59 protein-coding genes and 1 pseudogene (2 of these 60 running past the window's edge) are annotated in these 57671 nt (G+C 47.7%); 18 read left to right on the top strand and 42 right to left on the bottom strand.

The annotated features are described in order from the left end of the window. The 8 genes from G519_RS0106750 to G519_RS0106715 all read right to left on the bottom strand — a co-directional run. Positions 1–14: the start of a protein-tyrosine phosphatase family protein gene (locus G519_RS0106750; protein WP_029194022.1), read on the bottom strand. It extends 430 nt beyond the left edge of the window; the window shows 14 of its 444 coding nt (coding positions 1–14); the start codon lies at positions 12–14; the stop codon falls past the left edge of the window. A gap of 3 nt (positions 15–17) precedes the next feature. Continuing rightward, complete coding sequence (locus G519_RS0106745) at positions 18–488, bottom strand: ArsI/CadI family heavy metal resistance metalloenzyme (RefSeq protein WP_029194021.1); 471 nt, start codon at positions 486–488, stop codon at positions 18–20. Positions 489–498: 10 nt separating this feature from the next. Beyond that, positions 499–924: an arsenate reductase (thioredoxin) gene (gene arsC / locus G519_RS0106740; RefSeq protein ID WP_029194020.1), complete on the bottom strand. Its 426-nt coding sequence runs from the start codon at positions 922–924 to the stop codon at positions 499–501. Between the two features lie 30 nt (positions 925–954). Further along, entirely contained in the window at positions 955–2367 is a 1413-nt protein-coding gene (locus tag G519_RS0106735; RefSeq protein WP_029194019.1) for an arsenic transporter, read from the bottom strand. A gap of 15 nt (positions 2368–2382) precedes the next feature. Continuing rightward, complete coding sequence (locus G519_RS0106730; protein WP_029194018.1) at positions 2383–2706, bottom strand: ArsR/SmtB family transcription factor; 324 nt, start codon at positions 2704–2706, stop codon at positions 2383–2385. Positions 2707–2720: 14 nt separating this feature from the next. Then, the gene (locus G519_RS42080) at positions 2721–3152 is read right to left on the bottom strand and encodes an arsenate reductase ArsC (protein ID WP_051253173.1); all 432 of its coding nucleotides are present in this window, start codon (positions 3150–3152) and stop codon (positions 2721–2723) included. A 205-nt stretch (positions 3153–3357) separates the two neighbouring features. Continuing rightward, complete coding sequence (locus G519_RS42075; protein ID WP_036632227.1) at positions 3358–4731, bottom strand: MATE family efflux transporter; 1374 nt, start codon at positions 4729–4731, stop codon at positions 3358–3360. A gap of 12 nt (positions 4732–4743) precedes the next feature. Beyond that, complete coding sequence (locus G519_RS0106715; protein WP_029194017.1) at positions 4744–5043, bottom strand: metal-sensing transcriptional repressor; 300 nt, start codon at positions 5041–5043, stop codon at positions 4744–4746. A 336-nt stretch (positions 5044–5379) separates the two neighbouring features. On the opposite strand from G519_RS0106715, the gene G519_RS0106710 reads away from it, so the two are divergent. The 3 genes from G519_RS0106710 to G519_RS42070 all read left to right on the top strand — a co-directional run bounded on the left by G519_RS0106710 (position 5380) and on the right by G519_RS42070 (position 8502). Further along, positions 5380–5751 (top strand): ArsR/SmtB family transcription factor, encoded by a 372-nt coding sequence (locus G519_RS0106710; protein WP_029194016.1) that lies wholly within the window; start codon positions 5380–5382, stop codon positions 5749–5751. After that, positions 5741–7858 (top strand): heavy metal translocating P-type ATPase, encoded by a 2118-nt coding sequence (locus G519_RS0106705; protein ID WP_029194015.1) that lies wholly within the window; start codon positions 5741–5743, stop codon positions 7856–7858. The genes G519_RS0106710 and G519_RS0106705 overlap by 11 nt, the downstream gene beginning before the upstream one ends. A 101-nt stretch (positions 7859–7959) precedes the next feature. After that, positions 7960–8502, top strand: coding sequence for a class I SAM-dependent methyltransferase (locus G519_RS42070; protein WP_307720074.1), 543 nt, complete (start codon positions 7960–7962; stop codon positions 8500–8502). 113 nt (positions 8503–8615) lie between these two features. Here G519_RS42070 and G519_RS48770 read toward each other — a convergent pair whose 3' ends face one another. After that, positions 8616–8846, bottom strand: coding sequence for a hypothetical protein (locus G519_RS48770; RefSeq protein ID WP_244280040.1), 231 nt, complete (start codon positions 8844–8846; stop codon positions 8616–8618). A gap of 109 nt (positions 8847–8955) precedes the next feature. On the opposite strand from G519_RS48770, the gene merR reads away from it, so the two are divergent. The 5 genes from merR to merA are packed head-to-tail and all read left to right on the top strand — an operon-like array spanning position 8956 to position 11920. Further along, positions 8956–9366 carry an Hg(II)-responsive transcriptional regulator gene (gene merR, locus G519_RS0106690; RefSeq protein ID WP_029194014.1) on the top strand — a complete coding sequence of 137 codons (411 nt, stop codon included), beginning with the start codon at positions 8956–8958 and terminating at the stop codon, positions 9364–9366. Then, positions 9363–9623 carry a hypothetical protein gene (locus G519_RS42060; RefSeq protein WP_036632225.1) on the top strand — a complete coding sequence of 87 codons (261 nt, stop codon included), beginning with the start codon at positions 9363–9365 and terminating at the stop codon, positions 9621–9623. The genes merR and G519_RS42060 overlap by 4 nt, the downstream gene beginning before the upstream one ends. 2 nt (positions 9624–9625) lie before the next feature. Beyond that, the gene (gene merT / locus G519_RS47275) at positions 9626–9931 is read left to right on the top strand and encodes a mercuric transport protein MerT (RefSeq protein ID WP_051253171.1); all 306 of its coding nucleotides are present in this window, start codon (positions 9626–9628) and stop codon (positions 9929–9931) included. Positions 9932–9946: 15 nt separating this feature from the next. Then, the gene (merP, locus tag G519_RS0106675; protein ID WP_127527763.1) at positions 9947–10276 is read left to right on the top strand and encodes a mercury resistance system substrate-binding protein MerP; all 330 of its coding nucleotides are present in this window, start codon (positions 9947–9949) and stop codon (positions 10274–10276) included. Between the two features lie 3 nt (positions 10277–10279). Continuing rightward, on the top strand, positions 10280–11920 hold the full coding sequence (merA, locus tag G519_RS0106670) for a mercury(II) reductase (RefSeq protein WP_029194012.1): 1641 nt from the start codon (positions 10280–10282) through the stop codon (positions 11918–11920). Positions 11921–12042: 122 nt separating this feature from the next. Here the strand turns inward: merA and G519_RS42050 are convergent, their stop codons facing one another. Next, positions 12043–12396: a hypothetical protein gene (locus G519_RS42050; RefSeq protein ID WP_244280039.1), complete on the bottom strand. Its 354-nt coding sequence runs from the start codon at positions 12394–12396 to the stop codon at positions 12043–12045. 334 nt (positions 12397–12730) lie between these two features. On the opposite strand from G519_RS42050, the gene G519_RS0106660 reads away from it, so the two are divergent. After that, entirely contained in the window at positions 12731–13126 is a 396-nt protein-coding gene (locus tag G519_RS0106660; RefSeq protein ID WP_029194011.1) for a MerR family transcriptional regulator, read from the top strand. A gap of 16 nt (positions 13127–13142) precedes the next feature. Further along, a complete protein-coding gene (locus G519_RS0106655) occupies positions 13143–13469 on the top strand; it encodes a YnfA family protein (protein ID WP_029194010.1) in 327 nt (108 codons plus the stop codon). 310 nt (positions 13470–13779) lie between these two features. On the opposite strand, the gene G519_RS48765 is transcribed toward G519_RS0106655, so the two are convergent. The 7 genes from G519_RS48765 to lgt all read right to left on the bottom strand — a co-directional run bounded on the left by G519_RS48765 (position 13780) and on the right by lgt (position 20069). After that, positions 13780–14109 (bottom strand): four-helix bundle copper-binding protein, encoded by a 330-nt coding sequence (locus tag G519_RS48765; RefSeq protein WP_084160050.1) that lies wholly within the window; start codon positions 14107–14109, stop codon positions 13780–13782. 235 nt (positions 14110–14344) lie between these two features. After that, on the bottom strand, positions 14345–15652 hold the full coding sequence (locus G519_RS42045) for a cell wall-binding repeat-containing protein (protein WP_244280038.1): 1308 nt from the start codon (positions 15650–15652) through the stop codon (positions 14345–14347). A gap of 13 nt (positions 15653–15665) precedes the next feature. Then, positions 15666–16571 (bottom strand): F510_1955 family glycosylhydrolase, encoded by a 906-nt coding sequence (locus G519_RS0106640; RefSeq protein WP_369073692.1) that lies wholly within the window; start codon positions 16569–16571, stop codon positions 15666–15668. A 134-nt stretch (positions 16572–16705) separates the two neighbouring features. After that, a complete protein-coding gene (locus G519_RS0106635) occupies positions 16706–17776 on the bottom strand; it encodes a sensor histidine kinase (protein ID WP_029194007.1) in 1071 nt (356 codons plus the stop codon). Then, a complete protein-coding gene (locus G519_RS0106630; protein ID WP_029194006.1) occupies positions 17773–18465 on the bottom strand; it encodes a response regulator transcription factor in 693 nt (230 codons plus the stop codon). The genes G519_RS0106635 and G519_RS0106630 overlap by 4 nt, the downstream gene beginning before the upstream one ends. Before the next feature lie 74 nt (positions 18466–18539). Then, positions 18540–19217 carry a TVP38/TMEM64 family protein gene (locus G519_RS0106625; RefSeq protein ID WP_029194005.1) on the bottom strand — a complete coding sequence of 226 codons (678 nt, stop codon included), beginning with the start codon at positions 19215–19217 and terminating at the stop codon, positions 18540–18542. A gap of 75 nt (positions 19218–19292) precedes the next feature. Next, positions 19293–20069 (bottom strand): prolipoprotein diacylglyceryl transferase, encoded by a 777-nt coding sequence (lgt, locus tag G519_RS0106620; protein WP_029194004.1) that lies wholly within the window; start codon positions 20067–20069, stop codon positions 19293–19295. Between the two features lie 777 nt (positions 20070–20846). Here lgt and G519_RS0106610 point away from each other — a divergent pair. Next, positions 20847–22490, top strand: a complete 1644-nt coding sequence (locus G519_RS0106610) for a multicopper oxidase family protein (RefSeq protein ID WP_409371992.1) — start codon at positions 20847–20849, stop codon at positions 22488–22490. Positions 22491–22660: 170 nt separating this feature from the next. Here G519_RS0106610 and G519_RS0106605 read toward each other — a convergent pair whose 3' ends face one another. Then, a complete protein-coding gene (locus G519_RS0106605) occupies positions 22661–23203 on the bottom strand; it encodes a recombinase family protein (RefSeq protein ID WP_029194002.1) in 543 nt (180 codons plus the stop codon). 169 nt (positions 23204–23372) lie between these two features. Between G519_RS0106605 and G519_RS0106600 the strand changes: the two genes are divergently transcribed. The 3 genes and pseudogenes from G519_RS0106600 to G519_RS42040 all read left to right on the top strand — a co-directional run. Beyond that, the gene (locus G519_RS0106600) at positions 23373–24839 is read left to right on the top strand and encodes a SulP family inorganic anion transporter (RefSeq protein ID WP_084160049.1); all 1467 of its coding nucleotides are present in this window, start codon (positions 23373–23375) and stop codon (positions 24837–24839) included. A gap of 18 nt (positions 24840–24857) precedes the next feature. Next, positions 24858–25277, top strand: coding sequence for a universal stress protein (locus G519_RS0106595; RefSeq protein WP_029194000.1), 420 nt, complete (start codon positions 24858–24860; stop codon positions 25275–25277). 27 nt (positions 25278–25304) lie between these two features. After that, a pseudogene (locus tag G519_RS42040) lies at positions 25305–26102 on the top strand (MFS transporter); the annotation flags it as partial. 1231 nt (positions 26103–27333) lie between these two features. On the opposite strand, the gene G519_RS0106575 reads toward G519_RS42040, so the two are convergent. From G519_RS0106575 to G519_RS0106560, 4 genes are all read right to left on the bottom strand, one after another. Next, entirely contained in the window at positions 27334–27549 is a 216-nt protein-coding gene (locus G519_RS0106575) for a hypothetical protein (protein WP_029193999.1), read from the bottom strand. Continuing rightward, positions 27546–27902, bottom strand: a complete 357-nt coding sequence (locus G519_RS0106570; protein WP_029193998.1) for an ArsR/SmtB family transcription factor — start codon at positions 27900–27902, stop codon at positions 27546–27548. The genes G519_RS0106575 and G519_RS0106570 overlap by 4 nt, the downstream gene beginning before the upstream one ends. A gap of 48 nt (positions 27903–27950) precedes the next feature. After that, complete coding sequence (locus G519_RS42035) at positions 27951–29711, bottom strand: SulP family inorganic anion transporter (RefSeq protein WP_036632222.1); 1761 nt, start codon at positions 29709–29711, stop codon at positions 27951–27953. Between the two features lie 175 nt (positions 29712–29886). Then, positions 29887–30216, bottom strand: coding sequence for an ArsR/SmtB family transcription factor (locus G519_RS0106560; protein ID WP_029193997.1), 330 nt, complete (start codon positions 30214–30216; stop codon positions 29887–29889). A gap of 188 nt (positions 30217–30404) precedes the next feature. On the opposite strand from G519_RS0106560, the gene G519_RS47270 reads away from it, so the two are divergent. The 3 genes from G519_RS47270 to G519_RS42025 all read left to right on the top strand — a co-directional run bounded on the left by G519_RS47270 (position 30405) and on the right by G519_RS42025 (position 32909). Next, positions 30405–31040, top strand: a complete 636-nt coding sequence (locus tag G519_RS47270; RefSeq protein ID WP_051253165.1) for a hypothetical protein — start codon at positions 30405–30407, stop codon at positions 31038–31040. Positions 31041–31073: 33 nt separating this feature from the next. After that, a complete protein-coding gene (locus G519_RS0106550; protein ID WP_036632219.1) occupies positions 31074–32081 on the top strand; it encodes a ketoacyl-ACP synthase III in 1008 nt (335 codons plus the stop codon). A 132-nt stretch (positions 32082–32213) separates the two neighbouring features. Beyond that, a complete protein-coding gene (locus G519_RS42025) occupies positions 32214–32909 on the top strand; it encodes a carbonic anhydrase (RefSeq protein WP_161632908.1) in 696 nt (231 codons plus the stop codon). Between the two features lie 226 nt (positions 32910–33135). Here G519_RS42025 and G519_RS0106540 read toward each other — a convergent pair whose 3' ends face one another. Genes G519_RS0106540 through G519_RS0106525 form a run of 4 tightly spaced genes read right to left on the bottom strand, consistent with a single transcriptional unit; the run spans position 33136 to position 36388 of the window. Continuing rightward, the gene (locus G519_RS0106540) at positions 33136–35466 is read right to left on the bottom strand and encodes a VirB4-like conjugal transfer ATPase, CD1110 family (protein ID WP_029193995.1); all 2331 of its coding nucleotides are present in this window, start codon (positions 35464–35466) and stop codon (positions 33136–33138) included. Continuing rightward, a complete protein-coding gene (locus G519_RS0106535) occupies positions 35459–35824 on the bottom strand; it encodes a PrgI family protein (protein ID WP_029193994.1) in 366 nt (121 codons plus the stop codon). The genes G519_RS0106540 and G519_RS0106535 overlap by 8 nt, the downstream gene beginning before the upstream one ends. Before the next feature lie 24 nt (positions 35825–35848). After that, positions 35849–36178: a hypothetical protein gene (locus G519_RS42020; RefSeq protein WP_036632216.1), complete on the bottom strand. Its 330-nt coding sequence runs from the start codon at positions 36176–36178 to the stop codon at positions 35849–35851. 24 nt (positions 36179–36202) lie between these two features. Then, positions 36203–36388, bottom strand: coding sequence for a hypothetical protein (locus G519_RS0106525; RefSeq protein ID WP_029193993.1), 186 nt, complete (start codon positions 36386–36388; stop codon positions 36203–36205). 164 nt (positions 36389–36552) lie between these two features. On the opposite strand from G519_RS0106525, the gene G519_RS0106520 reads away from it, so the two are divergent. Further along, positions 36553–36888, top strand: coding sequence for a helix-turn-helix domain-containing protein (locus G519_RS0106520; protein WP_029193992.1), 336 nt, complete (start codon positions 36553–36555; stop codon positions 36886–36888). 21 nt (positions 36889–36909) lie between these two features. On the opposite strand, the gene G519_RS0106515 is transcribed toward G519_RS0106520, so the two are convergent. The 16 genes from G519_RS0106515 to G519_RS0106430 all read right to left on the bottom strand — a co-directional run. Next, positions 36910–37749 (bottom strand): hypothetical protein, encoded by an 840-nt coding sequence (locus G519_RS0106515; protein WP_029193991.1) that lies wholly within the window; start codon positions 37747–37749, stop codon positions 36910–36912. A gap of 68 nt (positions 37750–37817) precedes the next feature. Next, the gene (locus G519_RS0106510) at positions 37818–38123 is read right to left on the bottom strand and encodes a hypothetical protein (RefSeq protein ID WP_036632213.1); all 306 of its coding nucleotides are present in this window, start codon (positions 38121–38123) and stop codon (positions 37818–37820) included. Continuing rightward, entirely contained in the window at positions 38123–39892 is a 1770-nt protein-coding gene (locus G519_RS0106505) for a VirD4-like conjugal transfer protein, CD1115 family (RefSeq protein WP_029193989.1), read from the bottom strand. Before G519_RS0106505 ends, G519_RS0106510 begins: the two co-directional genes overlap by 1 nt. Then, positions 39879–40199 carry a hypothetical protein gene (locus G519_RS52030; RefSeq protein WP_244280037.1) on the bottom strand — a complete coding sequence of 107 codons (321 nt, stop codon included), beginning with the start codon at positions 40197–40199 and terminating at the stop codon, positions 39879–39881. The genes G519_RS0106505 and G519_RS52030 overlap by 14 nt, the downstream gene beginning before the upstream one ends. Beyond that, complete coding sequence (locus G519_RS0106495) at positions 40156–41022, bottom strand: hypothetical protein (RefSeq protein ID WP_029193987.1); 867 nt, start codon at positions 41020–41022, stop codon at positions 40156–40158. Before G519_RS0106495 ends, G519_RS52030 begins: the two co-directional genes overlap by 44 nt. Next, a complete protein-coding gene (locus G519_RS0106490) occupies positions 41019–41978 on the bottom strand; it encodes a PcfB family protein (protein WP_029193986.1) in 960 nt (319 codons plus the stop codon). The genes G519_RS0106495 and G519_RS0106490 overlap by 4 nt, the downstream gene beginning before the upstream one ends. Then, positions 41920–43311: a relaxase/mobilization nuclease domain-containing protein gene (locus tag G519_RS0106485; RefSeq protein WP_029193985.1), complete on the bottom strand. Its 1392-nt coding sequence runs from the start codon at positions 43309–43311 to the stop codon at positions 41920–41922. Before G519_RS0106485 ends, G519_RS0106490 begins: the two co-directional genes overlap by 59 nt. Positions 43312–43325: 14 nt before the next feature. Next, positions 43326–43691 carry a plasmid mobilization protein gene (locus tag G519_RS0106480; protein WP_244280036.1) on the bottom strand — a complete coding sequence of 122 codons (366 nt, stop codon included), beginning with the start codon at positions 43689–43691 and terminating at the stop codon, positions 43326–43328. A gap of 310 nt (positions 43692–44001) precedes the next feature. Continuing rightward, positions 44002–44148: a hypothetical protein gene (locus tag G519_RS49990; protein WP_154669548.1), complete on the bottom strand. Its 147-nt coding sequence runs from the start codon at positions 44146–44148 to the stop codon at positions 44002–44004. A gap of 83 nt (positions 44149–44231) precedes the next feature. After that, positions 44232–45170: a DUF3991 and TOPRIM domain-containing protein gene (locus G519_RS0106465; RefSeq protein ID WP_029193982.1), complete on the bottom strand. Its 939-nt coding sequence runs from the start codon at positions 45168–45170 to the stop codon at positions 44232–44234. Positions 45171–45304: 134 nt separating this feature from the next. After that, positions 45305–45451: a hypothetical protein gene (locus G519_RS49985; protein ID WP_154669547.1), complete on the bottom strand. Its 147-nt coding sequence runs from the start codon at positions 45449–45451 to the stop codon at positions 45305–45307. 188 nt (positions 45452–45639) lie between these two features. Next, positions 45640–52887, bottom strand: a complete 7248-nt coding sequence (locus G519_RS53485; protein WP_029193980.1) for an N-6 DNA methylase — start codon at positions 52885–52887, stop codon at positions 45640–45642. A gap of 13 nt (positions 52888–52900) precedes the next feature. Next, positions 52901–53167 (bottom strand): helix-turn-helix domain-containing protein, encoded by a 267-nt coding sequence (locus G519_RS0106445; RefSeq protein WP_029193979.1) that lies wholly within the window; start codon positions 53165–53167, stop codon positions 52901–52903. Positions 53168–53181: 14 nt separating this feature from the next. Continuing rightward, positions 53182–53670: a hypothetical protein gene (locus G519_RS42015; protein WP_051253162.1), complete on the bottom strand. Its 489-nt coding sequence runs from the start codon at positions 53668–53670 to the stop codon at positions 53182–53184. 30 nt (positions 53671–53700) lie between these two features. Beyond that, entirely contained in the window at positions 53701–57531 is a 3831-nt protein-coding gene (locus G519_RS42010) for a DUF5704 domain-containing protein (protein ID WP_244280035.1), read from the bottom strand. Next, on the bottom strand, positions 57532–57671 hold the 3' end of the coding sequence (locus tag G519_RS0106430; RefSeq protein WP_029193978.1) for a copper amine oxidase N-terminal domain-containing protein. Its footprint extends 973 nt past the window's final position; only the last 140 of its 1113 coding nucleotides appear in the window; its start codon lies off the right edge, out of view — the gene reads right to left on this strand; it ends in the stop codon at positions 57532–57534. It lies immediately after the preceding gene.

Here is a 57671-nt window from a genome sequence, read left to right as displayed (position 1 = left end):
TTTTCAGACGCCACAGACTATACTCCTTTTTTAAACGATCCAAACTCAATCGGAACCGGGGCTGCTGGCGGTGCGCAGCACAAGGACAGATCCCTGGCTTCTCCGGCCGATTCGAATTCGGAATCTTCTTTGGTGTAAAAAATCTCCCAAGCGTTGCCGTCCGGATCGTACACCCAAACTTTATCCTGTACCGCATAGCAGCATGTGGTATTCATCTCGTCGATCAGCAGCAGTCCGCTTTGACGAAGCCTCTCCCCCATGGCCAGCACTTCTTCCGTATTATTCACTTGAAATCCCAAGTGATTCAGTACTCCCTTTTGTTCGAAGGGGCGTACATTGAGCGAAAAATGCAACGCCGGTTCTTCTAACTCAAATTTGGCGTAGTTATCTTTAATCTTACTCGGTTCCGCCCCAAAAAAAGCGCGATAGAAGTCCAGAGACTTGTTCAGCTCCGTACAGTTTAAAGCGACATGCATTCGTTTGATCATCGTGGTCACCTTATTTCCCTTCTTTGACGAATTGTTCAATCCGGCTCTTAATCGAATCGCGAACATTGCGGAACTGGTTCATGATTTCTTCTTCCGTTCCGGTTGCTTTTGCCGGATCATCAAAACCCCAATGCCATTTCGTTACGTTCTTGTTGGAGATCACTGGGCAATGCTCGTCGGCGTGGCCGCAAAGGGTAATGACATAATCGGCGCGATTTAAAAGTTCCGGATCGATCACATCGGAGGTGTTTTTGCTAATATCCACGCCAGCTTCTTGCATGACTTGCACTGCACGCGGATTCAGTCCATGTGCTTCAAGACCCGCGCTTTTGACTTCAAATTTGTCCCCGCCTAGCGCGTTTAAAAACCCGTCCGCGATTTGGCTTCTGCAAGAATTTCCGGTGCACAAAAAATAAATGAACGGTTTTTTCTCCATGGTGAACAATCTCCTTTTGATTTCAATTCGTTAATCGCCTTGATGAACTCTTTTCGCTTGTTTACTTCCCAAAAAAGACTTCATGATCATTGCAACAACCGCCAGGACGACTACAATCACCGCAATGCATAACCATACATTCACCTGTAACGTCTGGAGAACATAAAGCCATACATAAAGACCGGTGAGCGTAATGAACAGCGTGGGAACGGTTAACAGGATACCGACTTTAAAATAATAGCCCCATCTGATTTTCACGTTTTTCGTGGATAGTACATGCAGCCAAAGCAGCGTGGCCAGGGAGCCGATTGGTGTAATTTTGGGCCCTAAGTCCGAACCGATCACATTCGCATAGATTAGCGCCTCACGAATGAATCCATCGGTTTGTGTGCCTTGGATGGCGAGCGCATCTATCATGACCGTGGGCATGTTGTTCATAATGGACGACAGGATGGCCGCAATAAAGCCCATACCTACTGTAGCCACAAACAACCCTTTGTCTGCCACCGCTTGAATGACGCTGCCCAGTGCATCTGTAAGTCCGGCATTGCGCAAGCCATAAACGACCACATACATGCCGATAGAGAAGATTACGACAGCCCAGGGAGCGCCTTTCACCAGTTTCCAGGTATGAATCGCAGGGCTTTTTCTCGCGGCGAACAAAAAGGCAATCGCTGCAACCCCGGCAATAATGGATACAGGGATCGAGAAAAATTCGCTGATGAAATACGCTACAAGCAGCGCGGCTAAAATGACCCAAGATAACTTAAACAGCCGCATATCCTTGATGGCTTCCTTCGGCTTTTTCAATTGTGTAAGATTGTAAGTGTTCGGGATACTCTTCCGGAAATACAGATACAGCACAATGAGGCTCGCAATGACGGAAAAGAAATTCGGAACAATCATGCGGCTCGCGTATTCCGCAAAACCGATGTTGAAATAATCCGCAGATACGATGTTAACCAAGTTGCTGACGACAAGCGGCAAGGAAGCCGTATCCGCAATGAAACCGCTGGCCATAATAAACGGCAGGATCATCTTTTCATCAAACTTAAGTGCCCGGACCATGGCGAGCACAATCGGTGTGATAATCAAGGCCCCGCCGTCGTTGGCAAACAGCGCGGCAACCGCCGATCCAAGCAGGATGATAAATACAAACATGAGTAGACCGTTTCCGCGTGCCAGCCGCGCCATATGCAATGCAGCCCACTCAAAAAAACCGATTTCATCCAGCACCAATGAGATTAAAATAATAGCCACAAACGCCAAGGTGGCATTCCACACGATGCCGGTTACGGTGCCGACGTCAGCGAAGCTGACCACACCAAATAATAAAGCAAGGATCGCTCCGGCACTTGCCGACCAGCCGATATTTAATTCTTTCGGCTGCCAGATGACAAAAAGCAACGTTACCAAGAAAATGAAAATCGCTACATAAACCATATGCGTCCTCCTGAACTACGTACAGCAATCATTGGTTATACAAACGGCAGGCTCAATCAGCGCCGCTTGCGAAGGAATTTCCTTTAGAATATCCAAAATATAAGGCTTGTCTTCCAGACAGAGCGAATAATACACCCATTGCCCCCTGCGTGACTCTTTGACCAAGCCCCCATCCCGCAGCTTGCGCATATGCTGACTGATATTGGGCTGGCTTGTTTTCAAAATATCCACGATCTCGCACACGCACAATTCCTTCACCTGCAGCAAGGTTACGATGGTGAGCCTGTTCCGGTCCCCCAATAGCTTCAAGGCATCCGCTACTTCTTCTAGTTTGCTCAACTGCTTCACTCCTTTTAAGCGACGGGAATGTCCATCCCTTTTAGCAACCCGATCACTTTCTCCCGAATCTCGTCACGCGCTCTCTTCACGTCTTCCAGGCTGCCGCCGTCTTCGCCCAGCGGATCAGTGATGTTCCAATCGACGTTCATGATCTTGAGCGGCACGATAGGACACCGCTCCACAACTTGTTCGCACAGCTTGACGATCGCATTCGACGATAGAAAAACCTTCATGTCAATTTTTTTGCAGACATGCTGGGAAAGATCGATGCCTACCTCCCGCATGGCTTCAATGGTGTAAGGATGCACTTCATCGGATGGATTTAATCCAGCACTCTCCACCACCACATGATCCCCGCCATAAAACTTGGCAAAAGCTTCGGCCATCTGACTTCGGCACCGATTTTGCCCGCAAAGGAAATAAATCCGTTTGACTTCCCGTTTCATTCTCCCACACTCCCGTATCCGTTGTAAATAGCCATATAATTATTTGCTTATTTCTATTATGATCATATACGCCAATTGTTAACGCAGTATCAACGTTGAAAAAAAGCAGCTGCCAGTGATGGAGCTGCCGATTAGGGTAGTACCAGCGTAGTGACACTACCCGCAAATGTATGGATAAAAATGTTAAATTTGAGACATGATGCAATTAAGAATCACTAGCTGTGATTGTTTGATTTAAGGATGGTTTCCGAAATACTCGTTTGAAACGAAGCAGCAAGTAAACGGCACGTATAAGTAAGTCAACAGCAATCGAAAGCCATACGCCAGCGATTCCCATCCCCAAATAAATGCATAACACATAAACTCCGACAACACGTATTAACCACATTCCAATCGCTGTGCTGTACATAGGGCTTTTTGTATCACCTGCGCCTTGTAAAGCCCCAGCAATAACGAGACCTATCGCCAAAAACGGCTGTGCAAAAGCGTCAATCCGGAGCGCTGTCGTCACCATCTCAATGACACTGGCTTGGCCGGTAAACCAGGTAGCCGCCAAAGGAGAAAACACAAACAATAGGATACCGATAAAAGACATGAAAACAACGGCGATTCCAGCGGTCAACATGCCGTAACGATATGCATCCTCTCGTCGATTGGCCCCTAAATTCTGCCCTACCAAGATAGTGGCTGCCACGGCCAATCCATACCCTGGCATATAGGAAAATATCTCGATATTCCCGGCGATCATGTGTGCAGCATACACATCTGTACCAATCCGAACAATAAGACCAAAGTAAAGCACCTGTCCAAACCGCATAATCAGCCGTTCTGCTGCAGCTGGCGTCGAAAGGCGCAAAAGTGGTAAAGTAATTTCATTTGATGTGCCTTTTCGAAAAGAAAAAGAGAGCTTGGATTTTCGAATGAACAGATACAGCGCTACTGACCCAATTACCCGAACAATAACGGTGGCCCAAGCTGCACCGGCGATCCCCCATCCAGTCATCCCAAAGACACCGAAAATAAATACATAATCCAAAACGATATGAATGAGGTTTACCCAAATGCCAACTTTCATCGGAGTTTTTGTATCCCCTGCAGCACGCAGTATGCTTCCGAAAATGGTCATCAATGATATGAATACGGAAGGTATAGCTACAATACGGAAGTAAACAACCCCATCAGCCAGTACGCTCGGTTCGGCCCCCATGATCCGCAATAACGGCTCTGCAAAGAAAAAGGTAACGATACCGAAAGAGATCCCTAATATGATAGAAATCCACGTTGACTGCCTAGCAATGGCTTTCGCCTTCCCCAAATCACCTGCACCTACACTTCTAGCAATTAGGGAAGATGTTCCTACCCCAATCGCCATAAAAACAGCAAGGTAGACCGCGAGAATTGCATTCGTCACGCCAACGGCGGCGACTTCAACAAGGCCGAGTTTGGCTACAAATACGGTATCAACAAAGCCGACAATGGTTTGTAGCATGTTCTCAATCATTGCTGGTACAGCTAGTGCTAAAATGATTTTTAATTTTTGTTTGTTAGTGGTGTCACCTATTGTTAGATCGTTTGCCAAAGCAGCCACTTCCTATCGAATATAATTATCTAGTGCTTTATTTAGATCGGACAGTACTTTTTCTTGATTTCCGTGGTGTACTGCGTCCACAACACAACTCTCTAAGTGATCTTTGAGGAGAAGTTTGGCCGCATTATCCAATGCTTTTTGCACCGCGGCGATTTGTAGTAAAACCTCTGAACAATCACGTCCTTCGGTTGTCATTTCCTTTACAGCTCGCACATGACCTTCGATTCTTGCTAATCGGTTCACGATTTGTTTTCGATACTTGTGTTCATGCGTATGATCGTGATGGTGTGTTTGATCGTTCATAATAACCCTCCAAGCTTATTATTTCTTTTTCGATAATCATATCCCCCCGGGGGGGTTATTGGGAAGCGTTTTTATTATTCTTGAGATTTTCCATAAGCCCCCAACTTTAGCCAAGCTAGATTCTCTGATCGATAGTATTGCCTCAAAACCTGTCTCCTCACAAATTACGTCATTTCCTATTGACTTGGCTTAGTTCCGATACCAAAAAAATGTTTGAACTTGAATATTTTAGATGCGCTTGAGAGATAATCAAATATACATTTGAATAATCGAAGAGCTTGTTGTATGATAATAATCAAATAACCGTTTGATTGTAGAGGTGAGAATATGAGCGGGATGAAAGAAAAGGATTCATGTGAAATTTACTGTTATGACGAACCTAAAGTCCGAAAGGTACAAAATGCGCTCGAAGGACAAAATATTCAAGGCATGATAAAGATGTTTAAGGTTTTAGCTGACGAAACAAGAATGAAAATCGCTTTTGCCCTTTGCGAAGAAGATGAATTATGTGTTTGTGATGTAGCTAACATCATCGGTTCTTCGATGGCAACCGCTTCACATCATCTTCGCACCTTAAAGCAGCTTGGCTTAGCCAAATACCGCAAGGATGGTAAATTAGTTTTTTATTCGCTAGAAGACGACCATGTTCGTCAATTGGTACAGCTAGCTTCTACTCATTCGCAGGAGTTGATTACCAATGGAAAATAAAATTGAAAACACTGAAGATAAAAACGTCTACAGAGTTCAAGGCATTACCTGTACGAATTGCGCAGGCATTTTCGAGAAAAATGTAAAAGGTTTGCCTGGCGTTAAAGATGCACAAGTCAATTTTGGAGCTTCTAAGATAACCGTTTATGGAAGTACCACAGTGGAGAATTTAGAAAAGGCTGGAGCGTTTGAAAGCCTGAAAGTTACACCTGAAAAACAACGGACGATTGAAAAGAAAAAACCATTTTGGCAAGAGCATTGGAACATGTTGGTTTCTGCCGTATTGCTTGCGGCAGGTTATTTTCTAGGTGAGGGAAGTATCTTATCCGCAGTCATTTTTGCGGCTTCTATTCTCATTGGTGGTTACGATCTATTCAAAAAAGGGCTTAAAAATCTCTTCCGATTTCAGTTCGATATGAACACCCTTATGACGGTGGCCATCATCGGTGCCGCGGCGATCGGCAAATGGGGCGAAGGCGCGACGGTTGTTATCTTGTTTGCAATTAGTGAAGTTTTGGAACGTTACTCTATGGAGAAAGCGCGTCAATCCATTCGTTCCCTGATGGATATTGCACCGAAGGAAGCTCTGATTCGACGCGGTTCCGAAGAAATTACGGTAAGTGTTGAGGATATACAGGTTAGCGACGTCATGATTGTAAAGCCAGGTCAAAAACTTGCAATGGATGGCGTGGTTATTAAAGGGACATCAACCATAAACCAAGCCGCGATAACCGGCGAATCGGTTCCCGTAACGAAAACAATTGATGATGAAGTTTTCGCAGGCACATTAAACGAAGAAGGATTGCTTGAGGTCAAAGTAACGAAGCACGTCGAGGATACAACCATTTCCAAAATTATTCACCTTGTTGAAGAAGCACAAGCCGAACGTGCACCTTCACAAGCGTTCGTTGACCGATTTGCGAAATACTATACGCCCGCGATTATGATTTTGGCATTAGGTATTGCCGTTGTGCCCCCTCTGTTCGTCGCCGCTGATTGGGGCGATTGGGTATATCGGGGATTAGCGTTACTCGTCGTCGGCTGTCCTTGCGCATTGGTCATTTCGACACCTGTTTCGATTGTTACAGCTATCGGAAACGCGGCGAAAAATGGCGTCCTTATCAAAGGCGGCATACACCTTGAAGAAGCTGGTCGCCTTGCCGCAATCGCATTCGATAAAACGGGTACGTTGACGAAGGGATTCCCGGAAGTTACAAATGTCCATGCTTTCGGAACGAAAGACGAAAAAGAATTGCTTGCTATCGCGGCAGTTATCGAAAAAGGTTCGCAACACCCGCTTGCTTCCGCGATTGTTCGTATAGCTGAAAATCTCGGAGCCGACTTATCCCTCGCCGTTGAGGATTTCCAATCCATAACCGGGAAAGCTGTTAAAGCAAAAGTAAACGGGGAATTGTATTACGTCGGTAGTCCAAAACTCTTTGCAGAACTTCACTCCGATATGAATGTTGAAACGAATCAACGTATCGAAGCTCTACAAAAACAAGGGAAAACGGTTATGGTCTTGGGAACGGAACAACAAGTTCTTGCCTTAATAGCCGTGGCCGATGAAGTGCGCGATTCCAGTAAAGACGTTATTAAGCAATTGCACGAAATTGGCATCAAGAAAACGATTATGCTTACGGGTGATAATCAAGCAACCGCCGAAGCTATCGGGAGCCGGTTGAATGTTACAGACGTTAAAGCCGACCTCATGCCGCAAGATAAATTAGACTACATCAAGCAGCTTCGTAAAGACTATGGCAATGTTGCTATGATTGGCGACGGCGTAAACGACGCGCCCGCGCTTGCGGCTTCAACGGTTGGTATCGCTATGGGCGGCGCAGGTACGGATACGGCGCTTGAAACGGCGGACATTGCACTTATGGCTGACGACTTAGGTAAACTCCCGTATACGATTCGGTTAAGTCGTAAAACCCTTGCGATAATAAAGCAAAACATTACGTTCTCGCTCGGGATTAAGCTTGTCGCTTTGGCTTTGATTGTTCCTGGCTGGCTTACGTTATGGATGGCTATTTTTGCAGATATGGGAGCTACCCTAATTGTTACTTTGAACAGCCTACGTTTGTTAAGAGTGAAAGGGAAATGATCGCCTATGAATAACCCTTGGAATAAAGTGATTTATCGGGTATGGGCACCCTTTTATGATTATCTCTTCAATTCCGGGCCTTTTTAAAGGCGCGGAAAAAGATTTTTGAGAACCTCGACATTGAGCCTAAAAGCAAAGTTCTTTTTGTAGGCGTCGGGACAGGAGCAGATTTGCACTTCATTAAAGACAAAGATGTTTCTGTAACTGCAATTGACTTGTCAACCGAAATGCTTGGTCGAGCTAAGAATCAATATGACTCCCCTAACATTCACTTCATTGAGATGGATGCACAAAATTTGACCTTTTCACCGGAATCGTTCGATATGGTCATTGCGAATTTGATCTTATCGGTTGTCCCCGATCCGAATCGATGTTTTCAAGAAATGATTCGGGTTACGCGAGCTGGGGGACATATGATCATTTTTGATAAATTTGCCCCTCCCTCGCAGGATTTGCCGGTAATAAAAAAAATCCTTCGTCCCATCGCAGCAATGATGGGCACGGACATCGGACGACATTTCGAACAACTCATCGTGCCGTACGAGAAACAAATTCGGGAAGAGGAAGATGCGTCCGCCCTGTTTAACGGTATGTATCGAAAAATCATAGTTCGTAAACATCAAACTCAACAAGGTATCTCCTAGGCCAAGGTATTGAGAGGGAAATGTCCCCATGTACTTTACGGGTGGTGTCAGCTTTGTTTGCTGGTACTACCCCATCATTGGTCGCCGCGGAACTGACGACAGCTTAGAACGGCTCATTGATTTCCTCGTATTCCTTCACTTGCCGGTAAAATGTAGGCTTTTTCATACCGATCCGACGCATAGCGTCCGTCGCGGTAATCTGGCCTGCTTTCCATTCCCGGTACGCCTCCACATTTTCCATCGATCTCTTGCTTGGGTCGGCCGAATACAACGCCCTCCCCTCGGGCAACCTCGATTCCTTCCGCCTGCCGCTGCCGGTTCTTCTTCCGCTCTTGCTCGGCCACATAGGTAATACGACCAAATTAAAAATATTTCGGAACTTTAAGGAAATAAATAAAAATGTCTTGACTATGTATCATGGTACAGGGTTTACACTTATGAGGGAGGTGAACCATGAGGTATCATTCAGGAGATATATCCAAATTATGTAATGTAAATAAAGAAACGCTTAGATATTATGAACGAAAAGGTCTGATTGCTGAACCTGTAAGGTCGGATGCAGGCTACAGGCTTTATCCGGAAGATACAGTAAAACGAATCATGTTCATTAAACGTATACAAGAGCTTGGTTTTACGTTATCTGAAATTGATAAATTGCTTGGTGTCGTTGATAAAGACGATGTGAGATGTGCGGATATGCACGATTTTGTTGTTCATAAACTTGAAGATGTTCGGTTGAAAATAAGAGACCTTGAGCGAATCGAATGTATGCTAAAAGATTTAAAAAACCGCTGTCCGGATGAAAAGGCAATTCATGAATGCCCAATCATCGAAGCGTTAATTGACAAGGAGGAAATCCTGTGAAAGAAAATACAAAGAAAATGGGATGGGGTTTTTTAGCTCTGCTATCCTGCCCTTGCCATCTCGTTTTGATTCTTCCTCTGCTTGCTGGCACAACGCTGGGTGCGTATTTTGCAGCCCATCAAGGTACCGCTAGTGCTATTTTGGCTATTCTATTTGTGATTTCCCTTTGTATGGTGTTCAAAAGGACGAATATACAAGAAAAAACCGATGTGGCACATGATTGCTGCTCAGTACCAGGGCAAAAACGAGGTGAATGATTTTGAGAGAAAAACTAACGAGCTGGGGGGCGGTATTATCCGCCTTTCTTATGTCTGGCTGCTGCCTCGGACCCATCATTCTCATTCCTCTCGGATTATCCGGTTTGGCAGGTACACTCGCGATTATTTCAATCAAGTACCAGCTGTTTTTTATGATCATGACGTTATTATTTCTTGGTGTATCATTTTATTTGGTTTATGGACGAAAACGCAAAAGCAAAAGTACGGTTATCACTTTATGGACGACGACCATTTTAGTTTTAGGAGCGTTTCTTTTTTTAGGGTTGGCTGAAAGAGGACTATTATAAGAAAGGGTGTTTTGTGTGAGAGCAACAATGGGAATATTGGTGTCAATATCTCTTTTACTCTTGGGTACGGCATGCGGCAGCAATGAAAAATCATCGGCAACTGTGCAAACCGCAAGTACAACTGTTGCAAATCAATCGGCGACGTTCACGGTCACGGGATTAGAATGCTGCCCGCCTTCTGTGATTCAAGATTCAATTTCAAAGGTAAACGGAGTCAGCAAAGTAGAAATTGAAACTAAGGGAAACATTGCAAAAGTGACGGTTTCCTTTGATGATCTGAAAACCGATGTAAAGCTAATCCAATCATCGGTTACAAAATATGGGTTTGATGTAATTGGAGGATAAGAAATGAAAAAATACCGGATCAACGTTCAAGGCATGACATGCAGCGGCTGCGAAGAACACGTATCAACCGCACTTAAAAACATTGGAGCCGCCAATATCGAGACGAGTTTTCACCGTAATGAAGTCACGTTTGAATTGCCCGATGACGTTGCGATCGAAACCGCCCAAAAAGCCATTAACGAGGCAAAATATCAATCCGGAGATGCGGAAGTAATAGAAACTCATGATGCTCCGTTTCACGGCGATGAGGACGACTATGATTTTCTGATCATCGGTTCCGGTGGGGCAGCTTTTTCCGCAGCGATTCAAGCGGTGGAATATGGCGCAAAAGTCGCGATCATTGAGCGGGGAACTGTAGGCGGAACCTGCGTAAATGTTGGCTGTGTTCCATCAAAAACGCTGCTTCGTGCCGGTGAAATCAATCATTTAGCCAAAAGCAACCCATTCCTGGGACTAGCCACATCAACAGGAAAAGTAGATTTGGAAAAGTTGGTCGAACATAAAAATGAACTGGTAGCCAGTACGCGAGAACAGAAGTATGAACATTTGATTGGTGAGTACGGATTTGAACTCATTCGGGGAGAGGCAACATTCGCAGATGAAAAAACCATCGAGGTAAGTGGGCGAAAGGTTACAGCGAAACGATTTTTAATTGCCACAGGAGCTTCGCCGTCCATTCCGGATATTCAAGGATTAATGGACGTAGCTTATTTAACAAGCACATCACTACTTGAGCTCAAACAATTGCCTAAAACGCTTGCCGTCATCGGCTCAGGCTATATTGCATTGGAATTGGGTCAACTCTTTCACAATCTAGGGTCAGACGTTACGCTGATGCAAAGAAGTCCTCGCATTTTGAAAGAGTATGACCTTGAAATTTCCGAAGCGGTGACAAAGGCTATAACCGAGCAAGGGATTCACTTGATTACCGGTGTAACGTATGATCGCATTGAAGCAAACAGCGATCTGAAACAAGTGCATATTTCCGTAGATGGCGAAAAGAAAGTCATTGAAGTCGAGCAACTGCTTATTGCAACCGGCAGAAAACCAAATATTGAAGCACTAAACCTTAACGCTGCTAATGTAAATATAGGTTTCAAAGGCGAAATCGTCGTCGATGATTTTTTAAACACCTCGAACCCAAGAATTTATGCTGCAGGCGATGTGACGATGGGGCCACAGTTTGTATATGTGGCTGCTTATGAAGGTCGCATCGCGGCTGATAATGCAATAGGCGGCTTAGAGAAAAAGGTAAATCTTGAAGCTGTTCCAGGTGTTACGTTCACTTCTCCTTCCGTTGCTACCGTAGGACTCACGGAAGAGCAAGCTAAGGCAAAAGGGTATGAGGTTAAAACGTCCATTCTTCCTTTGGATTCGGTGCCTAGAGCACTTGTTAATCGCGAAACAACCGGCGTTTTTAAATTAGTGGCTGATTCCAAGTCGTTAACGGTGCTTGGTGTTCATATTGTCGCTGAAAATGCCGGAGATGTGATTTACGCTGCGACACTTGCAGTCAAGTTCGGTTTAACGGTCGAGGATCTACGCGATAGCCTAGCACCGTATTTAACGATGGCTGAAGGATTAAAACTAGCAGCTCTTACGATCAATAAAGATGTATCTAAATTATCCTGTTGTGCTGGATAAGATATTGGCCAATCAACCTTGATCGTAAAGACAACTGTTCTCAACTGATCGTTTATCGATAATTAAAACCAGTCAAACACTAATTTTCGTGTTGACTGGTTTTTGCATTCAACCTACTGCAATTATATTACCTCTTCGTTTATCGTTGTAATCGTATTGATACTATAGTTAATATCAGAACGTAAGAATGCTTTTGCTTCTTCGGTTCCAGTCAATTGAAGCAAGACCGGATCGTCTTCGTTACTTGCGATCACCGTAAAGGTTAAAAACGGACAGCATTTTCTCTCCATGCTAACCCATTCATTCACAAGGTGCAGCGTATCCGAATCACCGGAGTATTGATATTGATACCCTTTTTCAATCTCAATAATGCCGATCCCTCTCATTTCTAGCTCTCCCCAAATGCTTTTGTATTCAACTCGCTGCTCCTTTGTAAAAACCGTAGTGCAACAGGCAACCGGTATTTCTTTACCCATGCGTTTAGCCCCTTTCACTTCATACAAGAATTACAACTGCATCCTGAATTAAAACAAGCTGATCCTTTTGCCTTGCGCCGCTGATAAATAACGACTCCCGCTATCACAAACACAAGAACCAACATAGCAACAACCACAGGATTCAGAAATAAAGTTGGGATGCCTAGGGCGGCTGCGCCGCCGAGCAACGGTAACGCGCAGCACTAGGCGCACGCTCCTATTAGTCCGAGACCGGCAAGCCAATCATTTTTCATTTACTTCACCTTCCCATACAAGCTATAATTCAATCATAAAACTTAAAGTTAGCTTTAAGTCAAGGGGTGAAGTTAAGTTTATGGCAGAGCTTAGTATTGGTCAGTTGGCGGCAAGAGCCGATGTGAACGCATCGACGCTGCGGTATTATGAATCTGTAGGTTTGCTACCTTCTCCGGAACGGAAAAACGGGCAGCGCCGCTATGATGAAAGGCTGCTAGACCGCATCAATTTTATTAAAGTCGCGCAGCAGACCGGATTTAGCATTCAGGAAATCGCAATTTTATTAGAAGTCTTTGAAACGGATGATTCGATTTCCGAGCGATGGGAACAGATGGCGAAGCAGAAACGCTCTGAGCTAGAGGAGAGAAAGAGACAAATCAATTCAATGATACAGATTTTAGATACCGGCTTAAGATGCAAATGCATTACCTGGTCGGAATGTTTAGAGAAGATACAAAATACTGGTATGTGTTAGAAAGGAGCAAGTCTTCGTGTTGTTTGCTATATTCATTTTTGTGCTTGCTGGACTCGCTGAAATTGGCGGGGGTTATATGGTTTGGCTGTGGCTGCGGGAATCGAGGCCCCTTTGGTATGGCATCGTCGGGGGCATCATCCTCATTTTGTACGGCGTCATCCCAACGTTGCAAAGTTTCCCATCGTTTGGGCGAGTCTACGCGGCTTATGGCGGCGTATTTGTTATTCTCGCCGTTTTATGGGGGTGGCTCGTCGATAAGAAAGCACCCGATATGTACGATTGGCTAGGTGCCGCTATTTGTATTGTAGGCGTGTCCGTCATGCTATGGGCACCGAGAAGTTAATAAGTTCATGATTTACTCCGAACCAACCTAGTCTTATGGTAGTTTAACTTCACAGTTTTAAACTTTATTTTCATTGAACATATATGACTTTGAATGGAATGAGACTTAATTATGGATTGATACTTATAATTAATTACATCTATTTTGCGGGTGGTGTCAGCTTCGCAGGTACTACCCCAATAAGAATGAGTATCATCATTTTGATACGTTTAGTTTCAATCAAGTTTGCTAATTTTAAGCAATTGAAAAGATAGAAACACCGAAAAGCCTACCCCCAGATATTAGAGGGATAGGCTTTTTTCGCCTCGGTTTAGCCCGCCATAGCCCTGCAAGCTTTTGCACAGGAGAAACAAGCATCGGCACAACGTTGACAGTGTTCATGCTCATGCTTTTTACACTCAGTCCCGCATGCTTCGCAAACGTCGGCGCAAATCCGGCAAAGCCCCTTTGCATAGGAACTGTTATGGGACATCGCTTGCGCAGCAAAAGCACAAAGGTCGGCGCACTCCCGGTCTAGCCGGATACATTCTTTCATCATCGCAAGGTGATCTTCATTCAAGCAAGCGTCGTAACAGTGATTGCATGCAAGCATACACTTTATGCACTCATCAATGCAATGTTGAAATTGCTCATGTGACATGGGTTTTACCCTCCATTCCAAATGATGTATTTGTTATGTTTTTACCCAAACGAGCTAATTCGATTCACTACAAACGGGTTTTTCTTAAAGCCAGTCTTACCGCTATATAAACGGTAACACCTATGATGGCAGCCATGAACAACACACAAAACAGCATCATAACCCATGGCTAACCGTAATTCCCCAGCATCACCAGACATCTGCTTTCATTTGGAAATTGAGTTCGGCCGCATCATCAATGCTTCATGCCCGGCATATTCGTCATATTACCGCCCTCGGTTGTACCCTCACTTGGTTTAGGTGATGGTTCCGTCTTCGTATTGCCGCCATCCCCGCCATGGCCTTCTCCGGTCTTCGATACGATCTCCAGCATGGAATCGATCTCCCCTTGCGCCGCGGCGGTCAACGAATCCTCACTCCCCGTTAACCATGCATGATTGTATGGCCCTTCCGTTGGTTCCTTTTTATATTTTGGTTGAACCGACATGACATAGGACATCACCGTATCCGGCAGCTTGTCTTTGTCCGTCCAGAGAAGCGGTGCATGTTTGCCTAAATGTGAGAATGGAGCTACCGCGAGTGCCAAAGCTGCGGAATCTTTATTGACGAACGAAAAGTTATGACCCGGCGTTGTAATCCCCCAACCAAAACCGGTTTCGGAATCTTTATACTTCGCGAAGGCAACGGCATTCGCATATGGGTCATTGCCCGCAATACGAACCACTTTCCCGTACTGACCTAAATGTTCTTGAACTTTGGCCGAAATAACCGATTCTGGCCCGAGCAAATAAATATTGGCTTTTCCACCCCGTGTCTTTAAAGCATCCATGGTTTCTTGCGGAACCTCATCCTTTTTAACATAAAGCAGCGGCTCCGGCATATGAGCAATCCAATTCACCGCTGGCATCGTATATTCTTCGCTGTCCATAGAACCAATGATGACCGAAGGCGGATTTTCCTTCGCGACAGCGGTATAATAAGCATCTACGGCTTTGGCTACGGCCGCCGGGTTGCCCCCTGCAATCTTGTCCGTCTTGTAGCCAAGCGCTTTTACCTGTTCCTCTACCTTGGGATCAAGATCCCCGACCAATATAACCTGAGTTCCTTTATTCGTTTCCGTCCCCATTGGTTTTAGCCTTTTCAATTCGTTCAGCGTTACATCCGGTACACTTTCTTTATTCACAAACAGAACTGGACCGTTATTCGGGTGATGAATCAAATCTGCACTGACGAGGGTCGTTTGCCAATCTTTCGGATTCGCCAGAATGACACCGCCGGGACGGTTCGCATCACTGGTTGCCATCCACAGCGTTTTCGAAACAAGCACCGCAGCTTCCGCCGGGTCACTTGTGTTGATGCGCGTCGTGTTTTTTGAGGCAATCCACGGTATAGATACCGCACTAGTCGGGCTTTGTGCCGAACCGGTTTGTTGGCCCATGTTGTTCATATCGTGTGGAGTGGAAGAATTGGATTTGTTAAAACATCCGGTCAGGGCCAGTGCTGTAACCGCCGAAATAATACCGACTTTCAAGCCTTTTTTCATGCTTAAAAACCTCCTATTTTCGATTGATCGTTTTACCTTTCTCTGCAATTTGTATCCATGTAGCGCCGTGATCGGTAGAAAGATAGACATCTTTGGGTTCCGTTGCAATGGCCAGCTCTTTCGGATTCGCCGGATTCTGGACAACATAGGCGATCGTATCCTTGCTTGGCGTCTGGATCGCCAACGATTGTTTGCTCTCTATATTGATGTCAAGCAGTGAAGCATTAGGACCGGAGGTAGCTATCATTACGTTACCGGAATCCGTGAAGGTCAGGGCCGAAACCGGTTTTTCCGGAACCATTGGGGTAAACCTCTGACCGTAATCCCTCGATAGATAGGCGCCTGTTGTCGTACCGACAGCAACGATCGATGCATCAGAAGGGTGAGCTGCGATTGCCGTCATCTGCCCTTGGAGACCGGTTGCAGGACTGTTTGTCCAGGCTTTCCCTTCATCCTTGCTATAAAACAGACCTGACTGTTTCATTTTGGAGTTAGGCTCCGGGTTCGCCACGTATAGCGTATGCGAACGATACCCGGCTGTCATACCGTGTAGATCGACTTCCCCCTCAAGAGCAAGAACCGAGACGGTTTTCCCATCATTCGTGCTTTTTACAAGGCCTAAGGGATTTTTAAACTTCGAACCCGGTGCTGGATGGCCACTGCTGTAAAATCCGTCATCGACCGTGGTGAACCCCATATAATCGTGCTTCTCTCCAGGACCTTCATTCCATGATCCGTCTGTATATATCTGTAGTCCGTTGTGAACGGGAATGTAAAGCCGTTTTCCGTCTGCTGAGTAACCAAGGCCGTGTAAGTGCATAAAAGTGGTGCTCGCATTGGAATTCGGCCCTTGCTCTGTGTTTTTCGAGCATGCCGTGGTCCCGATCAATAGTACTGCCGCTAGTGCAAGCATCGTCATCTTTTTCAAAAAAATTACCCCATCTCTAAAAGAGACCTGAATTCAGTGTCCCCCATGTATTTCCAAACCATTCGATAAAAATTCAAATCATAAACAGTGTAATCGATACTTTTGAAGATTCGATGTAGAACGCTCTACTGTCTTTTGGGAAGCCGAATTGTAAAGGCGGCACCTTCCCGGTTCTCGGCCGAAATTTCCCCGCCGTGGGCTGCAACCAACTCCTTGACGATGGTTAACCCCAGGCCGCTGCCTCCGGTCTTCCGATTGCGGGACTTATCACCCCGGTAAAATCGCTCGAACACATAGGGCAAGTCCTCCTGTGGGATTCCCGTTCCCGTGTCTTGAACTCGGATCCAAACATGCCCGTTGTCTTCATTCCCCTCAATTCGCACTTCACCGTGTTCTGGAGTAAATTTCAGAGCGTTGCTAAGCAGATTCACAAGTACCTGAATCATGCGATCATGATCGACAAAAACCTGAATATGAGGACTTACGGAACACTGTAGATGAACGTTTTTTTCACGATAGGCAGCAGCAACCAGTTCTACGCCTCTCTCGATGATGGCCGCCAATGATTCTTCTTTTCTCACCAACTGAAAACCAGGGGACTCCACATGCGTCAGGTCTTCCAATTCGGCCACAAGCTGCGTTAATCGTTCGATTTCTTCGTAGCAGGAATGGATACGCTCCGGCGTAGGCTCCCAAATCCCGTCTTCCAAGGCGCGCATATGGCTTTTGAGCGTAGCCAAAGGGGTTCGCAATTCATGCGCGATGTCTTCGGTCATCGTGACGCGCAGTTGCTCATGCTGCTGCAACTGTTCCGCCAGTGTATTTAGCGATGCGCCCAAGTCTGCAAGCTCATCTTTCCCTTGAATGTCCACTCTCGCACTCCATTCCCCGTCCGTCATGCGTTCCGCGACTCGCGTCATATGAATGAGAGGAGCCGAAATTCGTTTGGCCACATAAAAACCGAGAAATACGGCAAGTACAATCGCAACGAAACACGTCCAGATGATCGTTTGCATCATCGCTTGTTCCAAATGATAATTCAGTTCGGGTAATTCGTGCGTCATGCCGGCTTGCGCTTGATACAAGGAGAAATGATAATGGGTCGTCAAAATGACGCCAATGGTTGAAATCAGGACAATGCCAGCAGCAATCCCGATAATAATCAGAGCCAAACGAGTATGCAGTCGCTTATTCATGTTGTTCCTCCTGCAAACCGATAGCCGGTTCCAAACACCGTCACAATATATTTGGGGGATTTGGGGTCGCCCTCTATTTTTTGCCGGATATTTTTTACATGCTGATCGATCGTTCGGCTATCACCGTAAAAATCATAGCCAAGCACGCGTTCCACAAGCTCGTCTCGTGAAAAGTGACGCTGCGGATGCTTGGCCAGGACAAGCAGCAGCTTATATTCATTCGGGGTCAGGTTCACCGGTTGGCCGTCACGGAATACTTGCTGTTTTAACGAATCAATAATAAGTTCCCCTTGATTAAAGGCCAGGCGATCCGCAAGCAAATGATACTCGTCCGTACGCCGCAGGATCGCCCGAACCCGAGCTACGACTTCGCGTGGGTCAAAGGGCTTGATCAAGTAGTCGTCGGCCCCCATGGATAACCCCTTAATCCGATTGTTCTCGGAAACCTTGGCGGTAAGCATCAAAATCGGAACAGAATGGATTTGACGAATCGCTTGGCAAACCTGCTCGCCCTCCATATCCGGAAGCATAAGGTCCAGGATAACGAAATCAATCGATTCGTTTTGCACGCGTCGAATGGCCTCGCTGCCCGTTTCGGCTTCAACGGTCTGAAAACCGTCTTTTTTCAAGTAGGATACAACCACATCCCGAATTTTCGATTCATCATCAACGACTAATACGGTTTTCATAATCAACCTCCAAAAACATATATTCCAGCCGTACCAAGCAAATATGTTGATACCAAAGAAAAAAAGATGCCCCTTTATCCATTTTCCCCTTCCTGTTTGGTTATGTATTCCGCATCCGAATCCTGTTGTTGCGAAAATCTCGTCATGTGATACCAGCGATAGCAAGCATAGATGGCTATCAGGAAGAGGACATATATAAACAGCGTCCATGCAACATGAGACAAGCTAGAAAACAACTGTCCCCCCATAACAGAAAACATAACCATCACCGGGATTTTTCCGATCACGGTAGCAAGGAAGAAGCTGCCGAAGCTCATCTGGCTTATCGCCGCGGCCGCATTGACGGCCGGTGCCGGGACGAACGGAAGCAGCCGCGCCGTTAAAACAGCCAGGAACGCATTTCGCTCCAAAAACAGCATAAACCGGTCCATTCGTTCAAACTTCATGACGAAATGCCTGCCCCATTCTTGAAACAAGACCCGAACGGCCAGGAACTGTATTGCACCGGCTACCGTTGAGCTGGCCACATTGATTAACGTGCCCCAGACTGGCCCATATTGAGCGCCCATGATCCCGGCAACAATTCCAAAAGGGACGACTGGGGCCGCGCCCAAAAGGATTGCTATCCCGATCAACCAGGGGAGGCGTTCTGTACCTTCGTTTGTCAACCACGAAAGGATCAGTTCTTTGTATGCAATGATAAATACAATTCCTATCCCGTATAGAAATAGGACAGCCCCTTTTTTGATCATAACGACTCTCCTAATAAGGGCAAAGGAGAACCCGTCTCCTCCCTAAATGTTCCCGCTGGACAAGAAAGTTGGTCATTATATGCTTCTAGTTTTCCTGGAAGAAAGATCGTTCCACAGGATAAACCCAATTGAAATAAGAATCACAATGATGCTTGTCCACTGCGCAGCAGTCAGATGAAATAAATATCTAGGCGTATCCCCCCTAAGCATTTCCAGAAAAAAACGTCCCAACGAGTACAGGATGTTATAGGACAGGAATATAAAGCCGCGGGGCCACGACCGGTTTTTCAAAATTAACAAAATCCCAAAGACAACAAAGTCCCACTGACCTTCCCACACTTCCGCAGGCCATAATGCCTGAGAACCGTAAGTTTCATACGCAATCGTTCCTGGCGGATAGACAAGCCCAAAATTCGAACCTGTCGGGGAGCCAAAGGCGTCACCATTTAAAAGACAAGCGATTCTCCCAACGCCCTGACCAAAAATAATAGCCGGTGCCACGATATCTGTAAATTCCCAGAAATTAATCTTTTTACGCCAGCAATAAATAAGACCGGCTGCAAATCCTCCTATGAGTCCTCCTTGAATCGATAAGCCGCCCTTCCAAATCGCAAATGATTCGAGAAGATGCCGCGAATAATACGTTCCCTCGAAAAAAACAACTTCCCATAAGCGTGCTCCTACAATAGCCCCCAAAATCACATAAAAAACGACATCCCAAAGATACTTGCGATATTCCGATCCTCTGGCAAGATACAGGGCGACTCCAAGTGAAAGAAGGATGGCGATTGCAATGATGGTGCCGTATGCCCTTACAGGATAATCTCCAATCATAAATAAAATGACTTTCATAATATAAGGCACCCCCGTGAAATGCTTTTGTTTTAAGTATAACCCGCGTTTATGAAGAACCTGTGTAAATAAAAAATTGGAGTTGGCCGCATATAAAAACCGGCTCTCCTTTGTTGAAAGGAACCCGGTTGTCATCCATAAAGAATTGTTTATTTCATCACCCTGCAGGCTTCCGCTACCTCGCTGGTGTTGCAGTAAATTAATAATCAATGTTCGGAATTAGGAAGATAACATTTTCCCGGCGCGTGAAGGAGTAATCAGTCTTACAACCATTGCGTTCGGATTTTTAAAGGTCGGCGAAGCCATTTAAAGTTGCGAAGGGGCAAATCCTGTTCAAGGCCGCCCGGATGATCGGTCTAACGGACCGGCGGAGACGTCTCCTTGTAAATCCATGAATTCAAAGTACCACATGGAATGAAGAGCAAGTCCGGAATGGCTTGGCCTTCCCAATATGTTTATCTTAATATACGGTCGATCTCTTTCGACCATACATACCCCATGTTTTCGTTCGAAAGCCCCCCAAGAATCTACGCAAATTCCTGGCAAAGTGCATCAATATCGCGCATGAGGAATCCTCCTCGCTTATTATTTTTATCAGCTTATGCCTACCTTCAAAAGTCGGTTTACGAAAATATATAAAGAACTAAACCTGTCTCTGCGAACTCCTTCCTTCTTCAAAAGTTCTACACAGGCTTCGGCTATGATTGATTTATGGGAAGTTCAGTTACAGAAAGGAATGAATAAGCTATGAAGCTAGGTTGGAGGCTCAAAAGTATAATGGCAGTCGGAGCTTTATCTGTTATATTGGCCGGTTGTTCAGGTTCGATTGGTGGAATGAGCGGAATGGATCATTCGAAAATGAATATGGAAGGAACCAAGGAAACTCCGGAATCAACAAATACACAATCAGAAAAGTCCGTTGTATTAACGGGAAAAGAATTTAATTTGATTGCCGCCCAGAGCAATCAGGAAATAGCCCCCGGAAAAGCGTTGCCGGTTTGGACGTTCAACAATTCCGTTCCTGGACCGCAAATTCGGGTTAAACAAGGAGATACGATAAAGGTCAATCTTAAAAATCAGTTGCCCGAGCCAGTCACCATTCACTGGCACGGCGTTCCTGTACCGAACGCCATGGATGGCATTCCAGGCGTAACGCAAAACGCCGTTCAACCAGGCCAGTCGTTTACGTACGAGTTTAAAGCAGATGTCCCTGGCACCTACTGGTACCACTCGCATCAGGATAGTGTAAATCAGTTGGATCGCGGATTATATGGGGCATTCATCGTTGAACCGAAAGAAGGTACCGACGTTGATCGTGATTATACACTTGTCCTCGATGAATGGATGAGCTCCGGGGAAATGTCCGGCATGAATATGTCCGGAGGCAACATGTCGGAAATGGATCATAGCAAAATGAATATGGGCAGTTCGGATGGCAAAGACAATAAATCTAGCATGAACATGTCCGGCATGGATCACAGTACGATGAATATGGGGAACGAAAACAAAGCTTCGACCAAGACCGACAATAGTTCCATGAATATGGGACACGATATGAGCATGTACGATCTGTATACCATAAATGGAAAATCCGGTTCGCTGGTAGATCAGCTTCCTGTTAAGGAAGGAGATAAAGTTCGAATCCGTTTGATCAATGCGGGCTATCTGTCTCATCAAATTCATTTGCACGGACATGAATTCAAAGTTATTGCTACCGACGGACAACCTATAAAAAATCCAGGTATCCTGAAAGATAATGTCGTAAGTATTGCTCCAGGAGAGCGTTACGATATTGAATTTGTCGCCAGTAATCCGGGCCAATGGTTGATCGAGGACCACGGCGACAAAGCTGCTGTTAAAGGGATGAAAGCCACGATTGCTTATGAAGGAGCTCCCGCCGGTTCCGACAAAGCGAATGAAGTAGAGAAGCTGACAGCTGTCGATATGAGCCGTTACGGCCAAGCAGGCAAAGCCAACTTTACGTTAGATCAGAAGTACACGTTGGAATACACGATGAATATGAATACCGAAATGAAAAACGGCGAAATGGTCTACACCATAAATGGAAAAACGTTTCCGGAAACCGAACCGATAAACGTCAAAAAAAGAGATACGGTCAAGGTTCGCCTTGTCAATAACTCGAAAACTGACGACCATCCGATGCACCTGCACGGTCACTTCTTTCAAGTGCTAAGCAAGAACGGGAAACCGCTTGAAGGATCTCCAATCATAAAGGATACGTTGAATTTGAAGCCGGGCGAAGAATACGTTGTCGCATTCGAAGCAGATAATGAAGGCAACTGGATGTTCCACTGTCATGATTTGCATCATGCTTCTGCCGGCATGGTAACGGAGCTGAAGTATACAGACTATAAGACAAATTTTGTTGCAGACCCGAATGCAGGGAATAAACCGGAATAATAGCCAGGGGATGGCTTCAAGCCATCCCCTGATTCCCGTTCTCTGCATCGTCTTTTGAAGCAATGGGCGATTGCTTGTTCCGTCCATTTGCTCCCTCATACTCCCTCACTCGCCGGTAAAAACATGCTTTCTGATACAAATAAGAGCAGTCCTTATTGGAATGCCTTAGATTAACTCTCCAAATAGCGATATAGCGTAGTTTTACTAATTCCTGTCTCTTCCTTTATTTGTGCAAGACTATACTTTTGACTTTGATACATATGAATGGCTCGTTTCACATTCTCATCGGGCTTTCGCGGACGGCCAGCCCTAATTCCTTTTTGTTTCGCCTCATATAATCCTTTTTTAGTATTCTCACTAATGACATCGCTTTGAAAATTTAATAAATGGTTTACGCTATCATGAAATGAATATCCAGACGAATGGTTAGTATCTATGCCTTCGCCAGCGGAATAAAGATAAGCTTGTTTTTGCTTTAATTGATTTAATAACTCGGCAAGGTGCCGTGTAGAATCGGCAAATGAGAACAACTTTGCAACCACAATTGTATCTCCTGGTTGCAGTTCGTTTATCATTTTTTTTAACATTACTCTTTTTTTAGGAGACGAATGCTCCTCAGTGAAAAAACGATCACAGCCGAGTTCCATCAAAATCTCTAACTGGATTTTACAATTTACATCATCTTGATAAGGTCTCAAATAACCAATTAACATAACCATGCTCCCCTTACTGCCAAAGCCTTTATGAAAGCATAACACAAAAAAAGGACCAAAAAGGTTCCATTTTGGTCCTTTTGATGATAAAATGGCTTTGCCTACTACGGAACCTGACTTTTATGAGATTTAAAAGTCACATTAAATTAAATAAGGAGTGGAAGTAAACGTGGTTGAAAAAATTAGAAGGGAATGGTTTTCCAACATCAGGGGGGACATACTTGCCGGTATTGTTGTCGCCCTGGCTCTCATTCCAGAAGCGATTGCCTTTTCCATTATTGCTGGTGTCGATCCCATGGTTGGTTTATATGCATCATTTTGTATCGCAGTTATAATCGCATTTGTTGGCGGTCGTCCAGGGATGATTTCCGCCGCTACCGGCGCAATGGCTCTATTGATGGTTCCTCTAGTAAAAGAATATGGATTACAATATTTGTTGGCCGCTACTATACTCACTGGGATCATACAGCTTATTTTCGGAGTACTCAAGATTGCAAAATTAATGAAGTTTATTCCTAGAGCAGTTATGATCGGATTTGTTAACTCGCTGGCCATTCTGATATTTATGGCACAGGTCCCTCATTTTGTGGGGATATCGACTATGACTTATGTTTTTGTAGCTATTACCCTAGTTATTGTATATGTATTGCCTAGATTTTTCAAAGCAATACCTGCCCCTTTGATTGCCATTATTATCCTTACAGCAGTAGCCATCTGGGGACATTTAGATTTAAGAACGGTTGGAGATTTGGGGAGAATCACTCAATCCCTGCCTTCTTTCTTTATTCCAGACATTCCGTTTAACTTTGAAACGTTACAAATCATCTTTCCTTACTCAATAGCTTTAGCCATTGTCGGACTATTAGAATCGTTGCTGACATCATCTATTGTCGATGATATGACTGGGACCGAAAGCAATAAAAACAGAGAATCCAGAGGACAAGGAATTGCGAATATAGTTACTGGTTTTTTTGGTGGAATGGCAGGTTGTGCTATGATCGGACAGTCCGTAATCAATGTAAAATCAGGAGGACGCGGTCGATTATCTACTTTGGTTGCTGGTCTGTTCCTCATATTCCTGATACTTGTATTAGGTGGGTTAGTTATACAAATTCCAATGCCTGTACTAGTAGGAATTATGATCATGGTTTCGACTGGTACGTTTGATTGGTCCTCATTCTCATATTTGCGAAAAGCTCCAAAAACAGATGCCATTGTCATGTTGACTACCGTAATTATTGTTGTTGCAACGCATGATCTTTCCAAAGGCGTTATAGCCGGTGTTATTCTTAGCGCTATCTTCTTTGTGGCCAAGATTTCAAAACTAGAGGTTAGAAGACGACAGAGCAGCAAAGAAATCGTATTTGATGTAACGGGTCAATTGTTCTTTGCCTCTGTGGAAGGCTTCATACAAGCCTTTGACTTTAATATCGCTGATGATATAAATATTGTTATTGATTTCTCTCATGCACACATTTGGGACGACTCTGGCGTAGGCGCAGTAGATAAAGTAGTCATCAAATATCGTGAAAACAATAATCATGTCACGATTAAAGGACTAAATGCATCTAGTAAAAAAATTATAGATAAGTTAGCCGTATACCAAGATGCAAATGCTCAATTAAAAGCACACTAATGAAGGGGAGAGATGAATGTGTATCAACGTATTTTACTCGCTGCTGATGGGTCAAAAAACTCGATTCGGGCAGCCCAGGAGGCAGCGAAAATTGCATCCTTGATTCCAGATTCCACCGTTGAAATCTTATTTGTAGCAGACTTATCCAAAATTAAAAGTGAAGTCTTGCATTCTCAAAATCATGAGGAAATAGAGTTGAAACGACATCAAAAGTTGCTCCCTATTGTAGAGCAACTTTCCTCTAAAAATGTCAATCATGAAACAAAGATTATTACCGGTGATCCTGGTCCAGCTATTGTAGAATATGCAAACAATGAAAAGGTGGACTTGGTCATTATAGGAAGCCGCGGGCTAAATGCCTTACAGGAATTTGTCTTGGGCAGCGTAAGTCATAAAGTGGTTAAGAGAGTACAGTGTCCAGTTATTGTTGTAAAATAATTGGTCCCAAGATATTGGGAGGGAGTAATATTGATAAGTATTGTACTCGCCCTATTTGTAGCATCAATGGATACCACGATTATGAATACAACAATGCCAATCATAGCAAAGAGTCTTGGCGGGTTTGAATTTTTTGCTTGGCCGTTTGCCTCTTATATGATCGCAACCACCGTGCTCGCTCCGGTCGCAGGTCGATTATCAGACTTGTTCGGCCGGAAACGAGTCTTTGCTTTTGGAATTATTTTATTTTTAATCGGTTCTATACTGTGCGGTGTGTCGCAAACCATGGTACAGCTTGTTATTTTCCGAGGAATTCAAGGTGTCGGTGCAGGCTTCATGATGCCTTTTCCAGCTATTATTGCAGGCGATCTATTTTCCATTGAAAAGCGCGGAAAAATTCAAGCATTGGGGACATCAATGTGGGGACTGTCAGCAGTCATCGCACCGTTGTTAGGCGCATTTTTCGTGGAGTATATGACATGGAGATGGATTTTCTTTATAAATATCCCGATTTGCATTCTAGCGTTGCTCACTTTATTACCATATAAAGAGGAGTATACACCCAAAAAAGCACGTATCGATTATATCGGCGCACTTTTGTTTACGATTGGAGTCAGTGTGTTGCTTCTAGCAACTGTCGTTGACAGCAATCAAATCCTCTATGTCAGTGTTGGCGCAATATTCATTATCGCCTTTTACTTCTTTGAAAAAAAGCAAGCATCACCACTCGTTCCCCTTTCCATAGTCAAAGATAGAACGATTCGCTGGATGAACATTAACGGTTTCCTTGGTTGGGCGGCCTTATTTGGCGAAGTGTCAGTTATCTAAACTCCAAAAGTGGAATCGCTTGTTAAATAAGGGCTTCCACTTTGTTTACATCTATTTAATGTAAGACGTAATCGTTGGTTCCTAATATGGTCAGCATCGGAACAATGGTGTTCAATTAATGCTTAATTTCCCTTATTATTTACCGGTAAAATTAAAATAGAACTCTAAGTTCTAATACCAAAAAACAGATTCGGAACTTAAAGAAAATATTCACGGGGTTATGCCTATGCAAGTGTCAACATTGTATCGGCGCTTTCCTTACGTGAGATAAAGTTGCCCGGACGGTGGAACCCGAACCAAACTCAACTACCTGTTGTTTAAGTGAACGCAATACGCATAATTCGTAAATCGCGCGATCGGAGTTCATAATTAGATACAAAACTTTCATTTATCGGAATGTTCCTCTTCTTTTCGCTTCTTAGAATGAGTCTTGTTTGTCTTTAAGATAACAAAAGAACAGATGATTAAACCAAAATAAACGACACTAACCATCAAAATTCCAAATCCATTGGAGCTCAAAATCGACCTCCTCTCTAAATTGAATAAATGATTCGAAGGTCAGCGTCCCACCACTTTTCTCAGGGTAATCATTCGAACTCTCCTTATGTTACTGGAAAAGGCAATCACACCCAACCGCTTACATTACATCCTTCACATGAATAGCTAACTATTCATCTGGTCGATCCCATTTTTTAGAATACGCTTTACTAGTTGCCCAGATGGTAATCCATATAATAAAGGCGGCTACTCCAAAAACCGCGATATAAACAAGCAACATACTGACACCTCCAGATTAATACCATCGGTTTGACTGCGACTTGATAAATAAATACACTATAATTCCCAGTGCAATAACGGTAATAATAAAGTTGAAGATCAAAAGGACATCACAACCTTGTTTGCTTAAATAAAGGATACGATTGTTGGAACACTTTTTTATTATCCGCCCGACAATCATGGCAACCTTTTGATTTTTGATATTGTCCAGAAACCGTTCTTGTCGAAAGAATATGAATAGCCTTCGAAATACACGTGACCTTCTGACAAGTCAAACAAAAACTTTATTTTATAAATCGTTCATTGTCTTCTCCTCACGCTTAAGTTGTTTAGCGAAAACCGTTACCGTTTTTTCCAAATGACAGACGAAAGGTTGTTTTCAAGCAAAGTCGAACCTTCCATATAATCCTGTAGTTGAAACGAACGGGAAACCATATCCAGCAGCTCCTTCTTAAAGAGGATCTCTATATGCAAAAAAACCAATTTTTCTCCCCTGATATAAAATGTTTTGTTCTGGAATGTGTAATTGTCTCGCCTTTTCCAAAGCCAATACGACGCTCTCGCAATAACCCGTACAGGATCCAAATACTTGACGATTGCCGGTCGGTTGCTTCAAATAAATGATCGAGAACCCCTCTCCCTTTTGCTGAATATGAATTTGACTCATTCCTTACACTTCCTATCTGACCCTTGCTGTTCATGAGTTCCAGTATCGAGTATGTCAATCACGCTCATGAGTTGGTTGTTAAACATGTTTTTGGTCATGAAAAGCAGATCACATAAAAGAGGATCTTGCACGGAATAGACGACGCGAGTTCCAGCCTTCATTCCTATTACGAGATGCTTCGCTTTTAAAACACCCAAATGTTGGGAAACCGTTGAACCTTGACTTTGTAAACGCGATTGAAGCTCATTGACACCTTTCGGTCCTTCACAAAGTAACTCCAAAATCTGCAATCGCAGCGGATGAGCCATGACCTTAAAAACATTTACTCTGTATTGCTGAAGTGCAAGTTGCATACCCATTCACCTCATTTCGTCTTTGGGGCGATTCCGATTGGGAATAGGCTATGTCCTTGCTGGATCTGGCTTTAAGCTAGATATCACTTCTTTTTGGGACTCCTTGTTTGATAACGCCGCGCATTCACGGAAAGCGAAATGTTTACAACCCAAACATTTGTTCAAATCCAGTTGCAATAGCGCGTAGTTAAGTGCCTCACCGGTATGTCCAAAAAAATGTTCAGCCCCAATCAGCGTATATAACCCTGTTCTCTTCAATACTTCCAAAGGCTGAGATTGAATTCCGGATACAAGAATGAGCCCGCCAAATTTCTCGAAGTGTTTCACCAAACTGGCTAGATTCGATTCACCTGTCGTATCCATAAAGGGTACTTTTCCCATGCGGAGCAGTAAAACTTTCGGCCTCTGATGAATCGTATCCATGATGGACTTTTCAAACATGTTAGCGGCGCCGAAAAAGAGAGGGCCTTCGATGGTATAGATCTCGATTTGTGGACAATCGTGGCCTTCGGTTACCATATGGGCTTTCACTTTCTCATGTTTAGCTGTTGGGTCAGGCAATACCTTGGAAACCAGTAAACCGTCACTCATGCGTTTCACAAACAGAATTACGGCCAAGATTAGTCCGACTTCAACGGCAGTCGTTAAATTTGTAAAGACCGTAAGCAAAAAGGTAATGAGAAGGACAACGGAATCGCTCGTTTTGGTTTTTAAGACGTGAGCGAATTCTTTTCGTTCGCTCATGTTCCAAGCAACTAACATCAGAATCGGTGCCATACTAGCAAGTGGAATTTCCGATGCGTAAGGTGCAAACAAAATGAGCACCAGTAATACAACAATGCCATGTATAATCCCCGACAGAGGTGAGACCGCCCCGTTTTTGATATTGGTTGCTGTTCGTGCAATGGCTCCTGTTGCTGGTATGCCTCCAAAAAGAGGGGTTACCATATTGGCGACACCTTGCCCAATCAGTTCACGATTGCTGTTATGACGACTGCCTGTCATGCCGTCGGCAACAACCGCCGATAATAATGATTCGATGCCGCCCAACATGGCAATAATAAAGGCGGGGCGAATCAAGTTTTCAATGCGATCCCAGGTTAGATCAGGAAAATGAAGATGGGGCAGTGTGCTTGGAATAGCTCCAAATGACGATCCAATTGTTGCTACTTCCCCTTTAAAGAATACGGTCGCCACTACAGTGGATACGACAAGTCCTACCAAGGAACCAGGGACCTTCGGTAAAAATTTCGGTGTTAGGAGGATAACTGCCAAACAGACGACCGCTGTGATAACACTGTAGAGATTCGTAGTTGTGAGATGCATCACAATTTCCTTCATATTGGGTAGAAAATTCTCATGTTTCTCGATACCGCTCAAACCTAAAAAGTTGGCAATCTGTCCGCTGAAGATGATGACGGCAATTCCGGCAGTAAATCCGATGGTTACAGGACGAGGAATAAACTTAATCAACGCACCGAGTTTAAATAGGCCCATGAGAACAAGAATAATTCCCGCCAAAAATCCCGCAAGCAATAAATTTTCGTATCCGTATTCCATGACGATCGCGAAAAGGATCGGAATAAATGCACCGGTCGGGCCGCCAATTTGAAATTTAGAACCTCCGAACAAGGAAATACAGATACCGGCAACGATGGTTGTATAAATGCCATATTCCGGTTTTACACCAGCCGCAATAGCAAACGCCATCCCTAATGGAATGGCGATAATACCAACAATGAGTCCTGAAATGAGATCCTTACGGAACGCGGATGCATGGTATCCTTCAAATCTTTCTGTCCATTTCATCTGAACTACCTTCTCTTCTTCATATATTTGATTATTTGAATATATGTGAGATGTTACTCCTGTCAATGAACAATGTCAATCGTAAAAATCTAGCGTCGCTCCGCATGTTCCCGACTGCAAAACGAAAAAACAAGGTGATCCTTGATGTTGCTCATGGATACCCTTGTTTTTCTGTTTAAGATTCACTTCGGATGACCTCAAGTAATGAAATGGCATCCACGAGATGATTATCAAAGATCTGTTTTGTAACTGCGAGCAGGTCTTTTATCAGCGGGTCACGTAACGAATAAATGACCGAAGTGCCATCTTTTAAGCCCGTCACCACATTTTTATTTCGCAATACCGCCAACTGCTGAGAAACGGCTGAACCTTCTGAGCCTAAAATATTCTGTAGCTCATTTACGTTTTTATCTCCTTCACTCAGAACCTCCAGGATTCGAATCCGCATGGGATGCGCCAGCGCTTTAAAAAAGTCGGCTTTAAACTGTTGAATATTTTGATTCATGGCTAACGCCTCCATAATCGTTATACTTTTGAATATATGAATATCATAACACAACTTCAACCAAAAACATTCTGGAAAGAAGGCTCTGGAGCATGGATTGTGATTTGGTTTCAACTCCTGTATAATACCCATTATATTCAAATATCTGATTATTTGATTTTACAAAAGAACATAAGGAGTAGGTGCGAATGCCGGGCTCTACAAGTAAGGACTCATCACGTCAAGATTCGTCATCCTCTCACGAATTGACTTCACCTTTTATGCAAGTAAGCAGACAAACCGTCATAACAATGGGAATTCATGCGTTACATGAGATCGGGTCCAATTCCATTTGTAACGTTTGTATCGTCAATGGAGGTTCTTGTTGTCAAGGGTGTCGCCATCTTGTCAAAGGTATTGGATGCCAAAAACGAAATACAAGTTGTACGGCATGGTTATGTGGTTTTTTAAAGTTCTTTTTGTTTGAAACCAGCCTACTACGCGAATGGAATGACTTTTGGGAGCAAGTCCCGGGACAAGATTACCGTGAGGATTTTACGCCGGAGGTCTTTTATGTGACAAAGTCGTTACACCTTCCGGATCTTAGCAATTTGAGTGAGGCTCTTGCTACCGATCTTCATGAGTTGGCTAAATCTCACATTGCCATCGGGTTTATCCTAACCCTACGCGAGAAAATCGATAAACAGATTGATCAACTCCATGATTATCAGCATAATCGGAAAAAGAAAACCAAAATAAAACGGAATATAATAATGTTATCCAGTCCTTTTCATCGTTTTCAAAAAGAACTGCATGAATATCGGCAAAAATTTCCGATTTCATAGCGATTTCAATAAGAATGAAGGGTGGGATTATTGATGTTTCATTCGCGTATTACAGCCATTGGAACGTATGTACCCCAACGAAAACTAACAAATGATGATTTGGAAAACATGGTGGATACCAGTCATGAATGGATCGTGCAACGGACAGGTATTCATGAACGACGAATTGCTGAGCGAGACGAATTTACCAGTGATCTCTGTATAAACGCGATCAGAAATCTCATCTTTCGGTATAACAAAACGATCGAGGATGTGGATTTTATTATTGTCTGTACCACTACACCTGATTTTCCTTTCCCAACAGTATCCTGCTTAATTCAAGCCCATTTTCATATTCAAAACGCTGGTGCGATTGATATTAGTGCCGCTTGTGCTGGATTTTCTTATGGACTCATCATGGCTCATGGCTTGATTGCTGCTGGACTGCATAGGAAGGTTCTGGTCATTGCCGGTGAAACGCTATCCAAAATTACAGATTATTCGGATCGTACAACCTGCGTCTTATTTGGCGATGCCGCAGGTGCCGTTTTGGTGGAAAGAGATGACCAGTTTGAGGGATTCGTCAGTCATCATGTTGGCTCCGATGGCAAAGGGGGAGTCCATATTTATCGGACAGGGCTTGCCAATAGACTCGGCGAGCAGGAGTTATGCGACAACAATTGTATTGTCCAAAACGGAAGGGAAGTATTCCGTTGGGTGATGCGAACCATTCCCGATTCGATTCATCAATTGATGAACAAAAGCAATCAGACTATAAATGATGTGGACTGGTTTATTCCCCATAGCGCAAATATGCGACTGATTGAGCCGCTTTGTGAGAAACTGGAGTTCCCTTTAGAACGTACGTTACATAGTCTAACTCACTTCGGTAATACATCGTCCTCAACGATCCCCCTTTCCCTCGATTTAGGGATTCGGAATGGGAAAATCCGTGCGGGAGATCAAGCCTTACTTTATGGGTTTGGGGCTGGACTTGTGCATGCGGGAGTCCTCGTAAGGTTACAACTTGATCCTGTCGTTAACGAACCTCTCCCATTATAAATAACGATTATATATAGCCGCGGCACCTCATTGAAGGTGCCTCTTTGTTTTTAGTGGGAATAAATCATGTGGACGGAGGGAACAAATAAGTTAGATATTCAAATGTTCAAATATTTATTGGAGGCCATTGTTGTGTCATTTAAGAAGTCCCGCAACCTGCTATGTTTGGTCGTATGGGTGTGTTTGCTGTCCAACACAGGATGTCGATCATTGAACCAGCCTGCTTTCAGCGTAAAGATAAAGCAGGAAATGAATCCTGCACAATCGATTCGTCATTTGGAAGAAGGAAACCAACGATTTGTTACGGGGCATTTAGCAGAAAAACATGTGATTAAAAATCGGAAGCAGCTTATCTCCGAACAAAAACCAGTCGCTGTCGTCATTAGCTGCTCCGATTCACGAATAGCACCTGAGATTGTGTTTGATCAATCTCTGGGAGATCTATTTGTGATTCGCGTTGCAGGAAATATCGTGAATGATGATGTCATAGGTAGTGTTCAATATGCTGTGGATCATTTACACGTTCCACTAGTGTTGGTTTTAGGGCATGAGAACTGCGGCGCGGTTATTGAAGCCTTACAAAGAAGGAAGCATCCAGCTTATTTACAATCCATTGTCAATAAGATTGAACCGGCGGCTGAAAAGGCGATATCCGCTGGCATAACCGAAACAGACATCATTGACAGGGCTGTAATTGAAAATGTCAAAATGGTTGAGGATGAACTACATGAACATTCGGCACTAAACGAGAAGTTGGTGAATGGCGATTTAAAAATAATCGGTGGCGAGTACCATTTGGAGTCAGGGAAGGTGACTTGGATTAAATAAAGTTTTGTAAGTTTTGTTACCTATTCATCAAATAAGTGTGTTTTAGAAATGGTGAACAATTTCTTATATGGTGACACAAGTTTTGACATAGCTTTTACAAAAAGATGACTGGCATATAAAGTAGAGACATTAATTTAAATTATGTTTTATTCAAATACGCTAAGCGTAAGGCTGTCAAGATTAAGAAGTATTTACTTCAGCCTTGACAGCCTCTTGTTTCAAGTCGCTATTCCCCAGGCTTCGTCGTCATCAGACCGTATAGTTTCGTGTGTCGCGGGAACTTGTCGGTAAACGGTACGAGGGAGCTGCCGACCTTCATCAGACCATTCCCGGCGTCAACATTCGTAATGTAGGACAGTTGCAGGTCCGAAATGTTGAGCAACTCGGCGAGCTCCATCCGGTCGGTGCTGGCCTGATTTAGCATGACGATGAATTCACTGTTTGCAAGCATGGTGCGGGCTGTATGGCTTTGCAGCAGATCGTCCACATTTTGCGTAATCCCTGTGCAAAAAGCGCCATACTTTCGGACACGCTTCCAGAGCGTGAAAAGAAAGTTGGCGCTATATTCGTGCTGGAACAGAAGGTAGATTTCATCAATAAAGATAAACGTATTCTTGCCTCTGGCGCGATTTTGCGTAATCCGATTCAAGATGTTGTCGAGTACGACCAGCATGCCGATGGGAAGAAGCTGCTTGCCCAAGTCGAGAATATCGTAGCAAATGAGCCGATTGTGGACGTTGACGTTGGTCGATTGGGCGAACGTATTCAGACTGCCGGAAGTAAATAATTCAATGGCCAGCGCGATGTCCTGCGCCTCCTGTTCTGCTTGCTTGAGTAGCTCCGCGCGAAAATCCTGCAATGTCGGCGGCTGCCCCTTATAGTTGCTCCGCAAATACTTGCGGTACACAGCGGCGGTACAGCGATCGATGAGCGACTTCTCCTTGGCTCCAAGCTGATGTCCTCCGATCAACTGCTCGCACAACGACAGGACGAATTCCGATTTTAGAATGATCGGATTGGCTCCGTCGCCATAATCCCGGTTCATATCCATCGCATTGATATGGTTCGACGAAGTAGCAGATATGTGAATCGTCTCGCCACCTAGCGCATTTACCAGAGCGGAATACTCCCGCTCCGGGTCAATCAGGATAATGTCGTCATCGCTCGCCAATATCTGGTTGACGATTTCCCGTTTCGCGGCGAAGCTTTTACCGGAACCGGATACGCCAAGGATAAAACTGTTTCCATTCAGCAGTTGCTTTCGATTGGCGATGATCATATTTTTGCTGATGACGTTTTGCCCGTAATAAATGCCGTCTGGATGCATGATCTCCTGCGCTCGAAAAGGGATAAAGACAGCCGTACTTTCAGTCGTTAGTGTCCGCAAAGCATGAACCTTTCGCAGCCCATACGGCAGCACTGTATTCAAACCGTCCATTTGCTGATAGGAGAGCGTGGAAAACTGGCACAGATGCTTGCGAGCGGTGGTAAGCAACGTTTCCGTATCGCTATCGAGTTGTTCTTTGCTGTCCGCAACATGCACCATCGTAAGTAGCCCGAACATCATCCGCTGGTCGCGCGTGGTCAGGTCACTAAGAAATTCCTTGCTCTCCTTGCGCTGCTGCTCCATATCGTAAGGAACGACGGCGGAAAAGTTGTTATTCCGGTTTTGCCGTCGCTGCCAATTCGTAATGTTCGTCTCCACGCCGAGCAGTCGATTCTCCACTTCGCGAACAGCTTCATCGGTCGGAATCGGGATCACATCGAGCGACAGCAGCAAGTTGCGGTTCAAATCGCACAGTTCGGCTACCATGCTGTCCTTGATGTAGCTGGCGTAATCACGCAGAAAGATGACCCGACCGTAGTATTCGCCCATCCGAAAATGGTCTTTGGCAAACTCGAAGGTGTCAGGGCAAATGTAATCTTTGAAATCGTGTCCCTTGCGCATCATCTCCTGCATGTCGAAGCGAAAATCGGCTTCCTCGCCAATCCGGAAGAAGTCATGCAGAATGCGCAGGCGGTCAGTCGCATCAAGTTCGGTACATTTCGAGCCGAGACGAGAGAAATGCGCCGTCAACTCCGTGCCGACCCGCGCGAAGTAATGGCGAGCTTCATCCACGTTCTTTTTAACCACGGAGATGGTGATGTATTTCTCTTGAATCGTCCCATTTGTGTTGCCATCCGTCGCTTTACCAAGCAACATGTCGTTGTACTCCTGCCGATATACATCCAGCCCGTCTTGCTGGAGCGGAATAAGAATGGAACGTTCTACGTCTGCCTGATTAAGCCGCCGATTGTGAATCGTAATCTTCGTCGTCGCGCCGCTGTCAAACGAATTAAGCAATTCGGAGTAGGAAAGGAACATCGTCTCCTTGTCCTCTCTCGATGCGACAGCGTAGTTGATGTCCGCGAAACGGAACGACTTCGAGAATTTGTTGCCGACAGCAAAAATCCCGTCCGGCCAGATGGCGCGGATCGGGATCGCTTGTTGTACGCTTTTGGGAATGACTGTCCGTTCCTTGTCCTGCTTCATGGTGCGCCTGAGTGTCTTAATCATTACGCTTCATCCTCTCTTGCTCACGCTTGTGCAGGTTTCCTTTCAGTGCTTCGTAGTACATGTTGGTTGACCGGAACACAAGCCGTCTTGGCATCAGAAACTCCGACTTTACATACGCCCACAATAGTTGCTCCGCCGTCATACCGTGATAGCGGATAAATCCGAGCGCGGCGCAGGGAGCTGCCCCCAATATGCACATCCAACTGAGCGTTTCCAGTCCGAAATGACTGCGCAGCCCGAAATACAGTCCAATTGCCGCTGCGACCGCCAGAACAGAAAAAAAAGACTGCCGCAAGGACAGTCCGAAGAACAAGCTTTCCGTATAATCCCGGATTTCCCGGTTGATTTTCACTTCCACTTTTATCCCTCCCGGATGAGCAGTCTACGCCTCAGGCTCGTTACGTTCAGGTTTGATCAGTGTGTCGTCATCAAATGGCACAGGATTGCTCATTAGTTCCACAGCAAGCTGAAAACCATCCTTCATCCCTTGTAAAAATAACCACTCATTCATAATCGCTTGCTTAAAATGGTGTTTGTCCTCCCAAACATCAAATTCAGGCATTCGCTCCATATCCATACCAGCAAACAAGACTTGAAATGCTTTCTTTTCTTCAGCACGAACACGCTTTAGATCGGAATGATGTTCGATTCGTGCAGAAACGTAGTCCAATCGACCTTGAATAGCTGTTCGAAACCACGGTGGAATTTCCATTGCCTGCTTCCCCCCAAAATTCTTTTACCTTACCTGCTGCTTCCGCTTGGCTTTCATGTGATGATAGCGGGCTACTAACTGATCGACCTTTTGACTTTGCTCCTGGAACTCTTGATTGCAGGATAAAGAAATGGATTGCTTCATTAACTCTTCACCAAGCAAATTCAGCTTTCGCCGCTCCTTTTCCAGCTCACTTAACAATTCGTTCATTCATCCTTCCTCCCGTTTTTATTGTGAGAGCCAACATTAATGAAGGGTACATGTTGTATGTTAAAAGACTACTTAAATGGTAAGTTTTAATCTCATTTATGTCAATTGTGTGCTCCTCCATAATGGGAGTTATGAACTCAACCCCTGTAAAGAGGTGACGCTTGATGAATGGTTACGATAAAAAGAAGGTAGGGCAACGCATTCGGAAGCAACGAGAGGCTTTGGAAATTTCTCGTGAACAACTGGCTGAACGAATTGGACGGGTCCCAAGATTTTGCGCCGATATTGAACGAGGTAAAGCCGGAATGTCCATTGAAACGATGTTCAGCATTTGCAATTTGCTCAAGCTTTCTCCTAATGAATTGCTCCTGAGTCAAGAGGAGAGCGCCACACCTTACGATGAAACGGGATTGATAATGGCTGCGCTCAATCAATGCACAGAGAAGCAGCGTAAGGATGCTCTGGCGCTTTTGAAGCTTTTTTTGACCGCAATCCAATAACTCCCATCATTCACAAGGTGATTACAGTCCCATCATTTCGCGCACGATACGATCTGCCATCTTCACTGTACCGACGAGAACGAGCATATTAAAAATGAGTTCCCCGATATACGTCCACACCATCGTAACCGCGCCCGCATTAGCATCGACGGCTGGAGGAGCGGTAGCAAAGGCGGAGTAAATGATACACGCCAGTACAATAATCGCGCCTTCCAGACACGCTGCCGCGTATCCTTTCAGGAACGACTTGCCGATATTTTGGCTTGGCTCCCCCGCAAATGCGGACAGCGGAACGGGGGCTATTGCCGTATACAAATAGATACGAAAAAATCGCCCGTACACCGAAAGGATCATTACAAAGGATAGCACCGTAATGAACAAACTGCCGAGAATGGTGACGATCCACAGTGGAATGCTTTGCCAGAAGCCAACGTCTTCAATCGCTTGCGCTACCGTATCCGGCAAGGCCATAGCCTCTGACGTTCCGAACCCGGAGCGTCCCATCATCGTTGAGATGATCCCCTGTACAATCGTAAAGAGAGCCATCATCAACTCCAGCCCATAGGTTACGACCGCCTTGGCGAGCACAAATCGGATAAACAGCTTGACGGCCATCTCCGGCCTTTTCACTTCCGCAAAGCTGCCGGTCGTCTTCACAACGCCAATCACAAAAAATAAGACCAGGAGTGCCAATCCCGTAGCTTGCAACGCACCGTGAATATCAATAATCACACGCCATACGCCGCCGCCCTTAAAATCCGCTGGTGATTGGGTAACAAGATGCCAAATTTCATTCATCTTTTCGTTCCAGGTATCCAAAGCATTTTCGAGATTGTCGATGACCCAACTGTTTTTTGCCATATTCTCACCCCTTCCGTAAACAGGGGACAGACGAATCGTCCGCCCCCTCTTATGCAAAAGCTTCAAGCTCATCCGGCAATCAGGGCAAGGATTTCCTTAGTAAACGTAATAATGACTCCGCCGGCGAGTGTCAAAAATCCGTTTGCGCGCTGAGAAGGGTCATGGGACTTTAGCGACAACCCAATTTGAACAATGCCAAAACCGAGAATAATCATGCCGATCGCACGGATTAAACCGAATATAAAAGTGGATAGGTTGTTGACTGTCGTCATCGGATCGCCTTCTGCATAAGCGGTAGAGGTGAATACGGTTCCCGCTAAGATCAGCATGACGTACAGGGCCAGCAGTCGTTTCATTTTGAATTTCAAGCTCATCATTCCCTTCCTAAAAATAGCGACTCCATTTCTTCCTCCGACAGCAGCTCGTAATCCCCATTTTCATGAAGGAGCAGGGATTGCCAATCCAAAGCGTGCTCCGTTCCGCCATGTTGGTAGGGAAGACCGTTGCCATCTGTCGTCAGCGAGACATGGGGATGCCTGAACAAATCATATTTGTCGTCCTGGACTGGACGTTCGCCGCGGATAAAGAGCAGAGCATAGCGATTATCCAGCAACCTCACTTCATCAGGCGTGAGTAATTCACGACCTGACTGCTGGTAATTGATCGAATAGTTACCGTTTCGCCCCTTGCTCTGGCCGTAGGTATTGGTGTCTATCGTTTCCTTGCCCAGCAGCTCCGAGACGTATTTGTGGGTGGACTGTTCGTTACCGCCCAAATACAAAAACTCATCGCAGTTGCCCACAATGGATTCCCACGAATCCTTGTACAGCGCCTTGAGCTGCGCTAAATTTTGTAAAATGATCGACACGGAAATTTCCCGGCTGCGCATCGTCGAGAGTAACTTGTCAAATTCGTCGGGGAGCGCCACATTGGCGAACTCGTCCATGACAAAGTGAACATGAATCGGGAGACGTCCGCCATGCTGATAGTCCGCTTCATACATGAGGCATTGAAAAAGCTGTGTGTACAGCATGCCTACAATAAAATTGAAGCTGCTGTCGTTATCGGGAATGACGGCAAACAACGCCGTCTTCTTCTCCCCCATAACGGGCAATTCCATTTCGTCGACCATGCTCATCCCCGCAATCGTATGCAAGTTGAACTTCTCCAACCGAACGCCGAGGCCAATTAAAATGGACTTGGCCGTCTTGCCCGCCGCCAGCTTGAAAATGTTGTACTGCTTGACGGCAAGGTGTTCCGGGTCGCGCATGGCCAGCCGCTCGAACAGTTCATCGAGTGGGCTTTGGTACGTTTCGTCCTCCTCCCGCACCTCCGCAGCCGCGATCATTTCCATGACCATTGGGAAATTTTGCTCCTCGGGCGGTGCTTCATATAGCAGGTATAGCACGAGCGCTTCCAGCAAAGCGGTCTCGGATCGCTCCCAAAAGGGATCGTTGGTATTGCTGCCCTTTGGTGTCGTATTGCGGATCAGATTGGTGACCAGCTTGAGAACATCCTTGTCGTCTTGCAAATAGGCGAATGGATTGTAGCCATGCGAACGGTGCGGATTGATGAGGTCCAGCACCTTGATGACATAGCCTTCGGACTTGAGCAGATGCCCGGTATCGCGCAAAATTTCGCCCTTAGGATCGAGCACGACAAAGGACGTATGCGCCTGCATGACGTTCGGCTTGGCGTAAAACCGTGTTTTGCCGGAACCGGAACCGCCGACGACAAGAACATTCAGGTTCCGGCGATGCTTGCGGCCATCCAAGCCGATGCGTACCTGCTGCGTCAGAATTTTGTTTTGTTCCGGTTGCTTGTAGTGGTACTTGGCATTGATGCGTCTGGCCTTGCCCCATCGTGCGCTGCCGTGTTCTTCGCGCCGCCGATAGTTGCGCGGCGACGCCAAGTAGATGCCGACCGAAATCCCATAAGTGAGCGTGAACAGCAACAAGCTTCGTGGCGTATCCTCGACCCATTGAATCTGGAAGGGATGGTTAATCGCCTCGCTGAGATACAGCAGAAGTGCCGGTAATCCCTTTGACAAAGCGGGGGCGGCAAGCAGCGCCGCCCACACGACCGGAATAAAAAAAACCGCAAAGAGTAAAAGATTACTCCTTGCGGTTTCAGCGCGCCGCATGATGACTCCGGCGTTTTACCTTTTGATAGGGAGCGTCAATCGCTTTGAGCAGTAAATCGTCAACAGGATCGGTCGGCCGCTGCTGGCCGATCAAGTCGTTGCGGAGCGCATTCAAGGCGTTGATGACAATGCCATGCTCGTAATGATCCATTCTCAGGATACGTTCTTCCTCTTTCATCGCCACTCCTCCCAACAGAAAAATGAAAAGCAGATTCATGCCACGACTAGCGGGTGGTGGAATCGCTGCGATTCGGTTGCTGCTGTCACTGCTGGGCCAGCATACGGTGCATACGACGGGAAATGTCATGTACCGCATCCTTCATCACCGTCAGCTCGGCGCGAATTTGCTGCGGCTCCAACTCCTTAAGCCGTTCATGAACCCGGCCGAAGCGGAAAGAAGCCGTCTCGATGCCGAACTTTTTGCAAAGCATATACGCAGCGCAGTAAGCTTGGAAATTGTAATGTGAGCGGCTGTAGTTGTTATGGCCGCGATCAATCTCCGCATGCGCCAGCTCCTGTGCGAGCGCCCGAAAAATGTCACCGGCCCCCAGTCCGCGACGTATCACGATGTTTCGCGTATCCGGCTGATAAAGCGTATGAACTTCCGCAGGCAAGGCATCTCCAATCGTAATCGGAGCAGGTGACCGATCCATCAACGCCTTAATGCGCGTGCGGTCATCCGGGTAGATCGGCGGTTCCTTTTTCGGTGCGGTTGTTTGCGCAACATCGAACATCTTCTTGGGGTTGTAGCTGATTGCGGTACTCCCATCTTCCCGCTTGTATTCCTCGCCTGGCTCCAAGATGTAGAAGCCGGTTTCCTTGCGACGGATATAGACGCCTTGTTCTTTCCAACTATCAAAATCAGCAATGCGAGTGGCATCCGGGCGCTGTGCGAGAATAAGCAGCGCATTCGCGACGCTGTAGAGATCAAAACGGCTTTGTACGTCCAGATAATGCTGAAATTGTTCGCCGTTTTGAGCAATGGCGGCTGTGGCAGTGTCAATCGTCTCATACGTCCACTGCCGCAGTTCTTGCTTTTTTTGCGCCCATTCTTCTTTGTCGAACGGCTGCTCACGCTGACCGGAGGTCGTCGTGACTTGGGGCTGGAATAACTCGTCCAGTTCGCTCATTTCGATTTCCCTCGCTTTCGACCCCCGGTTATCGGAACGGACGCTTTACTGCCGGACGCCGACTTCCCGCGATCTCTGCGCTTAGGCAACGATGGTTCCTGCACCTGCTGCCGCCGTCTGGTCTCTGCCGCCCGGTTTACCTCCCGAATTTCACGCAGCAATTGGCGGACGGACACTTTTTCCTTCGGCTTTTCAGGGTCAATCGTAACCTTTTCGTATGCCGCGCTGCGCTCGGAGGTAGGCGCGGACGGAAAGGATGGTTCCATTGTCCTCTCCTCCTCTGTCGGCAGGAGGGGAAGCGGACGCTCCGGCTCCGTTCGCTCGACCTCCCACTCCTCGGCCGCCGGATGATCGGTTCCCTGCTGCTCGTTTACCGGCTGAACCTCCGCCGCCGGCTCGGGCTTTCCCAACAGATCGTCCAAAAAATCTTCGCTCACTGCCCCCTCGTTTGATGCCGGAGGCTCGCTGGTCCCGCCTTCGGGCGCTGCCAAGACTTGCTCCAGTTCTTGCGCCGCTCCTTTACGCTCGTCCGACTGCTTCCCGCTGCGGGACTTCACAATCTCCTGCTTGATGCTGGCCGTATCTACGGTCGCCAGCTTGAAGCGTTCAACGATTCGGTTGATCTTGGACGCATCCTCGGCCCGCACCATGACGTCGCAAAGCCCGTCCACATTTTTCTTGTCACGCAGCGCACAATAGAGGACACCATACCGCTTCGCTTCTTTGCAAAAAGTCGGCAAGTCTTCATTTCGTACTGCAAACACCTTCAGTTCCTTGCCGCTGCGCAGCAAGCTTTCCAGACGAATGCGGCCTCTTGTTCGTTTTTGCCCTTGCAGGGCGGCGAACAAATAAACGGCCAGATGCTTCGCGCCTTCACCGGAAATTTTCGCCATGACCTCAATGCCACGAAGACTCATGCTGACGACCTGATCGGCCGCCTCGGTTCCGCTGCTCATGGACATTGGCCTCCCTTCGTGTCGATTGGTCTTCCTCGTTACGTTGCAGCTTGTTTGCTATATCGCTGGATCGGGCAAGAATGCCAGTACAAAGCCTCACCTCCTTTCGGAGCTTCGCGAGCTGACGGGAAAGCTCAGCAATTTGCGACTTGTACGATTCGATTTGCTCGGGAAGTTGACAGCGGCGAAGTCGGTTGTACAGCATTTTGCGGAAGCTGTATCCTTGTTTCAACTCTGCCTGCAACCCATCAAGATAACCCGTCAATTGATCCGTACTGGAAATACGATGACGGCATAGCAGCTTGGTTTGCTCCGTGATCGCCGTCAAATGTCGCAAGTCTTCGCGCAATAAAAAAGACGTCCGTTTACGGGACGCGCGGGAATGGGGCAGAAGCCCCATCTTGAATAAGTAACGCATATACAAGGCTTGCAGGCCGCTAAATCTACGTCCGATGTGCAGGGTGCCGCGAACGATGACGGCTCGCCTGCGCCGCGGCAACGGCACCGGTGGCTGACGCTGCGGTAACTGGTTTTGCAGAATACGCTCTTTTATCGCATGCTCCGTGTATGCGTCGCCAAGACTGCGCAATCGAACAAACCGCTCTTTGCCCGGCGGGCGTATCGCTAAATGCTTGACGTTCGACTTCATTTCATAGCCCTGCTTCTGAAGGATCGCGAAGAATTGCGTCATCGTCATAGCAGTGGCGATAGCGGCGTCGATATCCTCGCGAATCAAGCCGCGCCAAGTCGGCTTGCTTTCCTGTTCCGCTCGCCACTCGCCGTAATGCTTGGCCTTACCCGGTTCCGGCTGCTCGATGACCGATAAGGCATGCTCCCGGCAAAGTCGATCGGAGGTTTGCCGCATCAGCGCGTAAGAGGCTTTGTTATCGTAATAGCGTTTACCGTCCAGGAACGACACCGCATTCAGTACAAAATGATTGTGCAAGTGCTCCTTGTCCAAATGGGTCGATACAACGACTTCAAAGCGCTCCCCCCATAGCTCCCGCGCCAGCTTGACGCCAACGGCATGTGCCATTTCCGGCGTCGTTTCGCCCGGTGCAAACGCCTGATACCCATGAAAAGCCACAATGCCATCGGTCTTTTGAAATTGTCGTTTGGTTCGCTGCATTTGCTCGTAGGCGGTCAGCGGATCGCAGTTGATCCCGCTGACGTAAAGCTGTTTTTCCGTTTTGGCATCCGCGCTGGTATAAGCGAGCACCTGCTGTAAATCATCATGCGCTACACGCGCTTGATCGGTCTTATCGGGATTGGTGGCGTAATCCAACACACGCTTGAGGCGGTCGGTAACGTCCCATATTGCGGTTGTCGCCATATGTGCTGTCCCCTTTACGGCGGATGTACGTTAGGATTTCCTTGTGGTACGGTTCTCGGTTCCGGTGCTGTCACGGCCTGTTGAATCTGCTGGACAGCGCGGCGCAAGTGATCAGCCTCCTGCTGAAAAGCTCCACGATCCAGATGTCCGGTCACATGCGCCTTCGCGGCCAATTGGTTAAGGTTATTGCCGATAGCGTGCAGTTCACGCATCATCGTGAAATAGTCTTTTGGCGGCATCGCCTTCGGAACATAGCCATTAATGAGAGATCGAATATAACCCTCCTGTGAAAGTCCCGATTTTTTCGCGCTCGCTTGGAGTCTTGTGTTTTCATCGTTGTTCACCCATACCTGAATGCGAATCGCTCGTCTTCTCATCATGTTCACTTCCCTCTTCAAAGGAAATAGCCGAATGAAACGCTAAATAGTTTCTGGCGTTCTAAAAAATACCGATCTTTGTTGGAACCTATATTCTTGATAAAACAGCGTGTTGTTGGAGGTAGGGGTATTAGGGGCTTGCCCCTAACAAGCGAATTTGGGAGACCAAATTCAGTGCTTGCTGCAACACGAGACATTCGTCTCGCGTCGCCCTGAAAGGCACCTGCCGGAAAAAAGGGGAAGGGTATCGAAAAGACGAAAGACGCTGATCGCTCAGCGTCTTCGTGTGAAACGTTATCGTGTTTGGCTTCCATCAACGTTCCTTGCCTATTGCCCGGCGTAGATTGGTCATCACCGTTTGATGGTCTAAACGTGTCGGATCGTTTCGCGCTTCTTCCTCTGCCTCCAAAAGTGCTTTTTCAATCTCCTCAGCCAGCTCATTATTGTCCTGTTCGCTCATGCCCTACCTCCTTGGAATCAGAATTTTGAAGCCACCTCTATTTTCGCCCGACACTGCTCTGAATACCATTGTACCGAGCGGTGCTAACGAGTTGGCTCCTCGCACTGTTTACGATAAATCCTCAGGTCGTCGTTAACGTCTTTCCTGATTGGCGGTTCATCTGAAATCTCGTAAGTTTGGCTGAGTAATTTCTGAATCGCTGCTGTCGCAGAACGGCCAGGTTCGTCGTTGTCCAAATGAAGCACCATGCGCTCCACTTCCGGATAGCTTTGCAAATAGTTGGTGAGTGCAGCCGGTGCAATGCCTCCATCCTTTTTTTCTTTAGGGCTATATATCCCGGCCAACGACAATTGATGCGATTGTCGCCAGTCCTTCCCGGAGATTGCAGCAAGGGTGCAGTACGATAATAGGTCAATTGCGCTTTCAAACAAATGCAACTCGGAGCCGTAGTCATCGGCTGGTATAGCAAACGAATACCGTTTATCGCTTCCTGGCGCTTCACCCATGTAGCGAGCTTTAGTTGTCCCGCGAATCGCCGCATAACGCGGAGCGCCTGTCAAATCGAATCCCACAAAGACCGCGTTATGGTACATTCTGCTTTCGTACAGTCGTCCTGAGTCGAGACAAAAGTCGATTACGTCGCGGGAAATGCCGCGCTTGCAAAGATAAGCAATGACACGATTTGAAGTCTCATACGGTTCGGGAAGCTCCAGCCGAGCAATTGAAGAAACGATTGGCGCAGCCGAAGATATATAGACGGGTGAATTATCGTCAATTTGCAATACCGCATCGGGAAACGATAGGCCACGTACCTTAATGAGATAATCCAGCGCCGAGCGGCCGCCAATCCCTCGCGACCACCAGAACCATTTGCCGTTAGAGATTTTAAGGCTGTCGTGAGTTCGAGTTGAATAGACATTGCGCGAGCACCGTACAAGTTCGTAAGGCTCGAAGCATTGCAGGTAAGTGAGCAGGTCCAATTGCTTTGCACGTTCGATTTGTTCTTTGTTGACGTAGCTCATAGCCTCACTCCTTTCGAAAAAATAAAAAGCCTGTGTGCGCATCATGAGCAACAGACGTCATTGTCGTATAGATTACCTCAACAAATAACAGGAAAACGCGTGAATACAGCGTTTATACAGCGTTTCCCTGTCTACTAGAGCGCGCCAATCTTCATCAGGTAAGAAAAGCAGTCGGCATGCCCTTGAACATAAAGCGCCAAACGTTCCATTTGTTCCGTTTCATCAATCGTCCGCTTGACTTCAAGCCATGCGAGATGCTCCTCGGCGCTTGTGAATATCAATTCATAGCCTTAAAATGGACTTGCCGAAAAGATGTTGTAACTGAATTTCTGCGCGTCTCCTAGCCAACGCCGCATACGTTTTATCACTACGCAGACGCTTGATAACTTGATTAGCCATTTCATCGAACAGGCTCTCGCCTGTATGATGATTCCATCGTTGCCGGGAAGACGCGAACCTATCCGCCTGGTTAGCGTTCATGATTGACAGCCTTTCGCTCCGGCAGCTCAGGTTCTTCATCCGACACGCTGTCCACGGCCTCGTTTTCCCGTTTGTCCATGTTAAGCAGCGCATTCAATTCTGCAAGCCGAGCAGATTTGGTTTGCAGCTCCTGCTCTTGCTTGAACGGAGCTTCGATCTGCTCCTTCGCCGTCACCATTTGTTTCATGAGTGTTGCGAGTTGGTCACGGTAATAGACAAGCTTATTCGGCAAATCCGACAATGTATTATTTATTCGCATGATATTGCCACCTGTATCCGGCCCAAGCGTAACCGTATGGCCCAATGCGCCGCGTAGTGTCGCCTTGTACTCCTTCGTGAAGCTGTCAAATGAAAGCCATATGGAAAAACCGAGATAGCTGCCCATCTCCTGCGGATCGGGCGAGGTCATACCCTTGCAGGCGTCCAACAAAGCTGCGCCCGCAGCAGCGCGTTCCGAGTAAGAATAATCCTTGATCGTCATGCCGGGAAAACGGGTCTCATCAGTGCTACCCTTCTCCGACACTTGGGCGCGTATGAACAAAGCCACGTCCTGCTCATACCCGGCAATGCGTTCCTCCGTAGACTTGATTTGCTGCGGCAGCATTTTGAGTAGCCGGTCCTCCAGCGCATAACGCTGGCTTAAATGATTCGCCTTGAGCAGCTTGAGCTTCGATACCTGGATGTCGAGATCCATTTTTTCCTTGATGTACGGATTTCCAGTCGCAAGCGCTTTAACTTCGGCATAGGACAAAGCCGTCTCATCAATGTCCTCGGCAGACCGAACCGGCGACTTGCTGGTCATGATCTGCGAGATAAACCGCTGCTTGTTTTCCAGCGTTTGATAAAGGTAAGCGTCAAACGTGTTCTCTGTGACATAGCGGAAGATGTGAACCTCGCTGTTCTGGTTGCCTTGCCGAATAATCCGCCCGCTGCGCTGCTCCAGGTCGCGTGGTCGCCATGGACAATCGAGGTCGTGCAGCGCACTTAGTTTGGTTTGTACGTTCGTCCCTGCGCCCATCTTGAAGGTCGATCCAAGCAGCACCCGAATCTGCCCCGTTCGTACTTTCGCAAACAGTTCCTTTTTCTTTATCTCCGTGTTGGCGTCGTGAATGAAGGCGATCTCCTCAACCGGAATGCCTTTCTCCGTCAGTTTTCGCCGCAGCTCGTCGTACACATTAAAGGTTCCGTCCTGCTTTGGAATGGAAAGGTCGCAAAAGACCAGCTGCGCGAGCCGCTGCTCCCGACTGTCGGCCCATTGCCGAAAGACGTTATCCGCGCAGGCGCTTACTTTACTGCCTTCGTCATCGGGTAGCATGGCATTTGCAAGCCGCTGATCGAGGGCCAGCTTGCGTCCGTCGTTGGTGATCTTGAGCATGTTGTCTTCATGCGGCTCTACTCGCTTCGCTCGCACCTGTTCGGCGCGGCTGGCGAGATCCGCGACCATCTCACGCTGAAAATCGCTCGGTGGCACAGCGACGTTGTGGAAGTGGGCTTTGGGAACCGGAAGCTGGAGCATATCCGCCGTCTGAATGTCCGCCACTTCCTTAAAGACGTTCATTAGCTCCGGCAAATTATAAAAACGGGCAAACCGCGTTTTCGCGCGATAGCCCGTTCCTTCCGGTGCCAATTCGATGGCGGTAACTGTTTCGCCAAATGTCGAAGCCCACGAATCAAAGTGCTGCAAGCCTTGCCCGCGGAGCCGCTCGTATTGCAAGTAGCGTTGCATCGTGTACATCTCCGTGATGGAGTTGGAGATCGGCGTACCCGTGGCAAAAATAATGCCCCGTCCTTCGGTCAATTCATCCAAATAGCGGCACTTGGCAAACATGTCCGATGACTTTTGCGCTTCGGTTTGCGACAGCCCGGCGACGTTGCGCATTTTCGTATAAAGAAACAGATTTTTATACGAGTCTGCTTCGTCGACGAACAATCGATCGATGCCGAGTTCCTCAAAGGTGACCACATCATCCTTACGGCTCGCGTCGCTCAGCTTCTCCAGCTTGACCTGCAGCGTCTTCTTTGTCCGCTCAAGCTGCTTGATGGCGTACCGCTCGCCCTTGGCTTCCTTTAGCTCGCGGATGCCGCTGGTGATCTCGGATATTTGTTCGTAAAGCTGCTGCCGCTGGCGCTCCGCCGAGATCGGAATTTTTTCAAATTGCGAGTGGCCGATGATGATCGCGTCGTAATCACCGGTGGCAATCCGTGCGCAGAACGTCTTCCGGTTCTTCGTTTCAAAATCCTTCTTGGTGGCGACCAGCACGTTCGCGGACGGATAGAGCATCAAAAATTCCGCCGCCCATTGCTCGGTCAGATGATTAGGAACAACCAGCATGCTTTTGTTACACAGGCCCAAATGCTTGCTTTCCATAGCCGCGGCGGTCATTGCAAAGGTTTTGCCCGCGCCGACGCAATGGGCGAACAGGGAATTGCCGCCGTAGAGCGTGCGGGCAACCGCATTGACCTGATGCTGCCGCAACCGGATTTCCGGATTCATCCCTGTGAAGCGGATATGACTTCCATCATATTCGCGCGGACGGATGGAATTGAACCGATCATTGTACAGTCGCGTGAGCTGCTCCCGGCGCTGCGGATCTTGCCATATCCAGTCTCGAAACGCTTCCTTCATGGCTTCCTGCTTTTGCTGTGCGATAGCCGTTTCCTGCTTGTTCAGCACCCGCTTTTCCACACCGTTCTCAACGGCCGTATCGAAAATTCTTACATCCCGCAGATTCAGCGTGTCTTCGAGAATTTTGTACGCATTGATGCGATTCGTACCGTAGGTGACATTAGCCTTAATATTGTTACTGCGATCATCGCTTTTGCCTTTGACGTTCCAGGCTGCTGTGTAGCCAGAATACATCACATTGATGGAGGTTTGGTACATATACGGCGTATCCACCAGTTCGAAAATGAATGCCCGAATGACTTCCGGCGGCAGCCAGGTTGCGCCCAGTCGCACATCAATCTCGGAAGCGTCCAAGTCCTTCGGCTGCACGGCTTCCAGCGCTCTAACATTTTCAGCGTACCGCTCGGTGTCATAGGCCGCAAACTGTTTGGCAGCGCGCAGCTTTTCACGCACATTGCCCGATAAATACGCATCCGCTGTTTCGTAGTTCGGTTGTCCTTCTTCGTCCAGATTTTCAGGATTCGGGAAGATCACGCCGCGAAGCTCCTGCACAAGCTGTTCCTGCGTGAGTCCGGTCAGTTCTGCCATATACGGCAGATCGACGCGAGCTTTCGTACCGATGGAAACCGCCAGCGCCTCCGAAGCCGTATCCACCTGTTTGATATTGGCTCGTTGCCGAATGGTACGCTTCGTGAACATATCCGCCTTACGCAGCAACCGTCCTTCCTCATCTATGACTTCCAACGAACAGAGAAGGAAGTACGAGCTGTCATCCGAAAAGGCAAGGCTATTGGCGCGACTGTTAATCAGGTCGTATTGCGCTGTGAACCGTTCATATTGCGTATCCAGCTTGCGCTGCTGCTCCCTTATCGCTTCGTTGCTGTAATCCTCGGTCTGGTATTCGATCAGTTCGCGCACCGTGTCCCGAAGCTGAATCATGCCCTTGATACGACCCGCCGCAGTTGCTGATGTTTCAACCGGCCGCATCCGGCTGTTTTCCCGAAAATAGATGCGTCCCTCGACCAGCGCAAAGCTGAAATTACGAACGGACGGGTCGGCAGGCAGGGAGACCTCTTCCTCCTCCGGCTGTTCCTCCCGTTCCAACTCGACCCACTCCGCATGGATGTTCGCCAGTGCCTCACGCAACAGCTCGTCCAAAGGAGCTTCCGGGTAGGGCCGGCAGGTCGTTTCCTGTTGATTGCCGTACATCCGGTCATCGTAGGCCATCGTACCAAGCACCATTTCGGGGCGGGCTGCAAAGTAGCTATTCACCGGCACATCCTCTGCCGTAACGCCGAGCGAAAGCCATTCCTCGGTTTGCTCGCTGACAGCCACCATGCGGTCCCGTTTTTGCAAAAACAAAATGTCGGCGGTCACTTCGGTTCCGGCATTCGCCAGGAACGCATTGTTAGGCAGACGCACCGCGCCGAGCAGCACGGCCCTTTCCGCGATGTATTTACGGACGGTTGGGTTTTGTTTGTCCATCGTCCCTTTCGACGTAATGAAGGCGACAATTCCGCCTGGACGAACCTTATCCAGCGTCTTCGCAAAAAAATAGTCGTGAATCAGAAACTTGTGCTTGTCGTATTTTTTGTCGGCCACGCCGTAGCTGCCGAACGGGACGTTACCGATCGCGAGGTCAAAAAAGCTGTCCGGCAAGCTGGTCTGCTCGTAGCCGCTGACAGCAATCGATACTTGCGGGTAAAGCTGCCGCGCGATGCGCCCGGTGATGCTGTCCAACTCCACGCCAAACAGCCGAGCGTCCTGAAATGACTCCGGCAATAGACCGAAAAAGTTGCCGATGCCGCAAGACGGCTCCAAAATATTACCGCTGCGAAAGCCCATCCTCTCCAGGCATTCGTACATCGCCTTGATGACGGTCGGAGATGTATAATGGGCATTCAGCGTGGAGGCGCGGGCGGATGCATACTCCTCCGGGTCCAGCAAATCTCGCAGCTCCGCATATTCGGTTTCCCATTGCGAATTCCCATCATCAAATGCTTGGGGAATCCCGCCCCAGCCCACATAGCGGGCAAGCACGGCCTGCTCGTCCGCAGCCGCCTGACGGTTATCCTTCTCCAGTTGCCCCAGCAGCCGGATCGCTTCCACGTTCCATTTGTACTTGGTTTTTGCGCCGCCATGTCCCAGTTCGTTGTCCATGATCCGGTAGTTGCTAACCGGAGTCGATTCACGCCGGATCTCGATCTCGGGCGTGGCAGCGGAAGGAGCAACGGGAGATATCCTGTCCCCCTCATCATGTGCCGGTTGTGCCGGTTGTACCGCTTGCTCCGGTTCGTCCACCAGTTCCGTATCCCTTTCCTCGTGTTCCGAATCCGATTCCTGCTGGCCGGAAATCAGATGATCGTTCAGCGGGTCCTCGCGCAGCATGCGCTCGAAATCCCGACGATTCATTTCCTGCATGAATAACGGAAATTGAACGTCCTGCAGCACAACCTTTCGCGACTCCAGCTGCGCAATTTCGTACTCGTCCGCACCGATAAAGACTTTGCTGCCCTCCGTATACCCATAGCGCGCCCGAGCCCGGTTGGGCATTTGCTGTGATTCATCCGGCTGCAATTCCGATAGCGGCAGATTGTGTTCCGTCTTTTCCGCCGCGCGCTGCCTGCGCTGCTCCTCCTGCTGCTCGGCATAGGCAGGCAACCGTTCTTCTTCCTGGCGGTTCAGATAGCGGCCCGCTGCCAGCAGCTCGCCAATGCGCTTTTGCACCTTGATCCACGGCAGCACGACCCGAACATCCGGGTTCATAATGGAACCGCGTGTCAGCGTAATTCCCTTACTATCGTGATTTTCATGAATATCGGTGCCGATCAGGGCAGGGAGGCGTCCGCCAGTGCCATATTCCCGTTTCAGAAAATCAGCGTTCTCCTGCGTCGATAACGACTGTTGAAAAAATAGCGCGATGCGAAGCTTTCCGTTCTCAAAACCACTTCCACCTTGCAGAACAGCGTCGATGGCCGCTTGAGGAAGTGAAAAAGCGGAGGCTTTTTCGTCCTCCGCTTGTTTCATCCATAATGTCTGCTGCTGAATAGAAGGCACCGATTTATGAGCAGGATCAAACTCGTTAAGGAGAATCATGCTGGAAAAATGTCCGGCAATAACCGACCAATCGTAAAAGCTCTGCGCCGTCCGATGCTCTGTCGATCCCGTCCAAAGATGCAGTACGTTGCGGTACGGCTCAAAACCGACCTTTATGTCATCATCTAGTGTTAACTCCGTCATTCCCGGAGGGAACAGACTGCGTATATACAGCGTTCGTTCCCGATCTTCCTTATGCACGTCGAAAAAGGCTTCGATAGCCGCCTTGCTCTCGGAAAGCGGCGCGGCGCGAAGCATATCGTTGATGATCGCTTGGTCATGAAAAAACGGAAGACTTCTGTCCTCCGTTTCCCGGTCGTACCATTTTAGTGATAGATCAGTTCCGTGAGAATCAGTTCCTCGGCCTGTTGTTTCAGGCTGTTCATGTGACTCGTCCAGCCCATCGGGTCGGTCGCCTTGTCCGGGGCCGGATGCTGCCGGATCAGTTCCTGCATCGTCAGGTCGATCTGCTCCCGCGCTGTCCGGTCGATGTCCGCCAGATGCCGGGTCAGTTGCTCCGACAGCATCAGGTGAGCGTAGGTTCCCTTCCGCTCCTCCTTGAGAAACGTCTTGCGCAACATCCCATATTTCCCGATGCTCATCGGTTCGGTCAGCGTCAGGTCGGGCAGCAGGTAATCCCCGCTCGGCGTGTAGGTCAGTTCCATGCTCCATCATCCTTTCGCGTGTTTTAGCTTCATTGTGCGGCAAGGATTCTGGCCTTGCAACGGTACGGCTCGCCTGACGCCCTTTTTTTCGCTGCTCGTCGCGGTGCATCGCCCGAACGGTGGATTCAATCTCGCGCAGCATCGTTTCAGCCACGTCGCTGATCGCCGCGCCCAAATGTGACAGTGCAGGGAGTGTATTGAAATAACCGACGCCGGAAAGATCGTCAACACTGATGTAATGGGAGGGTTCCAATCCGCAGCGTGTCAGCGCCATAAAGGCGACCGCGTATTGAGCGGCTTCTCTGAACAACAGTTCCACATGCGGCTCATCCAGTTCTTCCAGTAAGCTGTTGTCGCGCTCGGCTACCAGCATCCGCACGTAATCGGCGCTGTGATCCTCCACCGCGTTTCGGGCAGCGGTCAACAACACTTCAACCAGTTCCATCCCCGGCCCCGGTTCACTGCCAAACGCATTTTCCAGCGTTTCGATGACGGCCTCCGTATCCGGCTCCTCCATGCGCCATAGGGGAAAGGGCTGTCGGCTTCGGCTCTGCGTGTCCGACACATCGAAGACATGACGCAGCCCCAACTGACTGCCCCGATCCTCGATCAGCGCGATGCCTTTTGCGCCGCGCTTTACCCATCGGTTCAACCGCTTGTTCCATATTTCAATTGAAGCACAGGCTGTAGCATCGGGACGCTGCGCGTAGATCAAAAGTTGATCCTGAAACGGATACTTATAGTTCCACGCTGCCGACCGTAAAAAATCGGCCCAGCGCTCGGGATGATCCGAAACCGCGTGGGCCGTACTCGCGGCAAGCTCGGCGATTCGCTGTAACTTTGCTGTCACCGGTCGCACCTCCTCATACGAAGGTAATTTGGTTCGTCAGACGAATGCCTTCCTCGGAATATCTTGGCGTGAGCCGAATAAGTCCATTTTGCTGAAGCCGATGCAGGTTGCGACGCACAGCAGAAGTGGAAAGACCCACCTCTGACGCAAGTCGCGTGGACGAAAGCAGTACCGCGCCGTTTCGCCCGCCTGCACGATCCAATAAATAGCTGTACAGCAGCTTCGCTGCAGGGGGAATAGATGCTCCGGTCAGCAACCGGTAACGGGCAAGATCATTCATAGAAGTGCATCCTCCTATCGTTCCAGTTCAGACTTCTGCTTTAGTGGTGCCGATGAAGGGGAATGGAGGGGCGACGACAATTCATTCATGCGCTCCGGCCGAGTGAAGCAATATAAATAAAAGTTATAGTCGCCGGCACGCGGAAAGCATCGCAGATAGTAACGATGTTTTGCCGTCTGTAAACAAAAGCCATAGACATCGCTGTGCCGCGCGCTTGGTAGACGGGCCTCTGGATGTTTTATACAAAAATCGTGCATGCCACTGCGGTTTTGAAGCAGCCCCTGTTCCGTCAACGCTTGAATGACCGCTCCAAGCTCCTCCCGAAAATCAGGAGTTTTCAACGAAGAGATGTGTTCGAACCAAGTCGCCCAGAATGCCTCCCCATCTTTGCCAAAATCACCGCGCACATGCCCAATACAACCGCGCTCCGTATCCTTCTCGATGGAGGCGGAATAAAAATAAGCCTCATCCTCAGATGTGGCAATCTTCAGCTTCTCAATCATGCTCTTTTCCTCCCAAACGGTATGCTGTTTTTAATGGGTGCCGCCCGTACCAAAATCGTCGTAGCTGGACAAGTCGGCGTGATAAAACACAACGTCCCCGTCTAGCAAAGAGAACATCCTCCCGTAAGGATCGACAAAACTGCGCTGAAAACCTTCCATATGCCACTGGTTGTCCAGCGGCGCATTTTTATACTGCAAATGCGGGTGAGCGATGTCCTTATTGCGAATGGTTTCGATGTTAAAATTGACTACAATATAGCCGTCACGCAGGAAGATCGGCGCATTGTCGTCCAGCCGGTGGGTACGTCCGTACTCGGCCAGATTCATGCCTGCTGGCACTGCATAGGGAGCAGCGGGAAGGCTATACTCGCCAAACCAGCGCTGCACCGAGGCATTAGCTCGTGCAGTATCAATGCCGGACGGCACCTGCATACTGCCGATAAACGTCCGAAGCTGCGAAGGAAGTAACATTCCGTCGTAGCCGCCGACGTAAATCCGCTTTTGCGCCGTTTTCTTCAAATACTGCTGTACATACGATGTCTGACTGCCAGAAGAACCATTCACCCTCCAAAGTGAACTGGCAGTATTGGTTAGCTCCTGCTGCGACACATTGCGCAGACGGGTATCCAGCGTCACCAGCCGCTGCTCGGTGTCTTCCGTGGAGCCGATCCGAATAAACCGCTTGGTTCCCGAATGATAGTACAAGTCCACCTGTTGTCGGTTTTTGCCCTGCTTGTCAACGAAGTAAAAGGTAGGCGTGATTTTAATCCCGTCGCCCGCGCTGAACATGTTGCCGAGCGTTTTGACCTCAAATTTGAAGTGATAGCCAGTTTTGACAGCGACGTTTTTCTTTCCGCTCTCCGGGTGACTGCCCGGCCGGATCGGCAGCACGTAAGGGGCCGTATTGCCGCGCGCCGCGCCGTCGATCCCTTTTGTACCAACCCAATAGCTATTTCCGGTCGGCGCAGCGCTTCCTTTCGCCGTTCGGAACACCGTTTCCCAATTGAAATCGGCAATATCGGTAATACGGAAGTCGAACAGCCGGCCTATAACCTCGACCGGCACTACCTGCGTTGCCACATGGTTTGAAAGCTCGAGATTGGCGTTAGGTTGTGATGTGAATGAAGCCGGACTGTTTTCGGCAAACGTGCGGAACAACACATCATAGTTTCCCTCGTCCACCCAAACGGGCATGTAAAAGGTGGTCGTTAGCTGGCCGACAGGAATCGAAGTCCAAGTGTCCTTCGGAATCAAGGTTGCATGGTCGGCCTTATAAACATCGAACGGGAACCGCACCTGCTTGTCTCGCACATATTTAGCATAGTCCCGGTTGCCGTAGCCCTTGATGTCCTTGTGTGCGCCGCTGGTTGGAATGGTAACAGTGAACGGTCTATCCAAAATAAGCGCGGCTCGTCCGGCTGTCGGCGTTGTCTTCTGGTTATGCGCCTGATCGTCGGATACGGATGCCTGATTGACAACGGGTGTATGCACCGTCACCGGGTTGATGCCATTGATCGGGTAGCTTTTGTTGTCACCGCCGCCAATGCCTTTAATGAGCGTATAATAGATCATGCCTGTGCTGGATTGACTGGCTTTATTCGTTTTTCCAGCGTCAATGACATATCCCGAGCCGTACAGCACATTCTGACCGATCACGGTAGGAGCTGGAATCGTTCCGGGCGCTGGAGCCGTTTCCTCGACTATCCGATTATCCATCACCGTACTGCCGTTAAACACCAGCGAATCGTTTTTCACCTTGATTTTGCCGATGGCGTTTTCCGCATTGGACTTCCAATCCTCGTTCGGAATGGAAGGGCGGCTGGAGCCGCCGGATACGGTCTGACCGGAGAGCGTCACGTTCGAATAAACCGGGTCGGTCACATGTGCGCTAAGCGTTGCATCATGCGCGGCGGATACCGCTGGAGGCGAATAACCGCTCGGCTGGAGCGTTACCGTTCCAGAAGGCAACGCGTAATTGGCGACCGTCGCCTTTTGCAGACCGTACACTTCGAGATTTTGAATCGTCCAGAAGCTGTACTTGCGTTCAATCGTATAATCCTTCGTGACCGTCTGCGTCGCGGAACGCGGAACATAGATCGTAGTCGAATTGCCTTTGTCATCCGGTGGGCCAGGTTGTGGTTCCGTCCACGTAAGGGTATATGTTTTGCTTACCTGAATGGGGTATTGCTTCGTGCCCTTCGTTTCCGTGAATGCGTTGCGGTACAAGTACGATTTGGCTAATACATCCGCGTACAGGCTCTCCGAAGTCGGAATGCCTTGCAGCACATCGAATTTTTCCGCGCCGCGCGTATCTGCTTTGATGACGGCGGAAGCGCCTGCGTCCATCGCTTCGGCTTGCTGGCTCGTGCCGGGTTGCGAAGCACCGCCGCCACTGTCGCCTTTGTGTATCGTATGATCCGACGTGGAATCCCCGCTGTTACCGTTCGCATCTTTCACGACGACGGTAATTTTGACGGTTACACTAGAGCCAGAGCTGAACGGGATTTTGATCGGTAGTGTTTTACTCGCCGTCAGTCCGCTGAGCGAGCCAGACTTGTCGCTCGGCGTAACGAATGTTGCGTTCTCTATTTTGGTGATCTCATACGACTTGAGCGGCGTTGACGACATTGCCTCAAATATAAAATCCCCACTCACTGTCGTAATCGAAGCATCGACGTTGTCTGGCGCGTCGATACGGGATGTCACCGTGATCGGGGAGGGGATTTTATAGATGCCGACGAAGTTGGAGCCGCCTGAGCCGACCTGGATAGAGCGCTCCCGTAGCTTCGCGTCTCCTTTTTCCTGTATGAACAGCTTCTCGTCCGGCTTATTGTTGTTTGTTATATAGGACCGGATGATTTCATACGTCTGGCCACCCGAAGTAAGTTGCGGTTCGAAAGTATGGTTCGCTTCATCTCCCGTCTCGTAGACGCCTTTATCGACTTCCTTGAGTTTCGTACCATCTTCCTTCTGATAGATCGCCTTCACCGAGTTATTTTCAGCGTATTCGGCAATCGCATCCGTTCCCCCGAGCGCGACCGTAAAGCTTCGCGTTCGCACCTTCGGGTTCGTATCGGGATTTTCCTGCAACCAATTTTTCTGCGATAAGTCCTTCTTTGGCGATAAATAGGAGCGGACAATACTGTACGTTTTCCCGTTATCCTCAATCGTCGCGGGAAACTCGTGGTTGATCGTTTCGCCGACTTTGTAGTCGCCCTTATGGAATGTGACCTCCGACTGCTGAATGACCTCTCCACTTACCGTTTTCGCAACGACATCAACAGGAAAATTGGCGCTTCGATAGGGGACGTGAATCCCGAAGTAATCATCGAGATCATCCGGGTGCGCCCAGGGTTCAGCGTTCTTGATTTCGTTCAGCGTGTAAAATGGGCCTTTGCGCACATTCCCGTTGCCGTCGATGGATACCATGATCGCATACAGGTACAAATTGTCATTGTCCTTGATGTCGCCCATGCCTGCTTGCCACATGCCGTCCGTCACTAAATCTTCACTAACTTCGTAGTAGGTCGTGACTGGCTCTCCGGGAACGGGAGGATTCGGATTTTGTGCGACTTGACGCACCTGTTGATTGACAAAAGAGGCATGACTGCCGTTACGTGGGTCACCGCACTGTTTGGATGATGTATTCGTGCAGAGTTGGTCACGACGCACCGTCCAACCTACCGTTCTGTAGCGGATGGACGAGGTTGCTGCCGTGCTAGTGATTTCAAATTTGATCTTACCCTCATCTACGCGAACAGCCGGCGTAGCGGCATTCGTAAGAAACGGAAAACACGACAATAAAAAAGAGCATGCTAGCAGCACGCTCAACGTGATTCGTATGAATTTAGGTTTGCTCATCTAGTTCGAGTCCGCCTTTCTAATGGTATGATTGCGGAACAAACTCGCATTCGGATCGACCTTCAACGTACTTCCCCAATCTCCGCCTACATTAGTGGATAGAGAAATATCCGTGTAACCTTCGTACCAAACACCTTTCT

The organism is Paenibacillus alginolyticus DSM 5050 = NBRC 15375, from assembly GCF_000422905.1.
GTDB lineage: Bacteria > Bacillota > Bacilli > Paenibacillales > NBRC-103111 > Paenibacillus_E > Paenibacillus_E alginolyticus.
The sequence above is the reverse complement of the archived record's forward strand: the minus strand, read 5'-3'. Positions and strand labels throughout refer to the sequence as shown.

What these genes read in the sequence shown, in the direction of transcription:
- G519_RS47270 (WP_051253165.1), top strand. Translation starts at nt 30,405, where the DNA reads ATGCCGGGCTCTACAAGTAAGGACTCATCACGTCAAGATTCGTCATCC.
- G519_RS0106520 (WP_029193992.1), top strand. Translation starts at nt 36,553, where the DNA reads ATGAATGGTTACGATAAAAAGAAGGTAGGGCAACGCATTCGGAAGCAA.
- G519_RS0106630 (WP_029194006.1), bottom strand. Translation starts at nt 18,465, where the DNA reads ATGAAAACCGTATTAGTCGTTGATGATGAATCGAAAATTCGGGATGTG.
- G519_RS0106550 (WP_036632219.1), top strand. Translation starts at nt 31,074, where the DNA reads ATGTTTCATTCGCGTATTACAGCCATTGGAACGTATGTACCCCAACGA.
- G519_RS0106710 (WP_029194016.1), top strand. Translation starts at nt 5,380, where the DNA reads ATGAAAGAAAAGGATTCATGTGAAATTTACTGTTATGACGAACCTAAA.
- G519_RS52030 (WP_244280037.1), bottom strand. Translation starts at nt 40,199, where the DNA reads ATGACATTTCCCGTCGTATGCACCGTATGCTGGCCCAGCAGTGACAGC.
- G519_RS0106485 (WP_029193985.1), bottom strand. Translation starts at nt 43,311, where the DNA reads ATGGCGACAACCGCAATATGGGACGTTACCGACCGCCTCAAGCGTGTG.
- G519_RS0106465 (WP_029193982.1), bottom strand. Translation starts at nt 45,170, where the DNA reads ATGAGCTACGTCAACAAAGAACAAATCGAACGTGCAAAGCAATTGGAC.
- merA (WP_029194012.1), top strand. Translation starts at nt 10,280, where the DNA reads ATGAAAAAATACCGGATCAACGTTCAAGGCATGACATGCAGCGGCTGC.
- G519_RS0106610 (WP_409371992.1), top strand. Translation starts at nt 20,847, where the DNA reads ATGGCAGTCGGAGCTTTATCTGTTATATTGGCCGGTTGTTCAGGTTCG.
- G519_RS48765 (WP_084160050.1), bottom strand. Translation starts at nt 14,109, where the DNA reads ATGTCACATGAGCAATTTCAACATTGCATTGATGAGTGCATAAAGTGT.
- G519_RS0106495 (WP_029193987.1), bottom strand. Translation starts at nt 41,022, where the DNA reads ATGAGCGAACTGGACGAGTTATTCCAGCCCCAAGTCACGACGACCTCC.
- G519_RS0106705 (WP_029194015.1), top strand. Translation starts at nt 5,741, where the DNA reads ATGGAAAATAAAATTGAAAACACTGAAGATAAAAACGTCTACAGAGTT.
- G519_RS49990 (WP_154669548.1), bottom strand. Translation starts at nt 44,148, where the DNA reads ATGAGCGAACAGGACAATAATGAGCTGGCTGAGGAGATTGAAAAAGCA.
- lgt (WP_029194004.1), bottom strand. Translation starts at nt 20,069, where the DNA reads ATGAAAGTCATTTTATTTATGATTGGAGATTATCCTGTAAGGGCATAC.
- G519_RS0106735 (WP_029194019.1), bottom strand. Translation starts at nt 2,367, where the DNA reads ATGGTTTATGTAGCGATTTTCATTTTCTTGGTAACGTTGCTTTTTGTC.
- G519_RS0106745 (WP_029194021.1), bottom strand. Translation starts at nt 488, where the DNA reads ATGATCAAACGAATGCATGTCGCTTTAAACTGTACGGAGCTGAACAAG.
- G519_RS42020 (WP_036632216.1), bottom strand. Translation starts at nt 36,178, where the DNA reads ATGGAAATTCCACCGTGGTTTCGAACAGCTATTCAAGGTCGATTGGAC.
- arsC (WP_029194020.1), bottom strand. Translation starts at nt 924, where the DNA reads ATGGAGAAAAAACCGTTCATTTATTTTTTGTGCACCGGAAATTCTTGC.
- G519_RS0106505 (WP_029193989.1), bottom strand. Translation starts at nt 39,892, where the DNA reads ATGCGGCGCGCTGAAACCGCAAGGAGTAATCTTTTACTCTTTGCGGTT.
- G519_RS42080 (WP_051253173.1), bottom strand. Translation starts at nt 3,152, where the DNA reads ATGAAACGGGAAGTCAAACGGATTTATTTCCTTTGCGGGCAAAATCGG.
- G519_RS42035 (WP_036632222.1), bottom strand. Translation starts at nt 29,711, where the DNA reads ATGAAATGGACAGAAAGATTTGAAGGATACCATGCATCCGCGTTCCGT.
- G519_RS0106660 (WP_029194011.1), top strand. Translation starts at nt 12,731, where the DNA reads ATGGCAGAGCTTAGTATTGGTCAGTTGGCGGCAAGAGCCGATGTGAAC.
- G519_RS42015 (WP_051253162.1), bottom strand. Translation starts at nt 53,670, where the DNA reads ATGATTGAGAAGCTGAAGATTGCCACATCTGAGGATGAGGCTTATTTT.
- G519_RS0106515 (WP_029193991.1), bottom strand. Translation starts at nt 37,749, where the DNA reads ATGGCAAAAAACAGTTGGGTCATCGACAATCTCGAAAATGCTTTGGAT.
- G519_RS0106575 (WP_029193999.1), bottom strand. Translation starts at nt 27,549, where the DNA reads ATGAGTCAAATTCATATTCAGCAAAAGGGAGAGGGGTTCTCGATCATT.
- G519_RS0106510 (WP_036632213.1), bottom strand. Translation starts at nt 38,123, where the DNA reads ATGAGCTTGAAATTCAAAATGAAACGACTGCTGGCCCTGTACGTCATG.
- G519_RS42045 (WP_244280038.1), bottom strand. Translation starts at nt 15,652, where the DNA reads ATGAAAAAAGGCTTGAAAGTCGGTATTATTTCGGCGGTTACAGCACTG.
- G519_RS0106480 (WP_244280036.1), bottom strand. Translation starts at nt 43,691, where the DNA reads ATGATGAGAAGACGAGCGATTCGCATTCAGGTATGGGTGAACAACGAT.
- G519_RS0106605 (WP_029194002.1), bottom strand. Translation starts at nt 23,203, where the DNA reads ATGTTAATTGGTTATTTGAGACCTTATCAAGATGATGTAAATTGTAAA.
- G519_RS0106570 (WP_029193998.1), bottom strand. Translation starts at nt 27,902, where the DNA reads ATGCAACTTGCACTTCAGCAATACAGAGTAAATGTTTTTAAGGTCATG.
- G519_RS0106445 (WP_029193979.1), bottom strand. Translation starts at nt 53,167, where the DNA reads ATGAATGATCTTGCCCGTTACCGGTTGCTGACCGGAGCATCTATTCCC.
- G519_RS0106560 (WP_029193997.1), bottom strand. Translation starts at nt 30,216, where the DNA reads ATGAATCAAAATATTCAACAGTTTAAAGCCGACTTTTTTAAAGCGCTG.
- merR (WP_029194014.1), top strand. Translation starts at nt 8,956, where the DNA reads ATGAGGTATCATTCAGGAGATATATCCAAATTATGTAATGTAAATAAA.
- G519_RS0106525 (WP_029193993.1), bottom strand. Translation starts at nt 36,388, where the DNA reads ATGAACGAATTGTTAAGTGAGCTGGAAAAGGAGCGGCGAAAGCTGAAT.
- G519_RS0106490 (WP_029193986.1), bottom strand. Translation starts at nt 41,978, where the DNA reads ATGAGCAGCGGAACCGAGGCGGCCGATCAGGTCGTCAGCATGAGTCTT.
- G519_RS0106625 (WP_029194005.1), bottom strand. Translation starts at nt 19,217, where the DNA reads ATGATCAAAAAAGGGGCTGTCCTATTTCTATACGGGATAGGAATTGTA.
- G519_RS0106715 (WP_029194017.1), bottom strand. Translation starts at nt 5,043, where the DNA reads ATGAACGATCAAACACACCATCACGATCATACGCATGAACACAAGTAT.
- G519_RS42010 (WP_244280035.1), bottom strand. Translation starts at nt 57,531, where the DNA reads ATGAGCAAACCTAAATTCATACGAATCACGTTGAGCGTGCTGCTAGCA.
- G519_RS0106635 (WP_029194007.1), bottom strand. Translation starts at nt 17,776, where the DNA reads ATGAATAAGCGACTGCATACTCGTTTGGCTCTGATTATTATCGGGATT.
- G519_RS0106640 (WP_369073692.1), bottom strand. Translation starts at nt 16,571, where the DNA reads ATGACGATGCTTGCACTAGCGGCAGTACTATTGATCGGGACCACGGCA.
- G519_RS0106540 (WP_029193995.1), bottom strand. Translation starts at nt 35,466, where the DNA reads ATGATTAAGACACTCAGGCGCACCATGAAGCAGGACAAGGAACGGACA.
- G519_RS42050 (WP_244280039.1), bottom strand. Translation starts at nt 12,396, where the DNA reads ATGGGTAAAGAAATACCGGTTGCCTGTTGCACTACGGTTTTTACAAAG.